Origin of the sequence: Streptomyces swartbergensis (genome assembly GCF_002148965.1) — a bacterium.
Lineage (GTDB): Bacteria > Actinomycetota > Actinomycetes > Streptomycetales > Streptomycetaceae > Streptomyces > Streptomyces swartbergensis.
Window position 1 is genome coordinate 1 of the sequence record NZ_NGFN01000015.1, and the last position, 54,178, is coordinate 54,178.

48 protein-coding genes and 3 pseudogenes are annotated in these 54,178 nt (G+C 71.4%); 24 read left to right on the plus strand and 27 right to left on the minus strand.

Features of this window, described 5'->3' with window-relative positions:
- The coding region (locus tag CA983_RS04490; RefSeq protein WP_107500198.1) for a protein-tyrosine phosphatase family protein at positions 1 to 330 on the plus strand (330 nt) is incomplete at its 5' end.
- Between the two features lie 67 nt (positions 331 to 397).
- Here CA983_RS04490 and CA983_RS04495 read toward each other — a convergent pair.
- Together CA983_RS04495 and CA983_RS04500 are read right to left on the minus strand one after the other, a co-directional pair.
- Positions 398 to 1,876, minus strand: coding sequence for an alpha/beta hydrolase (locus tag CA983_RS04495; protein WP_086599575.1), 1,479 nt, complete (start codon positions 1,874 to 1,876; stop codon positions 398 to 400).
- A 72-nt stretch (positions 1,877 to 1,948) separates the two neighbouring features.
- Positions 1,949 to 2,416, minus strand: a complete 468-nt coding sequence (locus CA983_RS04500) for a GNAT family N-acetyltransferase (RefSeq protein ID WP_086599576.1) — start codon at positions 2,414 to 2,416, stop codon at positions 1,949 to 1,951.
- A gap of 251 nt (positions 2,417 to 2,667) precedes the next feature.
- On the opposite strand from CA983_RS04500, the gene CA983_RS47600 reads away from it, so the two are divergent.
- Genes CA983_RS47600 through CA983_RS04520 form a run of 4 tightly spaced genes read left to right on the plus strand, consistent with a single transcriptional unit; the run spans position 2,668 to position 4,724 of the window.
- Positions 2,668 to 2,874 (plus strand): hypothetical protein, encoded by a 207-nt coding sequence (locus tag CA983_RS47600; RefSeq protein ID WP_086599577.1) that lies wholly within the window; start codon positions 2,668 to 2,670, stop codon positions 2,872 to 2,874.
- Positions 2,871 to 3,086: a hypothetical protein gene (locus tag CA983_RS04510; RefSeq protein WP_086599578.1), complete on the plus strand. Its 216-nt coding sequence runs from the start codon at positions 2,871 to 2,873 to the stop codon at positions 3,084 to 3,086. The genes CA983_RS47600 and CA983_RS04510 overlap by 4 nt, the downstream gene beginning before the upstream one ends.
- 26 nt (positions 3,087 to 3,112) lie before the next feature.
- Positions 3,113 to 3,859, plus strand: coding sequence for a DNA repair protein RecO (gene recO, locus CA983_RS04515; RefSeq protein ID WP_086599579.1), 747 nt, complete (start codon positions 3,113 to 3,115; stop codon positions 3,857 to 3,859).
- Positions 3,860 to 3,893: 34 nt separating this feature from the next.
- The gene (locus CA983_RS04520) at positions 3,894 to 4,724 is read left to right on the plus strand and encodes an isoprenyl transferase (protein ID WP_086599580.1); all 831 of its coding nucleotides are present in this window, start codon (positions 3,894 to 3,896) and stop codon (positions 4,722 to 4,724) included.
- Positions 4,725 to 4,832: 108 nt separating this feature from the next.
- On the opposite strand, the gene CA983_RS04525 is transcribed toward CA983_RS04520, so the two are convergent.
- From CA983_RS04525 to CA983_RS04540, 4 genes are read right to left on the minus strand one after another with little or no spacing between them, the layout of a single operon-like run.
- A complete protein-coding gene (locus tag CA983_RS04525) occupies positions 4,833 to 5,252 on the minus strand; it encodes a Fur family transcriptional regulator (protein WP_086599581.1) in 420 nt (139 codons plus the stop codon).
- A 58-nt stretch (positions 5,253 to 5,310) separates the two neighbouring features.
- Positions 5,311 to 6,213, minus strand: a complete 903-nt coding sequence (locus CA983_RS04530; protein ID WP_086599582.1) for a metal ABC transporter permease — start codon at positions 6,211 to 6,213, stop codon at positions 5,311 to 5,313.
- Positions 6,213 to 6,980 carry a metal ABC transporter ATP-binding protein gene (locus CA983_RS04535; protein WP_086599618.1) on the minus strand — a complete coding sequence of 256 codons (768 nt, stop codon included), beginning with the start codon at positions 6,978 to 6,980 and terminating at the stop codon, positions 6,213 to 6,215. Before CA983_RS04535 ends, CA983_RS04530 begins: the two co-directional genes overlap by 1 nt.
- 20 nt (positions 6,981 to 7,000) lie before the next feature.
- Positions 7,001 to 7,993, minus strand: coding sequence for a metal ABC transporter substrate-binding protein (locus tag CA983_RS04540; RefSeq protein WP_086599583.1), 993 nt, complete (start codon positions 7,991 to 7,993; stop codon positions 7,001 to 7,003).
- 185 nt (positions 7,994 to 8,178) lie between these two features.
- Here CA983_RS04540 and CA983_RS04545 point away from each other — a divergent pair, with 185 nt between their 5' ends.
- From CA983_RS04545 to CA983_RS04560, 4 genes are all read left to right on the plus strand, one after another.
- Entirely contained in the window at positions 8,179 to 9,561 is a 1,383-nt protein-coding gene (locus CA983_RS04545) for a glycine--tRNA ligase (protein ID WP_086599584.1), read from the plus strand.
- Between the two features lie 162 nt (positions 9,562 to 9,723).
- Positions 9,724 to 10,728: an aldo/keto reductase gene (locus tag CA983_RS04550; RefSeq protein ID WP_086599585.1), complete on the plus strand. Its 1,005-nt coding sequence runs from the start codon at positions 9,724 to 9,726 to the stop codon at positions 10,726 to 10,728.
- 26 nt (positions 10,729 to 10,754) lie between these two features.
- Positions 10,755 to 11,342: a TetR/AcrR family transcriptional regulator gene (locus CA983_RS04555; protein ID WP_086599586.1), complete on the plus strand. Its 588-nt coding sequence runs from the start codon at positions 10,755 to 10,757 to the stop codon at positions 11,340 to 11,342.
- Positions 11,343 to 11,436: 94 nt separating this feature from the next.
- Positions 11,437 to 12,303, plus strand: coding sequence for a GNAT family N-acetyltransferase (locus CA983_RS04560; RefSeq protein ID WP_086599587.1), 867 nt, complete (start codon positions 11,437 to 11,439; stop codon positions 12,301 to 12,303).
- A gap of 48 nt (positions 12,304 to 12,351) precedes the next feature.
- Here the strand turns inward: CA983_RS04560 and CA983_RS04565 are convergent, their stop codons facing one another.
- Both CA983_RS04565 and CA983_RS04570 read right to left on the minus strand, forming a co-directional pair.
- The gene (locus CA983_RS04565) at positions 12,352 to 12,558 is read right to left on the minus strand and encodes a hypothetical protein (protein ID WP_086599588.1); all 207 of its coding nucleotides are present in this window, start codon (positions 12,556 to 12,558) and stop codon (positions 12,352 to 12,354) included.
- Positions 12,559 to 12,674: 116 nt separating this feature from the next.
- Positions 12,675 to 14,108 (minus strand): MFS transporter, encoded by a 1,434-nt coding sequence (locus CA983_RS04570; protein WP_086599589.1) that lies wholly within the window; start codon positions 14,106 to 14,108, stop codon positions 12,675 to 12,677.
- A gap of 101 nt (positions 14,109 to 14,209) precedes the next feature.
- Here CA983_RS04570 and CA983_RS04575 point away from each other — a divergent pair, with 101 nt between their 5' ends.
- Entirely contained in the window at positions 14,210 to 15,145 is a 936-nt protein-coding gene (locus CA983_RS04575; protein WP_167407329.1) for an MmyB family transcriptional regulator, read from the plus strand.
- A gap of 9 nt (positions 15,146 to 15,154) precedes the next feature.
- Here the strand turns inward: CA983_RS04575 and CA983_RS04580 are convergent, their stop codons facing one another.
- Positions 15,155 to 15,328 carry a hypothetical protein gene (locus tag CA983_RS04580; protein WP_244206639.1) on the minus strand — a complete coding sequence of 58 codons (174 nt, stop codon included), beginning with the start codon at positions 15,326 to 15,328 and terminating at the stop codon, positions 15,155 to 15,157.
- 367 nt (positions 15,329 to 15,695) lie between these two features.
- Between CA983_RS04580 and afsR the strand changes: the two genes are divergently transcribed.
- Positions 15,696 to 18,617 carry an SARP-family global regulator AfsR gene (afsR, locus tag CA983_RS04585; protein WP_425276417.1) on the plus strand — a complete coding sequence of 974 codons (2,922 nt, stop codon included), beginning with the start codon at positions 15,696 to 15,698 and terminating at the stop codon, positions 18,615 to 18,617.
- Here the strand turns inward: afsR and CA983_RS04590 are convergent, their stop codons facing one another.
- Positions 18,618 to 20,063: an MFS transporter gene (locus CA983_RS04590; protein WP_086599620.1), complete on the minus strand. Its 1,446-nt coding sequence runs from the start codon at positions 20,061 to 20,063 to the stop codon at positions 18,618 to 18,620.
- A 78-nt stretch (positions 20,064 to 20,141) separates the two neighbouring features.
- On the opposite strand from CA983_RS04590, the gene dusB reads away from it, so the two are divergent.
- Positions 20,142 to 21,275, plus strand: a complete 1,134-nt coding sequence (dusB, locus tag CA983_RS04595) for a tRNA dihydrouridine synthase DusB (protein ID WP_086599592.1) — start codon at positions 20,142 to 20,144, stop codon at positions 21,273 to 21,275.
- On the opposite strand, the gene CA983_RS04600 is transcribed toward dusB, so the two are convergent.
- From CA983_RS04600 to CA983_RS04610, 3 genes are all read right to left on the minus strand, one after another.
- A complete protein-coding gene (locus tag CA983_RS04600) occupies positions 21,276 to 23,102 on the minus strand; it encodes an alkaline phosphatase family protein (protein WP_425276415.1) in 1,827 nt (608 codons plus the stop codon).
- A gap of 164 nt (positions 23,103 to 23,266) precedes the next feature.
- Positions 23,267 to 25,204 carry an amylo-alpha-1,6-glucosidase gene (locus CA983_RS04605; RefSeq protein WP_086599593.1) on the minus strand — a complete coding sequence of 646 codons (1,938 nt, stop codon included), beginning with the start codon at positions 25,202 to 25,204 and terminating at the stop codon, positions 23,267 to 23,269.
- Positions 25,201 to 26,613, minus strand: a complete 1,413-nt coding sequence (locus CA983_RS04610) for an MGH1-like glycoside hydrolase domain-containing protein (protein ID WP_086599594.1) — start codon at positions 26,611 to 26,613, stop codon at positions 25,201 to 25,203. The genes CA983_RS04605 and CA983_RS04610 overlap by 4 nt, the downstream gene beginning before the upstream one ends.
- 120 nt (positions 26,614 to 26,733) lie before the next feature.
- Between CA983_RS04610 and CA983_RS04615 the strand changes: the two genes are divergently transcribed.
- The 3 genes from CA983_RS04615 (at position 26,734) to CA983_RS04625 (ending at position 32,233) form a co-directional block, all read left to right on the plus strand.
- Positions 26,734 to 27,960 carry an ROK family transcriptional regulator gene (locus tag CA983_RS04615; protein WP_208636883.1) on the plus strand — a complete coding sequence of 409 codons (1,227 nt, stop codon included), beginning with the start codon at positions 26,734 to 26,736 and terminating at the stop codon, positions 27,958 to 27,960.
- A gap of 405 nt (positions 27,961 to 28,365) precedes the next feature.
- On the plus strand, positions 28,366 to 31,113 hold the full coding sequence (gene ppdK, locus CA983_RS04620) for a pyruvate, phosphate dikinase (protein ID WP_425276416.1): 2,748 nt from the start codon (positions 28,366 to 28,368) through the stop codon (positions 31,111 to 31,113).
- 250 nt (positions 31,114 to 31,363) lie between these two features.
- On the plus strand, positions 31,364 to 32,233 hold the full coding sequence (locus CA983_RS04625; protein WP_086599597.1) for an MBL fold metallo-hydrolase: 870 nt from the start codon (positions 31,364 to 31,366) through the stop codon (positions 32,231 to 32,233).
- Between the two features lie 121 nt (positions 32,234 to 32,354).
- On the opposite strand, the gene CA983_RS04630 is transcribed toward CA983_RS04625, so the two are convergent.
- Positions 32,355 to 33,014: a TetR/AcrR family transcriptional regulator gene (locus CA983_RS04630; RefSeq protein WP_086599598.1), complete on the minus strand. Its 660-nt coding sequence runs from the start codon at positions 33,012 to 33,014 to the stop codon at positions 32,355 to 32,357.
- Between the two features lie 171 nt (positions 33,015 to 33,185).
- Between CA983_RS04630 and CA983_RS04635 the strand changes: the two genes are divergently transcribed.
- Positions 33,186 to 34,304 (plus strand): serine hydrolase domain-containing protein, encoded by a 1,119-nt coding sequence (locus CA983_RS04635; protein ID WP_086599599.1) that lies wholly within the window; start codon positions 33,186 to 33,188, stop codon positions 34,302 to 34,304.
- A gap of 340 nt (positions 34,305 to 34,644) precedes the next feature.
- Here the strand turns inward: CA983_RS04635 and CA983_RS04640 are convergent, their stop codons facing one another.
- The 3 genes from CA983_RS04640 to CA983_RS04650 form a co-directional block, all read right to left on the minus strand.
- Entirely contained in the window at positions 34,645 to 35,163 is a 519-nt protein-coding gene (locus CA983_RS04640; protein WP_086599600.1) for an NUDIX hydrolase, read from the minus strand.
- A gap of 92 nt (positions 35,164 to 35,255) precedes the next feature.
- Positions 35,256 to 35,765, minus strand: a complete 510-nt coding sequence (locus tag CA983_RS04645) for an excalibur calcium-binding domain-containing protein (protein WP_086599601.1) — start codon at positions 35,763 to 35,765, stop codon at positions 35,256 to 35,258.
- 109 nt (positions 35,766 to 35,874) lie between these two features.
- Positions 35,875 to 37,032, minus strand: coding sequence for an alkaline phosphatase PhoX (locus tag CA983_RS04650; RefSeq protein WP_086599602.1), 1,158 nt, complete (start codon positions 37,030 to 37,032; stop codon positions 35,875 to 35,877).
- A 324-nt stretch (positions 37,033 to 37,356) separates the two neighbouring features.
- On the opposite strand from CA983_RS04650, the pseudogene CA983_RS04655 reads away from it, so the two are divergent.
- The 4 genes and pseudogenes from CA983_RS04655 (at position 37,357) to CA983_RS04665 (ending at position 40,407) form a co-directional block, all read left to right on the plus strand.
- A pseudogene (locus CA983_RS04655) lies at positions 37,357 to 38,986 on the plus strand (nuclease/transposase family protein).
- A 5-nt stretch (positions 38,987 to 38,991) separates the two neighbouring features.
- Positions 38,992 to 39,078 (plus strand): annotated as a pseudogene (locus CA983_RS47605) (carbonic anhydrase); the annotation flags it as partial.
- Positions 39,073 to 39,381: pseudogene (locus CA983_RS04660) on the plus strand (SulP family inorganic anion transporter); the annotation flags it as partial. The pseudogenes CA983_RS47605 and CA983_RS04660, both read left to right, overlap by 6 nt.
- Positions 39,382 to 39,480: 99 nt before the next feature.
- On the plus strand, positions 39,481 to 40,407 hold the full coding sequence (locus tag CA983_RS04665; RefSeq protein WP_086599603.1) for an oxidoreductase: 927 nt from the start codon (positions 39,481 to 39,483) through the stop codon (positions 40,405 to 40,407).
- Between the two features lie 3 nt (positions 40,408 to 40,410).
- Here the strand turns inward: CA983_RS04665 and CA983_RS04670 are convergent, their stop codons facing one another.
- The 4 genes from CA983_RS04670 to CA983_RS04690 form a co-directional block, all read right to left on the minus strand.
- Positions 40,411 to 41,349, minus strand: a complete 939-nt coding sequence (locus CA983_RS04670; protein WP_086599604.1) for an SMP-30/gluconolactonase/LRE family protein — start codon at positions 41,347 to 41,349, stop codon at positions 40,411 to 40,413.
- A gap of 126 nt (positions 41,350 to 41,475) precedes the next feature.
- Positions 41,476 to 42,321, minus strand: a complete 846-nt coding sequence (locus CA983_RS04675) for a maleylpyruvate isomerase family mycothiol-dependent enzyme (RefSeq protein WP_086599605.1) — start codon at positions 42,319 to 42,321, stop codon at positions 41,476 to 41,478.
- 170 nt (positions 42,322 to 42,491) lie between these two features.
- Complete coding sequence (locus tag CA983_RS04685) at positions 42,492 to 42,935, minus strand: GNAT family N-acetyltransferase (protein ID WP_086599606.1); 444 nt, start codon at positions 42,933 to 42,935, stop codon at positions 42,492 to 42,494.
- On the minus strand, positions 42,913 to 44,112 hold the full coding sequence (locus CA983_RS04690) for a helix-turn-helix domain-containing protein (protein ID WP_244206643.1): 1,200 nt from the start codon (positions 44,110 to 44,112) through the stop codon (positions 42,913 to 42,915). Before CA983_RS04690 ends, CA983_RS04685 begins: the two co-directional genes overlap by 23 nt.
- Before the next feature lie 308 nt (positions 44,113 to 44,420).
- Between CA983_RS04690 and CA983_RS45735 the strand changes: the two genes are divergently transcribed.
- Positions 44,421 to 44,609, plus strand: coding sequence for a hypothetical protein (locus CA983_RS45735; RefSeq protein ID WP_143645446.1), 189 nt, complete (start codon positions 44,421 to 44,423; stop codon positions 44,607 to 44,609).
- Positions 44,606 to 45,091 (plus strand): DUF6415 family natural product biosynthesis protein, encoded by a 486-nt coding sequence (locus CA983_RS04700; protein WP_086599608.1) that lies wholly within the window; start codon positions 44,606 to 44,608, stop codon positions 45,089 to 45,091. Before CA983_RS45735 ends, CA983_RS04700 begins: the two co-directional genes overlap by 4 nt.
- A 398-nt stretch (positions 45,092 to 45,489) precedes the next feature.
- Here CA983_RS04700 and CA983_RS04705 read toward each other — a convergent pair whose 3' ends face one another.
- The 4 genes from CA983_RS04705 to CA983_RS04720 form a co-directional block, all read right to left on the minus strand.
- The gene (locus CA983_RS04705) at positions 45,490 to 46,623 is read right to left on the minus strand and encodes a UDP-N-acetylglucosamine--N-acetylmuramyl-(pentapeptide) pyrophosphoryl-undecaprenol N-acetylglucosamine transferase (protein WP_208636884.1); all 1,134 of its coding nucleotides are present in this window, start codon (positions 46,621 to 46,623) and stop codon (positions 45,490 to 45,492) included.
- Positions 46,624 to 46,964: 341 nt separating this feature from the next.
- On the minus strand, positions 46,965 to 47,315 hold the full coding sequence (gene nirD, locus CA983_RS04710) for a nitrite reductase small subunit NirD (protein WP_086599610.1): 351 nt from the start codon (positions 47,313 to 47,315) through the stop codon (positions 46,965 to 46,967).
- Positions 47,312 to 49,909 carry a nitrite reductase large subunit NirB gene (nirB, locus tag CA983_RS04715; RefSeq protein WP_208636885.1) on the minus strand — a complete coding sequence of 866 codons (2,598 nt, stop codon included), beginning with the start codon at positions 49,907 to 49,909 and terminating at the stop codon, positions 47,312 to 47,314. Before nirB ends, nirD begins: the two co-directional genes overlap by 4 nt.
- The gene (locus CA983_RS04720; RefSeq protein WP_086599612.1) at positions 49,909 to 51,126 is read right to left on the minus strand and encodes an NAD(P)/FAD-dependent oxidoreductase; all 1,218 of its coding nucleotides are present in this window, start codon (positions 51,124 to 51,126) and stop codon (positions 49,909 to 49,911) included. The genes nirB and CA983_RS04720 overlap by 1 nt, the downstream gene beginning before the upstream one ends.
- 204 nt (positions 51,127 to 51,330) lie before the next feature.
- Between CA983_RS04720 and CA983_RS04725 the strand changes: the two genes are divergently transcribed.
- Complete coding sequence (locus CA983_RS04725) at positions 51,331 to 52,113, plus strand: sulfite exporter TauE/SafE family protein (RefSeq protein ID WP_086599613.1); 783 nt, start codon at positions 51,331 to 51,333, stop codon at positions 52,111 to 52,113.
- Between the two features lie 10 nt (positions 52,114 to 52,123).
- Here CA983_RS04725 and CA983_RS04730 read toward each other — a convergent pair whose 3' ends face one another.
- Complete coding sequence (locus CA983_RS04730) at positions 52,124 to 53,026, minus strand: NAD(P)-dependent oxidoreductase (RefSeq protein ID WP_086599614.1); 903 nt, start codon at positions 53,024 to 53,026, stop codon at positions 52,124 to 52,126.
- A 104-nt stretch (positions 53,027 to 53,130) separates the two neighbouring features.
- Between CA983_RS04730 and CA983_RS04735 the strand changes: the two genes are divergently transcribed.
- Positions 53,131 to 53,523, plus strand: coding sequence for a winged helix-turn-helix transcriptional regulator (locus CA983_RS04735; protein ID WP_086599615.1), 393 nt, complete (start codon positions 53,131 to 53,133; stop codon positions 53,521 to 53,523).
- On the opposite strand, the gene CA983_RS04740 is transcribed toward CA983_RS04735, so the two are convergent.
- On the minus strand, positions 53,461 to 54,165 hold the full coding sequence (locus CA983_RS04740) for a class F sortase (protein WP_086599616.1): 705 nt from the start codon (positions 54,163 to 54,165) through the stop codon (positions 53,461 to 53,463). The two genes, CA983_RS04735 and CA983_RS04740, sit on opposite strands and share 63 nt — an antisense overlap.
- Positions 54,166 to 54,178 lie beyond the last annotated feature (13 nt).

Genomic DNA, 54,178 nt, shown 5'->3' on the forward strand with positions numbered 1-54,178 from the left:
CCCTCCTACGGCCTCTACCTGCTCGGCAAGCAGCCTCCCGAGGTCCCCTGGGAGTCCGGCTGGCTGCGCTGGCCCGACTTCCGCCTCCCGTCGGACCGGGCGGCCGCCCGCGTGGTGCTGGCCGACGCGTGGCAACGGGCCGCCGGGGAGCGCGTGGAGATCGCCTGCGGCGGCGGCCGGGGGCGCACGGGGACGGCCCTGGCCTGCCTGGCGGTGCTGGACGGGGTGCCGGGGGACGAGGCGGTGGCCTATGTGCGTCGGCACTACGACCGGCATGCGGTGGAAACGCCCTGGCAGCGGCGGTACGTACGCCGGTTCGGTGAGGGATGAGCCTCTCATTCGCGGTGGTCCGCCGATGCGGGGCGGCGGGCCACCGGTCCGGTCGACCGAAGTGACGTCAGTCGCAGTAGAGGTCGGACCCGGGCCGTTTCCCGGTGGCCAGGAAGCGGGAGACGGTCCGGTCGCCGCAGGCGTTGCCGTTGGCGAGGTAGGCGTTGTGGCCGGTGGAGTTCACGGTGACCATGACGGCACGATCCCCGAGGGCGCGGCGCAGCTCGCGGGCCCCGGCGAGCGGCGTGGCGACGTCCCGCTCGTTCTGTACCAGCAAGATGTTGGACGGCCCGCGGTCGGTGATCCGTACCGCCGGCTCCTTCGGCGCGAACGGCCAGGCGGCACACAGCATCGCGCCGCGCGGCATGCCCGCCGTCAGCGGGAACTTCGCCCGGCTCTCGTCGACTCCCTTTTGGTAGTGGGCGGCGGACCTGGGCCAGGCGACGTCGTTGCAGAGGGTGCCGGCGCCGACCGCGAGGGCGTTCCGCATCAGCGACTCGGGCGGCATCTGCGGCGCGGGCGGCACGGTGCCCTCGCGGGCGGCCAGGATCGTCTTCGCCAGCGTCGGGTAGTCGTCGGGGTCGTACAGGTTCGTCAGCATGGTCTGGCGCAGGGCGTTGCCGTTCAGCTCCGCCGGGTTGGCGCCGGGCCGGGGGAGGGGCTCGCGGTCGAGCCGCTCGGCGAGGCGCAGGAAGAGGGGCCGCACATCGGCGGCCCTGCGAGCCACCCGGTACGGATTCCCGGGCTCGGAGGCCCACTTGGCGAACTCCGGGAAGTTGTCCTCCACGCCGGTCTCGAACGCGGCGAGCCAGCCGCGTCCCACCCGGGTCGGGTCGGGGTTGTCGTTGCTGTCCAGCACGATGCGGTCGGTGCGGTGCGGGAACAGCCGGCTGTGGACGGCCGCTACGTAGGTGCCGTACGAGACGCCCCAGGCGGACACCTTGGTCTCGCCGAGGGCGGCCCGGACGCGGTCGAGGTCGCGGGCCTCGTTGGCGGTGCTGATGTGCCGCAGCAGCTCGCCGCCGTTACGGGCGCAGGCCTCCGACATACGCCGAGCCGCGGCCATGGATTCGGTGACGGAGCCGTCCGGGCTGGGCCAGGGCAGCCCCGCGAGGGCGAGGTCCTTGCTGTCGAGACCGCAGTCCACGGCGCTGGACGGCGCCATCCCGCGCGGCGCGAACCCGATCAGGTCATAGGCGTCCCGTACCTGCTGCGGCAGCTTCTGCCCCCTGCCGGAGGGCTTTTGGAGACTGCTTCCACCGGGCCCGCCGGGGATGAGTAACAGTGCGCCCCGACGCGCGGAGGGTTTCTCACTGGGGATTCTGGAGACGGCGATCTGGATCTTCCGCCCGTCCGGGTCGGAGTAGTCCATGGGCACGTCGACGGTGGCGCACTGCTGGCGGGGATCGAGGCCGGTGCCCTCGCACGTGGTCCATTCGAGGGCCTCGGCACCGGCGGCGGAGGCGGTCATCGGAACGGCGAGCCCGAGCAGGACGGCGGTGGCCGCGACCAGTGAGGCGTTGCGCTTGATCGGCTTCTGCGTCATGGGACGAGCCTGGCGCCTCGCCGCCCCGCTTCACATCCGGGCAACTGCCGGATTCTTCAGGGGGTTTACCCCCTAGGGGATCACTGGACGAGCAGCGTTCGGGAGTCTCAGCATGAAGATGTCGACCGGGTCCTGGGATTCGACCGTGAAGCCGTGGCGTTCGTACAGGCGGCGGGCCGGGCTGCCCTGGAGGACGTTCAGGCGGACGAGTGCGTTGTCGGCGTCGGTCCGGGTCAGCAGGGTGTGGAGGACGGCCGCTCCGAGACCTCGGCCCTGGACGGCCGGGGCGAGGTAGAAGTGCTCCAGCCAGTGGCCGTTCTCGTCGGTCCCGGACGGGCGCAGGGCGACGCTGCCCGCGAAGGTGCCGTCGGCCTCGATGACCGAGGTGTGCCGGGGCGAGAAGGCGTCTCGTAGCCGCTGCCTGACCCGGTGTTCGTCGAAGCGGCCCAGCCGTTCCAGGTCCGGGCGCATCACCACCGCCCGCAGTTCCACGATCGGTTCGAGGTCTTCCGGCTCGGCGGGACGGATGGCCCAAGTCATGGGGACCGGCGGTATCCCGTCCGCCCTCGTACGCGTATCCACGGCCGGATTATGTCAGCGGCCGCATATCGGCGATCGGCTTCCTGCCCACCGCTCGGAAAATACCCCCACCGCCTGCAGAGAACCATTGGCCATTGCCGAACCCCTTTGTGCTGCGCCGCAGTTGTAGGGCACAGACCCCTCCCGAGTGTAGGCGCGGAGCGTCACCGCAGGGATGCGAAGAGTGAAACTCCGAAAGGAAGGGGAGCACGGTGGAGGCACGACACTCGGCGCTCTGCGTCGAAGAAGCGGAGGATGCGGTGAAAGAATTGCGGACAGAACTCGCCAAGGCCGGAATTACCCTGCCGTCACTGGGGCTGGACCCGGTAAGTCTTGCGCGGGAAGCACCCTGTCCGCTCGTGGAATCGGGCCGGTGTTCCGTGGAGACCGCCCGGCGGCTCGCGGCGGTGCTGCGATGAAGCCCCCGGTCGGCGCGTACGTCGTGGACACCCGTAGCGGCCGCATCGGCATCGTCATGGGGCATGAGGGGCCCTATGTGCAGCTGAGGCCGTACGGGGGCGGCAAGGAGTGGGACGCCGACCCCGGTGCCGTCCGCCACGCCACCCCGGCCGAGCGGCTGCGCGCGGCGACGGCGTACGCCAACGCCCGCAGCAGGGGTGAGGTCCCTTGACGCGATGACCCTGCGAGAATGACGCCATGAGTCTGTTCCGCGACGACGGCATCGTGCTGCGCACCCAGAAGCTGGGTGAGGCGGACCGGATCATCACGCTGCTCACCCGCGGTCACGGACGCGTACGGGCGGTGGCCAGGGGCGTGCGCCGGACGAAGTCGAAGTTCGGTGCGCGCCTCGAACCCTTCTCCCACGTCGACGTGCAGTTCTTCGCCAAGGGGAGCGAGCTGGTCGGGCGCGGGCTGCCGTTGTGCACGCAGAGTGAGACCATCGCCCCGTACGGGGGCGGGATCGTCACCGACTACGCGCGGTACACCGCGGGGACCGCGATGCTCGAGACCGCCGAGCGGTTCACCGACCACGAGGGGGAGCCGGCCGTGCAGCAGTACCTGCTGCTCGTCGGCGCGCTGCGGACCCTCGCCCGCGGGGAGCACGCGCCGCATCTCGTACTGGACGCGTTCCTGCTGCGGTCCCTCGCCGTCAACGGGTACGCCCCGAGCTTCACCGACTGCGCGAAGTGCGGTATGCCCGGCCCCAACCGGTTCTTCTCGGTCGCGTCGGGCGGTTCCGTCTGCGGGGACTGCCGGGTGCCCGGCAGCGTCGTACCCTCGCCCCAGGCCCTGGAGCTCCTCGGCGCGCTGCTTACGGGAGACTGGGAGACCGCGGACGCCTGCGAGGCGCGGTACGTCCGGGAGGGCAGCGGGCTGGTGTCCGCGTATCTGCACTGGCACATGGAGCGCGGGCTGCGCTCCCTGCGCTACGTCGAGAAGTAAGCAAGACAAGCAAGCACGAGGAGACGAGAAACACATGGCCGTACGCGGGATCCTGGGGCGGCAGCGCCGGGAGTACAGGACGCCGGAGCCCCACCCGTCCGGCGCACGGCCGCCGAAGCTCGGAGAGCTCGTACCGCAGCATGTGGCGATCGTCATGGACGGCAACGGGCGCTGGGCGAAGGAGCGGGGCCTGCCGCGCACCGAGGGGCACAAGGTCGGCGCCGAGCGAGTGCTCGACGTGCTCCAGGGCGCCATCGAGATGGGCGTGGGCGCCATCTCCCTGTACGCCTTCTCCACCGAGAACTGGAAGCGGTCGCCGGACGAGGTGCGCTTCCTGATGAACTTCAACCGGGACTTCATCCGCAAGAGCCGGGACCAGCTCGACGAGCTGGGTGTGCGGGTGCGCTGGGTGGGACGGATGCCCAAGCTGTGGCGGTCCGTGGCCAAGGAGCTCCAGATCGCCCAGGAGCAGACCAAGGGCAACGACCGGCTCACGCTGTACTTCTGCATGAACTACGGGGGACGCGCCGAGATCGCCGACGCGGCGCAGGCGCTGGCGGCCGATGTGAAGGCCGGCAAGCTCGACCCGTCGAAGGTCAACGAGAAGACCTTCGCGAAGTACATGTACTACCCGGACATGCCCGACGTGGACCTGTTCCTGCGTCCGAGCGGCGAGCAGCGCACCTCCAACTACCTGATCTGGCAGAGCGCGTACGCCGAGATGGTCTTCCAGGACGTGCTGTGGCCGGACTTCGACCGCCGCGACCTGTGGCGGGCGTGCCTGGAGTTCGCCTCGCGGGACCGGCGGTTCGGCGGGGCCATCCCGAACGAGGAGCTGCTGGCCATGGAGGGCAAGCAGCAGTAGGTCTCACCGGCGGTCGCGCGGTTCCCTCAGGGGCGCGGGGAACTGCGCGACCGGCCACCTGGCACCCGCACCCGATGACCGGGTCTCACCCCCACGGCGAACAACGGCTCAGCCGCCGGAGGCCTTCGCGCAGTCCGCGCACGTGCCGAAGATCTCCACCGTGTGGGCCACGTTCACGAAGCCGTGCTCGGCGGCGATGGCCTCCGCCCACGTCTCCACGGCCGGGCCCTCCACCTCGACGGCCTTGCCGCAACCGCGGCACACCAGGTGGTGGTGATGGTCGTCGGTGGAGCAGCGGCGGTAGACGGACTCGCCGTCGGCGGTGCGCAGGACGTCGACCTCACCGGCGTCGGCGAGGGACTGCAGGGTGCGGTAGACCGTGGTGAGCCCGACCGAGTCGCCCTTGTGCTTGAGCATGTCGTGCAGTTCCTGCGCGCTGCGGAACTCGTCGACCTCATCCAGGGCCGCCGCCACAGCGGCTCGCTGCTTCGTGGCGCGGCCCTTCACGGACGGTCCAGCGGTCGTCACCGTTGCCTCCTCACGTCTGCCTTGCCCGGGCCATTGTGCCAGCCCGGGGTGGGGGCGGTCAGACGCCGACTTCGTCGGTTGTCTTCCGGGTGCCCGGAATCGCGCACTCGGCAGGGTCGTGGGCGGCGTCCGCGGCGGCCTGGGCGCGGGCGCGGCGGCGGGCCAGCGGAGTCGCGAGCGCCGTCAGCACGACGAAGGCGCCGATGGTCAGCAGCACGATCGTCGCGCCGGGCGGGACGTCCTGGTAGTACGACGTGACGGTGCCGCCGATCGTCACGCTCACACCGATGGCGACGGCGATCACGAAGGTCGCGGCGAAGCTGCGGCCGATCTGCTGGGCGGCCGCGACGGGCACCACCATCAGCGCGCTGACCAGGAGCAGGCCGACCACGCGCATCGCCACCGTGACCGTGACGGCCGCGGTGATCGCCGTCAGCAGGTTCAGGGCGCGCACCGGCAGGCCCGTCACCCGCGCGAACTCCTCGTCCTGGCTGACCGCGAACAGCTGCCGGCGCAGGCCGAGGGTGACCAGGACGACGAAGGCGGCCAGAACGCAGATCGCCGTGACGTCCGACTCGGACACCGTCGACAGGGAGCCGAAGAGGTACGACGTCAGGTTGGCGTTGGAGCCCGTCGGCGCGAGGTTGATGAACATCACACCGCCGGCCATGCCGCCGTAGAACAGCATCGCGAGGGCGATGTCGCCGCGGGTCCTGCCGTACCAGCGGATCAGCTCCATGAGGACCGCGCCGATGACCGAGACGAGGGTCGCCATCCACACCGGGGACCAGGTCAGCAGGAAGCCGAGGCCGACGCCGGTCATCGCCACGTGGCCGATGCCGTCGCCCATCAGGGCCTGGCGGCGCTGGACCAGGTAGATGCCCACCGCGGGGGCCGTGATGCCGACCAGGACGGCGGCGAGCAGTGCCCGCTGCATGAAGGCGTAGTCGAGGATCTCCATCAGCTCAGCAGTCCCGTGCGGATCGGTTCGTGGCCCGCGGGTGCGTGCGGGTGTACGTGGTCGTGGCCGGGCAGGGCGTGCTGCCCGACCGCCTTGGGGGGCGGGCCGTCGTGCACGACGCAGCCGTCGCGCAGGACGACCGCCCGGTCGATGAGGGGCTCCAGGGGGCCCAGTTCGTGCAGCACGAGCAGCACGGTCGTGCCCTGGGAGACCTGCTCGCGCAGCGTGTGCGCGAGGACCTCCTGGCTGGCCAGGTCGACGCCGGCCATCGGCTCGTCCATGATCAGCAGCTCGGGCGCGGAGGCGAGCGCGCGGGCGATCAGGACACGCTGGTGCTGGCCGCCCGAGAGGGCGTCGACCGAGTCCTTGGCCCGGTCCGCCATGCCGACGAGCTCCAGGGCCGCGCGCACGGCCGCGTGGTCCGCCTTGCGCAGCACGCCGAAGCGGGCCCGGGACAGGCGGCCCGAGGAGACCACCTCGGTCACCGTGGCGGGCACGCCGCCGGCGGCCGTGGTGCGCTGCGGGACATAGCCCACGCGGTGCCAGTCGCGGAACCGCCTGCGGGCCGTGCCGAACAGCTCGATCTCGCCGGCGGCGGTCTGCACCTGGCCGATGATGCTGCGCACGGCCGTGGACTTGCCGGAGCCGTTCGCGCCGAGCAGCGCGACGACCTCACCGTGGCGCACGGTGAGGTCGATGCCGCGCAGGACGGGGCGCGAGCCCAGGTCCGCGCGGACGCCGCGCAGGGATACGACGGGCTCGGTCATGCCGTCCTCCGATGGGTCGATCACTTGGCTCCCAGGGCCGTCCGCAGGGCCTTGAGGTTGGCTTCCATGACCTGGAAGTAGTCGTCGCCGCGGGACTTGTCGGTGATGCCCTCGAGCGGGTCGAGGACGTCCGTCTTGAGCTTCGCGTCCTTGGCGAGGGTCTTGGCGGTCTTGTCGGAGACCAGTGTCTCGTAGAAGACGGTGGTGACGCCGTCGGCCTTGGCCTCCTGCTGGAGCTCCCTGACCCGGGCGGCGCTGGGCTCGCTCTCGGGGTCGAGGCCGGAGATGGCCTCCTGGGTGAGGCCGTAGCGCTCGGCGAGGTAGCCGAAGGCGGCGTGGTTGGTGAAGAAGACCTTGGTCTTGGTGTCCTTCAGGCCGTTCTCGAACTCGCCGTTGAGGTCGTTCAGCTTCTTGACCAGGGCCGCGGTGTTCTTCTTGTAGTCGGCGGCGTGGTCCGGGTCGGCCTTCTCGAAGGCCTTGCCCACGCCCTCGGCGACCTCGGCGTACTTCACCGGGTCCAGCCAGATGTGCGGGTCGCGGGCGTGCTCCTCCTCCTCGGCGTGACCCTTCTCCTCGGCGTGGCCCTCCTCCGCGGCGTGCCCCTCCTCGCCCTCGTGGTCGTGCTCGGTGTTGCCGTGGTCCTCGAGGGTGGTGAGGCCGGCCGCGTCGATCTTCGTCTTGATGCCGGTCTGCGAGACCGCCTCGTCGACGGCGGGCTGGAGGCCCTTGAGGTAGAGCGCCGCGTCGGCCTCTTCGAGCTGCGCCCGCTGCTTGGTGCTGATCTCCAGGTCGTGCGGCTCCTGGCCGGGCTCGGTCAGACTGGTGACGTTCGCGTGGTCGCCGCCGATCTGCTCGGCGAGGAAGGCCATCGGGTAGAACGACGCGACGACGTCGAACTTGTCCGTGTTGCCCGTCGCCGCGCTGTCGCTGGAGCAGGCGGAGAGAGCACCGAGGCCGAGAGCGGTGGCCGCGGTGACCGCGGTGGCGGATATGAGGCGTCGTCGTACGTTCATGACACTCATTTTCAACAAATATGGAAACCGTTGTCAACAAACCGGCCGAGCAGGTTCCGGGAGGAGGGGCCTGGCGGTCGCGGACGGGGGAGCGATTTGATTGAGGGGGCGCCCCCGCCGGTAACCTGAAGCATTCGCTGGAAGCAACTCGCTTCGTCGCCCGTCGTCGTAATGAAGAGAGCACCGTGGCCGCCGACAAGATCGACACCATCGTCAGCCTGAGCAAGCGCCGTGGCTTCGTATTCCCCTGTAGTGAGATCTACGGCGGCCAGCGCGCCGCTTGGGACTACGGCCCCCTGGGTGTCGAGCTCAAGGAGAACCTCAAGCGCCAGTGGTGGCGCTACATGGTGACGTCGCGCGAGGACGTCGTCGGTATCGACTCGTCCGTGATCCTGGCCCCCGAGGTCTGGGTCGCCTCCGGCCACGTCGCCACCTTCACGGACCCGCTGACCGAGTGCACCTCCTGCCACAAGCGGTTCCGCGCGGACCACCTGGAGGAGGCCTACGAGGCCAAGCACAACCGCCTGCCGGAGAACGGCCTGGCCGACGTCAACTGCCCCAACTGCGGCAACAAGGGCCAGTTCACCGAGCCCAAGCAGTTCTCGGGCCTGCTGTCCACCCACCTCGGCCCGACCCAGGACTCCGGCTCCGTCGCCTACCTGCGGCCCGAGACCGCCCAGGGCATCTTCACCAACTTCTCCCAGGTGCAGACCACCTCGCGCCGCAAGCCGCCGTTCGGCATCGCCCAGATGGGCAAGTCCTTCCGCAACGAGATCACGCCCGGCAACTTCATCTTCCGCACCCGCGAGTTCGAGCAGATGGAGATGGAGTTCTTCGTCAAGCCGGGCGAGGACGAGAAGTGGCAGGAGTACTGGATGGAGCAGCGCTGGAACTGGTACACCGGTCTCGGCCTGCGCGAAGAGAACATGCGGTGGTACGAGCACCCGAAGGAGAAGCTCTCCCACTACTCCAAGCGCACCGCCGACATCGAGTACCGCTTCCAGTTCGGCGGCAGTGAGTGGGGCGAGCTCGAAGGCGTCGCCAACCGCACCGACTACGACCTCGGCGCCCACTCCAAGGCCTCCGGCCAGGACCTCAGCTACTTCGACCAGGAGGCCGGCGAGCGCTGGACCCCGTACGTCATCGAGCCCGCGGCCGGTGTCGGCCGCGCGATGCTGGCGTTCCTCCTGGACGCCTACATCGAGGACGAGGCGCCCAACGCCAAGGGCAAGATGGAGAAGCGCACGGTGCTGCGCCTCGACCCGCGCCTGTCCCCGGTGAAGGTCGCGGTGCTGCCGCTGTCCCGGAACCCGGAGCTGTCCCCGAAGGCAAAGGGCCTCGCCCAGGCGCTGCGCCAGCACTGGAACATCGAGTTCGACGACGCCGGCGCCATCGGCCGCCGCTACCGCCGCCAGGACGAGATCGGCACGCCGTTCTGCGTGACCGTCGACTTCGACACCCTGGAGGACAACGCGGTCACCGTCCGCGAGCGCGACTCGATGAAGCAGGAGCGCGTCTCCCTCGACCAGATCGAGGGCTACCTGGCCGCCCGCCTGATCGGCTGCTGATCCCGTCTCGCGCACACACCGTGCCGGGTTCCTCCGCGGAGGGGCCCGGCACCGCCGCGTTTCAGGGGTCCAGGTCCGTGCTGTGCACGGCCGCCGGAACGGCTGACAAGTATCGAATGACAGATATTGAAATCTGTCAGCTGTCATGGCAGGGTGGGGGACATGACGATGCGAACCCGAACCCTCGGAACCACCGGCCCCCAGGTCTCCGCCCTCGGCCTCGGCTGCATGGGCATGTCCGCGCTGTACGGCGAGGCGGACCGGGCCGAGTCCATCGCGACCCTCCACGCGGCGCTCGAAGCGGGCGTCACCCTGCTCGACACCGGCGACTTCTACGGCATGGGTCACAACGAGATGCTGATCGGCGAGGCCCTGCGCGCGGCTCCCGCCGCCCGGCGCGAACAGGCCGTGGTCAGCGTCAAGTTCGGCGCGCTGCGCGGCCCGGACGGCAGCTGGCTGGGCTACGACGGCCGGCCCGCCGCCGTGCAGAACTTCGCCGCGTACTCCCTCCAGCGGCTCGGCGTCGACCACATCGACGTCTACCGCATCGCCCGCCTCGACCCCGAGGTGCCGATCGAGGAGACGGTCGGCGCGATCGCGGACCTGGTCGAGAAGGGATACGTGCGGCACATCGGCCTCAGCGAGGTCGGCGCCGAAACCATCCGCCGGGCCGCCGCCACGGCACCCATCTCGGACCTGCAGATCGAGTACTCCCTCATCTCGCGCGGCATCGAGGAGGAAATCCTCCCCACCACGCGCGAGCTGGGTATCGGCATCACGGCGTACGGCGTGCTCTCCCGGGGCCTGATCTCGGGCCACTTCACCGCCGACCGGAAGCTCGGCGCCGGCGACTTCCGGGCGATGTCGCCGCGCTTCCAGGGCGACAACCTCCGGCACAACCTGAACCTCGTCGAGGCGCTGCGGAAGATCGCCGGGCAGAAGGGCGTCAGCGTCGCGCAGATCGCCATCGCCTGGGTGCTCAGCCGCGGTGAGGACATCGTGCCGCTGGTCGGCGCCCGCCGCCGCGACCGGCTCACGGAGGCGCTGGGCGCGCTGGACGTGACGCTGGACCCGGCCGACCTGGCCGCGATCGAGGAGGCCGTACCGCCCGGTGCCGCCGCCGGCGACCGCTACCCGGCGGCCCAGATGGCGCACCTCGAGACCTGAAGCGGGCTCCAGGTACGGTCAGGGGCATGGGACCGACCAGCGAGATCCTGACCGCCGAGCGCATCCTCGAGGCGACCGAGGAGGTGCTGCGCCGCCACGGCCCGGCCAAGGCCACCGTGGTGGACGTGGCCCGGGCGCTCGGCGTCAGCCACGGCAGCGTCTACCGTCACTTCCGCACCAAGGCGGCGCTGCGCGAGGCGGTCACCAAGCGCTGGCTGGACCGCACGTCCGGGGAGCTGTCGGGCATCGCCGCGGGGAACGGCGACCCGGAGACCCGGCTGCGGGACTGGCTCGCCGCGCTGTTCGCCGCGAAGCGCCGCAAGGCGGGCGGGGATCCGGAGCTCTTCGCCACGTACACGGTCCTCACGGACGAGAACGGCGCGGCGGTCGGTGAGCACATCGCCGACCTGACGTCCCAGTTGACCCGCATCATCCAGGCCGGCGTCGAGACCGGCGACTTCGCCGCCGCCGATCCGCGGGCCACGGCCCGCGCGGTCTTCCAGGCGACGGGCCGCTTCCACGACCCGTGTTACGCCCGGGAGTGGGAAGAGCCGGGGGCCGAGGCCGACTTCACGGCGGTGGTCGACCTGCTGGTGCGGGGGCTGCGGCCCTAGGTGGATCACTTTTCCTACCGGGTGCGCCTCGGCCGGGAGGGGCGCAGGATGGGAAGTGAGGCGTGGGTCGCCACGCGGGGGCGCTGAGAAAGGGATGGCGATCGTGGATCTCATACTGCGCCCGGGCACCGCGGACGATGCCGCGGAGTGCGGAAGGATCTGCTACGAGGCCTTCGCCGGGATCGCCGAGGAGCACGCGTTCCCACCCGACTTCCCGAGCCCCGACGTGGGTGTCGCGGTGATCGAGGGAGCCCTGACGCACCCGGGGTTCTACGCTGTCGTCGCCGAGCTCGACGGGCGGATCGTGGGCAGCAACTTCCTCGACGAACGCTCGGCCGTCGTCGGGGTCGGGCCCATCACCGTCGACCCCACCGTGCAGAACGCGGGCGTGGGCCGCCGCCTGATGCGGGACGTGATGGAGCGGGCCGACGAGCGCGGGGCGCCGGGCATCCGGCTGCTGCAGAGCGGCTACCACAACAGGTCGTTCTCGCTGTACGTGAGCCTGGGCTTCGTCCACCGGGCCACAGTGGCCTGTGTGCAGGGCCCGCCGATCGGGCGTGCGATGCCCGGTTACACGGTGCGGGAGGCCACGGACGCCGACCTCGGCGCCTGCAACGAGGTGTGCCGGCAGGTCCACGGCGTCGACCGTGGCGGCGAGGTCGCCGACGCGCTCAAACAGGGCACCGCCCGGGTCGTCGAGCGCGCGGGCCGCGTCACCGGGTACGCCACCGACCTGGCCTTCTTCGCGCACGCCGTGGGCGAGACCACCCCGGACCTCCAGGCCCTGATCGCGGCGGCCCCGCACTTCGGCGGCCCGGGCATCCTCGTACCGGCCGACGACAGCGTGCTGCTCAGGTGGTGCCTGTCCAACGGCCTCAAGGTCGTGCAGCTGATGAGCCTGATGACCATCGGCCTGTACAACCGGCCCGACGGGGCGTACCTGCCCTCGATCCTCTACTAGGGCCCGTCCGGTACGGGGACCCGTCCGGTACCGGGCCCGTCCGGTCGTTCACGCCGCCGTCGGGTCCACCGTCGCCTGATGGGCCTCCGCCAGGTGTTCCTCGGCCTTCAGCCAGGGCAGGAACTGGGCGCCTCTGCGCCAGCCGCAGGTGTCGCATCTGATCGTGCGCTGCACGCCCGTCCGCTCCACCCGCACCACGTGCTCCCGGCCGTGCTGGTCCCAGCGGCTGACCTTGCTGGTGTCGCTCTGCGCCATGACGCCTCCCGCGTCCAGGAATCCGGCGGATCCGGTCTGCTCGCAGCAAGGAGTGTGCAGCAAGACCAACATCAACAGGGCTTCCCCGGATGCGGGTTATCAGGCCATGAGGGACCTCAAGCGACCGCACGCGGCAGCCGGAGACTCAGCAGGCCGGTCAGCGCCACACCGGCGAGCTGCACCAGAAGCGTCGTGACCAGGGCGTTCCGCATGCCCATCCCCGGGACCAGGGAAAGGAACAGCGTGCCCAGGGTCGCCACACCGAGTGCCAGCGCCGACTGCTGAGTGGTGATCATCACGCCGCTGCCGACGCCGGCGCGGACGGGCGGCACCTCGGAGAGGATGACCCGGTAGACGACGGGGAGTTGCAGCGCCTGGCCCGCGCCGGCGACCGCGGCCCCCGGGAGCAGTTCGACGAAGCCGAGGTGCGGCCAGAAGTGCCAGGCTGCCAGTGCCATCAGAGCCAGACCCAGGCCCTGGAGCACGGCACCCGCCGTCACCACCCGTGTGCCGTACCGGGCGACCAGCCGAGGGCCCAGCAGCGAGAAGACGAAGAACACCACCGCCAAGGGCGCGAGCGCCAGCCCCGCGGCGACCGGTCCGAGCCCGGCGCCCTGCTGCAACGCCACGGCGATCACGAACATGAAGCCGCTGAAACCGATGGAGAAGGGCAGCACCAGCAGCAGTCCGCGCCGCAGGGAGGTCAGGGCGAACAGGCTCGGCGGGACCAGGGGCGTGCGGCCCGCGCGGTCGGCCCGCCGCTCCACCACGTAGAAGGCCGCCGCCACGAACGGGCACGCCACCAGCGACAGCCATGTCCACAGCGGCCAGCCCGCCGCCCGGCCCTCCGTGAGCGGGACGAGCAGCGTGAGGAGCGCGACCGCCAGGAGGACCGTGCCCGGGACGTCGACCGGCTCCGGGCGCGCGGAGCGGGTCTCGGGGACCGCGCGGGCGGCCAGGAACAGTCCCGCGAGGACGACCGGCACGTTGACGAGGAACACCGAGCGCCAGCCGGTCCCCGCGATGTCGGCGGCCACCAGGACCCCGCCGAGGATCTGCCCGGCGACCATCGCCAGCCCGGCGGTCGCGCCGTAGAACCCCATCGCCTTCGCCCTGCGGGGGCCGGTTGTGGTGGCCTGTATGGTGGCCAGCACCTGCGGCAGCATCGCGGCGGCCGACGCGCCCTGCGCGACCCGGGCCGCGACCAGCGACCAGGCGCCGGGCGCCAGTCCGCACGCCAGTGAGGTCAGCCCGAAGGCCGCCATTCCGATGAGGAACAGTCGCCGCCGGCCGAACAGGTCACCGAGCCGCCCCCCGAGGACCAGCAGGACGGCGTACGACACTCCGTACCCGGCGACGACGAGTTCGAGGACCGACTCGCTCGCGGCGAGGTCGGCGCCGATGGTGGGCAGGGCGACGTTCACGATGAAGAAGTCGATGAGCGGGAGTGCCGCGGCCAGCAGCACGGTGAACAGTCCGAGCCCGCCGAGCACGGGAGCCGGGGTGGCGGGGGAGTTGACGGGACGTGAGGTGAGGGAATCCGTGGTCACGGCATCAGCCTGCGGCGACGCCCAGGCTGGTACCAGAGTGTTCTTATCCTGGTAGTAGCACCACCTGGAAACAGGGTCCGGGCGGCGGCAGGCTGAAGGGCATGGCGACCATGGCGCAGGAGACAGCGGCACGCCCGCCCGAGGTGCCCCGCGACGCGGACGTCCGGCGGCACGAGCTGGCGGCGTTCCTGCGCAGCCGCCGCGAGCGGATCACCCCCGAGCAGGTCGGCCTGCCCCGGGGCCGCCGGCGTCGTACACCGGGTCTGCGCCGCGAGGAGGTGGCCCAGCTCTCCGCCGTGGGCGTCACCTGGTACACGTGGTTGGAGCAGGCCCGGGCCATTCAGGTCTCGGTCCAGGTCCTCGACGCGCTGGCCCGCGCGCTGCTGCTGGACCCCAGCGAGCGCGCCCACCTCTTCCGGCTGGCCGGGGCCGCCGACCCGACGCCGGCGACCGCGTGCCCGTCGGTCACGCCGGCGATGCGGGCGGTGCTGGAGCAAGTCGAGCCGTTCCCGGCGTGCCTCCAGAACAGCCGGTACGACATCCTCGCCTACAACCGCACCTACGGGTTGCTGCTGTGCGACCTGGACGCGGTGCCGTCCGAGGACCGCAACTGCATGGTCCTGTCCTACACGCACGCCGAGTGGCAGTCGTCGATCGTGCACTTGGAGGAGACGCAGCGTCTGATGGCCGCGCGCTTCCGGGCCGCGATGGCCGGCCATCTCGCCGAGCCCGCCTGGAAGATGCTCCTGAAGCGACTGCGCGCGGAGTCCCCCGCCTTCCGCACGGCCTGGGACCGGCACGAGGTCGTCGCCCACCGCACCAAACGCAAGGAGTTCCTCAACCGCCACGTCGGCCGTATCACCGTCGACCACACGGACCTGTGGCTGACGCCGGGGACGGGCCCGCGGATCGTCACGTACGTCCCCGCGGACCAGGAGTCGCGGGAGCGGCTGGAGAGGCTGCACGCGATCGCGTCGGAGCGCCCGACGGGCCGTTCGCCGGGGCAAGGGCACTTGCCCCGGCCGGGGCTCGGATGACGCGCGTTGTCACGCCACGACGTTGGCGACGACGTAGTACAGCGCGTACAGGACCGCGGGCAGAGTTCCCATGAGGCCCGCGATGGATGCGATCACCACGGGGAGCCGCTGGGTTGCCCGCAGCGCCTTGGCGAGGTAGCCGACCAGTACGAAGTAGGCAAGAGTGACAACCACTCCCGCCATAAGCCACATGGACGGATCGCTTGCTTGCATGACGGCATTCTTCTCCCTTGCGACAGTGCCCAGTCCGGATACGCGGCACGTGCGGCAAGGGGAACCGATATGGACCCTTGGCATGGGGGCCGAACCACTCGCAGCACCGTGGCGTGTGGCATGACGGTAGCTCAAGGGAGCCTGAATGGGCCAGAGTTGGCAGAAGACGCAGACGAGCAGGGGCCCCCGGGATGCCAGTCCCGGAGATCCCCGGCTCAAGTCAGGCCCGGACTGGGCAAGTCACGGAGCGCTGCTCGGCTGAGCATCCCAGGCAGGAATAAACGATCGATATACGGGCGCTAAACGTGCTGGTAGCCTGCTTCTCAGGGAGGCGATGATGGACGGGGTGTGGCGCGACAGCGACAACCCTGGTGGTGATCTGCGCTTTTCCGTGCTCGGTTCCGTTCGAGTCTGGCGGGGCGACCAGCCGCTGTCCACCGGCTCTCCCCAGCAGCGAGCTCTGCTCGCGGCCCTGTTGCTCCGTGCGGGCCGCACGGCGACCGCCGGGGAGCTCATCGACGCCCTGTGGGGTGAGGAACCTCCGTCGCAGGCGCTCGCGGCGGTACGGACGTACGCCTCCCGACTGCGGAAGGGACTGGGCGCCGGGGTCCTGGTGTCCGAGTCGGGCGGTTACGCGATTCGGGGGCTGCTCGAGGGCGCTCTGGACCTGACGACGGCGCAGAATCTGGCGCTGGATGCCGAGACCGCGAGGAACGCCGGAGACCTGAGCCGTGCGCGGAGCTTGCTGGACCAGGCCCTGAACCTGTGGGACGGGGAGTCGTTGGCCGGTGTCCCGGGCCCCTATGCGGAGGACCAGCGGGTTCGCCTGGAGGAGTGGCGCCTCCAACTCCAGGAGTCGCGCCTGGACATGGCGCTGGTGCAGGGAAACCATGCTGAGGCCGTCTCCGAGCTGACAGCCCTGACGGCGGCGCACCCCTTGCGGGAGCGTTTGCGTGAGCTGCTGATGCTTGCGCTGTACCGGAGCGGCCGTCAGGCGGAAGCGCTGGCGGTGTACGCCGACACGCGTCGCCTGCTGGCCGACGAACTGGGCGTGGACCCGCGCCCGGGGCTGAGGGAACTTCAACAACGGATCCTTCAGGCCGACCCGGCCCTGTCGGAATCGACGCCGCGGGCCACCGAGCCTGCGGCGGTACCGGTGCGCCCAGCACAACTCCCCATGCCGGTGTACGACTTCACGGGCCGTGCCGGGTTCGTGGCGGAGCTGAGCGAGATCCTGGCGTCGGCGGAGGGCCGCGTGGTGGCGGTGGCGGGCATCGGGGGCGTCGGCAAGACGGCGTTGGCGGTGCGAGTGGCACACCAGGCGCGGGCGGCCTTCCCGGACGGACAGTTGTACGTCGATCTGCGGGGCGCCGGTCCGCGGGGGGTGGAGCCGGAGTCGGTACTGGGCTTCTTGCTGCGGGCCCTGGGCACGCCCGATTCGGCGATCCCGGACTCGCTGGAGGAACGGGCTGCCCTGTACCGCTCGGTGCTGGACGGGCGGCGAGTGCTGGTGCTGCTGGACAACGCTCGGGATGCGGCCCAGGTGAGACCGTTGCTGCCCGGGACGGAGGGATGCGCGGCGTTGGTCACGTCGCGAGTGCGCATGGTGGATCTGGCCGGCTGCCACCTGGTCGACCTCGACGTGATGACCTCGGAAGAGGCGTTGCAACTGTTCACGAAGATCGTGGGCGAGGAACGGGTGGAGTCCGAGCGGGATGCGGCCCTGGAGGTCCTCGCGGCGTGCGGCTTCCTCCCGCTGGCCATCCGGGTCGCAGCCGCGCGGTTGGCGGCCCGCCGCACGTGGACGGTCTCTGTCCTGGCGACGAAGCTGGCGGACGAACACCGACGGCTGGACGAGCTCCAGGCCGGCGACCTGACGGTGAAGGCGGCCTTTGAGCTGGTCTACGGCCAGCTCGAGCCGGCGCAGGCGCGTGCGTTCCGCCTGCTGAGTTTGGCGGATGGCCCGGACATCTCCCTGGCGGCGGCAGCATCGGTGCTGGAACTGGGGACGGCGGAGACCGAAGACCTGCTGGAGTCCCTGGTGGACACCTCACTGCTGGAGTCGGCGGCACCGGAGCGCTACCGCTACCACGACCTCGTCCGCCTCTACGCGCGTGGGTGCGCTGAACGCGACGAGCAGCCGCCGAACGAGCGGGACGCGGCGATGTCGCGGTTGCTGGACTTCTACCTCGCTACGGCGGTGGGGGCTTATGCGATCGAGCGGCCGGGAGATCGACTGGTGGACCATCTCGAGGGCACGGAATACCCGGGCATGGTGTTTCCGGATCGTGGTTCCGCACGAGACTGGCTCTTCACCGAGGCGGCCTGTCTGCTGTCCCTCGTCCAGCAAGCATCTGCGATTGGGCGACTGCGCAAGGGGGCCGATCTGCTGCTGGTCCTTCAGGATCTCGCCGAGTCCGGGAGCGCCTTCGTGCACTACCAGTCGGCCGCTGCGGACCTGCGCGACCTGGCAGTGGCCGTGGGCGACCGGCACGCCGAGGTGCGGACGCGGGTGGTTCTCGCACACGTGCACTTTCTGGCCGGGCGCTTCGCGGAAGCGGATGCGGAGGCGCGTAAGGCCGGGACGCTCTGCGAAGCCGTCAACGACCCCTGGTCGACCGGTCGCGTACTCGACACCAGGGCGGTCATCGCTCTCCACAACGGTCACCACGCGGATGGCGAAACCCACCTCCGCCAGGCCATCGAGAACTTCCGCTCGCACGGGGACGAACCGGCCCTGGCGATGGCGCTGTGCAACCTCTCCCGAATCCACCTGATCACCGGGCGGGAGGAGAGCGCGGTACAACTGGCCAGGCAGGGCGTCGAGATCAGTGATCGCCTCGGCCACACACTCCGGGGCGCCGGCGCCCGCTACGCCCTGGCCCTGGCCCTCACCGCGACCGGGGCGATGAGCGAGGCGATGAACCTGCTCAACGAGGCGCTCGAAGTGTTCCGTGCCAGCCGGCAGCAGCTGCGGGAGGGCATGACGCTCTCCCGGGTCGCGGAAGTCCACTTGGCCATGGGGGACGCCGGAGCGGCGGCCGGTGCGGCGGAGGCCTCACTTGCCGTGCTGGGGAGCATGGGGGGCGAGTGGCGCCGCGCCAACGTGTTGACCGTGCTCGGCCGTGCGCTCGACGCACTCGGTCAGACCGACCGAGCAGCTGCCTGTCTGAGGGACGCCCTGGCTGTGTACGAAGCGCTGGGCTCTCCCGAGGCGGAGGCAGTGCACGGGCTGCTCGGACCGAGTCTCACCGCGTGACTACGCGCCGGCCCCGGTCGGCTGATGCACTGCAGCCGACTCCAGCCGCTCCGCCGTCCGCTCGGCGGTCCCCCGAGCCCAGCGCCCACTGCTCACCGCCCCCAACGCCAGCACCGCGAAACCGCACGCCGCGATGATCCACCAGCCCGGCCGGGCGGCCGACACGAACATGTCGCGGTACGAGGACGCCCCCACGCCCGAGGCGAGCACCGCGCCCACCACGGCCACACCCAGCGTCTGGCCGAGCTGGCGGCTCGTGGAGGCGACCGCTGCCGCCACGCCCGCCTGGGCGCGGGGCATGCCGGAGACCGCCGTGTTGGTGATCGGCGCGTTGACGAAACCGAAGCCGATGCCGAAGAGGACGTACCCGGCGAAGAGGGTGGTGTTCGAGGTCTCGGCCTCGAACGCCGCGAAGAGGACGCCGCTCGCCGTCATCGCGCAGCCCGCGATCAGCAGGGGCAGACGCGGGCCCCGGCTGCCGACCAGGCGGCCGGAGAGCGGGGCGCACAGGAAGGTCGGGGCCGCCATCGGCAGCATCCACAGGCCCGCCTCCAGGGCGGTCAGGCCGCGTACGTTCTGGAGGTACAGCGTGGACAGGAACAGGAAGCCGCCGAGTGCCGCGAACGCGCTGATGGCGATGACCGTGGCCCCGCTGAACGGTGCCGAGCGGAAGAAGCGCAGGTCGATCAGGGGTTCCGCGCGGCGCGGCTCGTACCAGAGCAGGCCGGCGAGCGCGGCCAGGGCGACCACGGCCAGCGGGGCCACCGACGCGAACGGCGTGCTCGGCGCCTCGATGATCGCGTACGTCAGGGAGCCGAACAGGGCGATCACCAGGAGCTGGCCGACCGGGTCGGGGCGGCGGGCCTTGCCGGCGCGGGACTCGGGGACGAAGCGCAGGGTGAGGAGCAGTGCCGCCAGGCCCACCGGCAGGTTGATCCAGAAGATCGAGCGCCAGCCGACCGAATCGACCAGGAGGCCTCCGACCAGCGGGCCGGCGGCCATCGAGATGCCGACGACCGCGCCCCACGCGCCGATCGCCCGGGCCCGTTCGCGCGGGTCGGTGAAGGTGTTGGTGATGATCGACATGGCGACCGGGTTCAGCATCGAGCCGCCCACCGCCTGCACCATCCGGAAGACGACCAGCGCCTCCAGGTTCGGCGCGAGCGAGCACAGCACCGAGCCGAGGGTGAAGACGACCAGCCCCGCCATGAAGACGCGCTTGCGGCCGATCCGGTCGGCGGTGGAGCCCGCGAGCATCAGCAGCGAGGCCAGGACCAGGGTGTAGGCGTCGATCGTCCACTGGAGGCCGGACGTGCTCGCGTGCAGGTCGCGCTGCATGGAGGGGAGGGCCACGTTCAGGACCGTGTTGTCCAGGCTCACGATCAGCAGGCTCATACAGCAGATCGCGAGCACCAGCATGCGGCGGCGGGGGCTGAGCTCGGGCATGGACGTCATCGTACGCCGATTTCGATAGTGTGGCTAACTAACGAATTTTGCCTTTTCATTGCACGGCACAATGGAGGCATGTCCACGCCCCTGCAGATCGGCCCGCACACCGTCCAGCCCCCCGTCGTCCTGGCCCCGATGGCCGGGATCACCAACGCGCCCTTCCGCACGCTGTGCCGGGAGTTCAGTGGTGGCAAGGGCCTGTTCGTGAGCGAGATGATCACCACGCGGGCGCTGGTCGAGCGCAACGAGAAGACGATGCAGCTCATTCACTTCGACGCGAGTGAGCGGCCCCGGTCCATCCAGCTGTACGGCGTGGACCCGGCGACCGTCGGCAAGGCCGTCCGCATGATCGCGGAGGAGGACCTCGCCGACCACATCGACCTCAACTTCGGCTGCCCGGTGCCCAAGGTGACCCGCAAGGGCGGCGGCTCCGCGCTCCCGTACAAGCGGAACCTGCTGCGGGCCATCCTGCGCGAGGCGGTCAGCGGTGCCGGCGACCTGCCCGTGACGATGAAGATGCGCAAGGGCATCGACGACGACCACATCACCTACCTCGACGCCGGCCGCATCGCCGTCGAGGAGGGCGTCACCGCCATCGCCCTGCACGGCCGCACGGCCGCCCAGCACTACGGCGGCACCGCCGACTGGGACGCCATCGCCCGGCTGAAGGAACACGTCCCGGAGATCCCCGTGCTCGGCAACGGCGACATCTGGTCGGCCGAGGACGCCCTGCGGATGGTGCGCGAGACCGGCTGCGACGGGGTGGTGGTCGGGCGCGGATGCCTGGGCCGGCCCTGGCTGTTCTCCGACCTGGTCGCGGCTTTCGAGGGGCGCTCCCAGGACATCGCACGGCCCGCCCTCCGGGAAGTCGCCGACGTCATGGTCCGGCACGCCACGCTGCTCGGCGAGTGGATCGGCGACGAGTCCCGGGGCGTGATCGACTTCCGCAAGCACGTCGCCTGGTACCTGAAGGGCTTCGCGGTCGGCTCCGAGATGCGCAAGCGGCTCGCGATCACCTCGTCGCTCCAGGAGCTGCGCTCGGGCCTGGACGAGCTGGACCTCGACCAGCCCTGGCCCGCCGGCGCCGACGGGCCCCGGGGCCGTACGTCCGGCAACAACCGCGTGGTGCTGCCGGACGGCTGGCTGAAGGACCCGTACGACTGCGCGGGCGTCGGCGAGGAAGCGGAGCTGGACACCTCCGGCGGCTGATCAGCCTCCCGAGGCGTGCGGTGTGGAGCCGTACGCCTTCAGGAAGCGGTCGCGGAACGCGCTCATCTTCCAGACGGGGGCGTCGCGGTCCGGCTTGAGGCCTTCCGTCCAGTTCCAGTCGGCGACCTTGTCGAGGACCTTCGGGTCCTTAGCGACGATCGACACCGGCACGTCCCGGCTCGCGCGGTTGCCGCTGACCCGGGCCATGGGCTGGTGGTCGCCGAGGAAGACCAGGACGGTGTCGTCGGTGCCGTAGCGCTCCAGCCACTGGGTGAGGCTGGTGACCGAGTACTGGATGGACTTGCCGTACTCCTGCCGGGACCTGGTGGTGTCGGTGAGGACGTCCGACGCCTTCTTGCCGGCCTTCTCGATGGCGCCGAAGACCGAGCCGTCGCCGATCTCGTCCCAGCCGACCATCTTCGGGAGGGGCGCCCAGGGCTGGTGGCTTGAGGTCAGGATGACGAACGACATCAGCGGCTTGTCGCGCTTCTTTCCGTGCACCCGGCGCTGGAACGCCTCCAGCGCGTACTGGTCGGGCATCGTCGACCAGCTGAACTTCGGGCCCCGGTAGCCCAGGTCGAAGGCGTCGTAGAGCTTGTCGAGGCCGTACCACTTCTCCTCCGGCCAGCCCTTCTGCACGCCCGGCATCACGCCCACCGTGTCCCACGCGCCGGTCTTCCGGAACGCCTTGGTGAGGGTCAGGTGGTCGCCCGCGGTGACCGTGCGGTAGCGGCGCTGGTTGTCGATCCACAGGCCGGACATGGTCGTGGAGTGGCCGAGCCAGCTGCTGCCGCCGAAGGTCGCCGAGGTCAGCCAGCCGCTGCGGGCGTGGAAGCCGGCCTTCGCCAGGGCCTCGGCGCTCGTGTCGAGGGTCCGGCCGACGCCGGGTGCCATGATCGGGTCCTCGATCGCGCTGCGGCCGTAGCTCTCGATGAACGTGAAGATCACGTCCTTGCCGCGCAGGTCCGGCAGGAGCTGGTCGGGTGGGGTGTTGCCGAAGGTGTCCGCCTTCGCCTCCCACGCGAACGCCGCCTCGTCCCGCAGCGACTGCACGGTCCGCTGCGCGTGCACCCGGAGGGCCCCGGCCCCGCGCTCGGAGGCGATCGGGCCCCCGAAGAGCGTCAGGCCCAGGGCGGCGCAGGTGACCCAGACGGTGCCGGCGAGCAGGGCGCCCTTGGTCGCCCGGGCGCGGTGGCGGGACAGCACGCCGGAGAGCCGGATCGTCGCCGCGACCATGAGGGCCGCCACGAGCAGGACGAGCACGACCGCGCCGACGGCCGCGGCGGTCGCGACGCCGCCGCCCAGAGTGTCCTCGACGTACGCCTGCGCGTCGGGCAGCAGGTCCCAGTCGAGCGCGGCGTTGAAGCCCCGGCCCAGGTACTCGTTGAACCCCATGTCGAGCAGGTTCACCGTGGTCAGCGCGGTGAGCCCGAGCCCGTACAGCACCGCCGCCACCAGCCGGGGCCGGCGCGGCAGCACCAGCATGACGACGGCCCCGATGACCGCCTCCGCCGGGATCCGCGCGAAGCGGTCCGGCTCGACGGCGGGGAGGGTGTTGGGCAGCAGCAGGGCCCCGAGGACCAGGCCGGCGGCGAGGGCGGTGGTGGTCAGACGGAGGGCGCGGGCGGCCCGGGGGTGACGGGTGCGCCAGGCGCGGAGGTGGGCGAGGCGGGATCGGGGGGTGGGCGTCTCCGCCTCCACTGCGACGGCGGCGGGAGTCTCCGCCTCCGCTGCGACGGCCTCTTCCCTCTCGTCACGCTCCGTCCCGGCCCCGCCCCCTGGGATGCCCGGCTGCGGCGACCGGCTGAAGCGTGTGAAGACAGGCACCCGGAGGTCCTTCCCGTGCGGAACGCGGCGAGGTGGCGGACCCGCGTGGGGGTACGGGTCCGCCGCAGTTCCGTACGGGGCGTCCGGCAGGTGTGTTCAGCCCGCCGGGCCAGCGCTCGGCAAACTCCGGGCAAACGCCCGGCCAACCGGCCCGGAGGGGGCCTTCAGGCGCCGCCGACCGCCGTGAGTAGTGCCAACGGGGCCGACGCCGACCGGGATTCGCGCACGCACGCGTGCGGGTACGGCACCGGCTCGGGATGGGTGTCGCGGCCGTAGCCCGCGAGGACCTCCGGCAGCCGGTGGCCGGTCGCGCTCGCCGCGTCGACGAGGCCGCGGGCGATCGCACGGGCCTCGTCGTGCAGCCCGTAGCGGGCCAGGCCGAGCGCGATCAGCGCGTTGTCGTGCGGCCAGACCGAGCCGCGGTGGTAGGAGAGCGGGTGGTAGGCGGGCTGGCCGGCGGCCAGGGTGCGCACGCCCCAGCCGGAGAAGAAGTCCGGCTCCAGCAGGCGCCGGCCGACCTGCTCGCCGTACTCCTTGTCCAGCAGGCCCGACCACAACAGATGCCCGGCGTCGGAGGCGAGCGCGTCGACCTGCCGGCCCCCGCCGTCGAGCGCGAGTGCCGGGAAGGAGTGCTCCGGCATCCAGAAGTCCCGCTGGAAACGGTCGCGCAGATCACCGGCCGCCTGTTCCAGCAGGTCCGCGTACGTCACGTCCTGCCACACCGTGCGCGCCAGCCACGCCGTGCGGCGCAGCGCGTCGTACGCGTAGCCCTGGGCGCCCGCGGCCGTCACCGGGCCGCCCGGGCGGGTGCCCTCGGCGGAGCAGATGGCGCCGGGGGAGTCCTTCCAGTTCTGGTTGGCGAGGCCGCCCTGGTCGGCGCGGTAGACGAGGTAGCCGCGCGAGGTCAGGCCGCCGTGGTCGAGCATCCAGCCGACCGCCGCGCGGGCGTGCCGCTCCAGACGGCGGGCCAGGCCGGTGTCACCGGTCTGCTCGGTGTACGCGCCGAGCAGGACGAGGAACAGGGGCGTGGCGTCGACCGAGCCGTAGTAGCGGGCGTAGGGGACCTGGCCGAAGTGCGCCAGTTCGCCGTGCCGCACCTCGTGCACGATCTTGCCGGGCTGGGCGACCTCGCTGACACCGGTGTCCGTGGCCTGGGTCGCGGCGAGCGCGGGCAGTGTGGCGGCGGCCAGCCGGGGCCGGTAGGGCAGTGTGAACAGCGAGGTCAGCAGGGCGTCCCGGCCCAGCAGGGTCAGGAACCAGGGGGCGCCGGCGGCCGGGACGCGCAGTTCCTCGCCGTCCGGGCCCGTCGCCGGGACCTGGAGCGCGGCCAGGTCGGCGAGGCCCCGGGCGCAGGCCGCGGACAGCTCCGGCCAGCCGGCCGGGAAGGCGACGCCCTCCATGAACCGGCCCTCACGGGCGAGGAGCCGCTCCTGGAGGGCGGCGGGGGAGCGGGGCACGCGCAGGGCGCGCTTGTCGCCGTGCGGGCGGGCCATGACGCGCAGGACCAGCTCGGCCGTGCCGTGCGGTTCGAGGTCCAGGGTCCACACCAGGCGGCGGGCGCCGGTGCCGGTCTCCTCCACGGCGTCCGGCTGGGGGTCGGCCGTCACGGTCGTGACGGACCGCCACTCGCCGCGCCGGTAGGTGAACTCCACGCCGTGCCCGAGGACCTTCCGGGAGCGGACGGCGCCGGCCTTCGTGTAGGTGCGGTGGTCGGAGCGCAGTTCGAACTGGTCGGTGAAGTCGGCGTCGGCGGTGACCGCGAGGCGGACCGTCGTCGGCACCGGGCGGTTGCTGGTGACCCGCAGGGACTCGACGAACGCGGCGTCCCCGACGGCCTGTTCGCGGAAGAGCGTGTACGCGGGCGGCTCGTTGCGGCCGCCGCGGGGCACGAGGACGCAGCGCGCGGTGTCCCCGTCGGCCACCGGCGTCAGCGTGTCGGGCACGGCCCCGTCGACGGTGAGCTGCCACCGGCTCAGGTGCCTCGCGTCCTGTACGAACATTCCGTCCGGGGCGCTGCCGCCCCGGTAGCCGCTGATGTCGCCGCGGTCGCCGACGGCGGCGAACGTCCCGCCGTGCACGAGCAGATGATGCCGGTCCGTCATCCCCGGTCCTCTCCCTTGATCGCCGTGACGCCGTTCCTGTCCCATGCGGGCCGGTCGTGCAGCAGGTCGAGCGTGAGGGCGGCGGTCCAGCCGAAGCCGGTGGCGCCGCAGGCCTGTCCGGTGTACGGGTCCACGTACTCCGCGAAGTCGGAGGCGCCCGCGGTGTGCAGGATCCCCTTGCGCAGGGCGTCGGCCCGGCCGCGCTCGCCGTGCAGCCGCAGCCCGCGCTCCAGCAGCCAGTTGGTGTTGAACCAGGCCGGGCCGCGCCAGTAGCGGTGCGGGTCGAAGGCGTCGCCGAGCAGGTCGTAGCTGGGCACCAGCCGGGTCGTGCCGCCGAGGCCGAAGTGCGGGCCGCAGACGGTGCGCACCAACATGGCCGCGAGGTCGCGGGGCAGGGTCGGCAGCAGCAGGGGGACGAGCCCGGAGACACCGCGCTCGGGGATCAGCTCCCCGGCGCGCACGTCCCGGCACAGGAACATCCCCGCCGACGGCTCCCAGAGCCGCTCCACCAGGGCGGCGGTGAGCCGCTCGGCACGGTCCTGCCGGGCCGATCCCGCCGCGCCCAGCTCGCCGGCGATCCGGGCCAGGGCGTGCTCGGAGGCGATGAGCAGGGCGTTGAACGCCGGGTCCTCCACCGAGAAGTCGCCCGGTCCGTCCGCGTATCCACGATCCCGGTAATCGGCGGCCAGCCGCACATAGCGCCCGTAGTCCAGATCGGTCGGCCGGTCCTCGGGGGATCCGTGGTCGAGGTCGGCGCGGCGGAAGGAGCGGGCCGGGGCCGGAGTGACCCGGGAGAGCGGACGGTCCCAGCAGGGGCTGTTGTCCATACCCTGTTCCCAGGGGTGCACGACGGACACCAGTCCGCCTCCGCCCAGGTCGCGCCGGTGCAGCAGATACCGGTGCCAGGCCGCGAGCCGGGGATACGCCCGGGCGAGGAAGCCGCGCGCCCGGGACAGACCGGGGTCGGCGAGGTGCACCAGCCACGCGGCCAGCGCGTGGACCGGTGGCTGCACGATCCCGGAGGTCTGTACGGTGCGCGGGGCGCCCGCGGCGTGCCCCGCGGTCGAGGAACGCCAGAAGTCGGGGCTCGGGAAGTACGCGTCGAGCGGGACGGAGGGGTTGAAGACGATGTGCGGGATCCGCCCGTCCGCCCACTGTGCCGCCAGCAGCGTCTCCAGCTCCGTCTGTGCCCGTAACGGCGACACGTGCCGCAGGCCGATCGCGATGAACGCCGAGTCCCAGGACCACTGGTGCGGATACAGACCACGCGAGGGCACGGTGGACGTGCCGGTCCAGCCGGCCTCCAGCACGGCGGCGGCCCTGACGTGCAGGGGCGACGCGGCACTGGACGGATCGTATGCAATGGTTCGTCCCGTGGGACGAGGGGCGCGTTGGGCGGTGCTGTCCACTCGGGGCTCTCCGAAAGACGTCCGGCCGATCGGTTCGGCTGCGGCTACCGTGGGGTTACGTCTATTTAACACGCAAAACCCACTATGTAAGGCAAGGTTGAGAAACACAAGGGGGTGTGCATGACCGGACGGCCCGGGAGGACGGGGCGAGGTGCCGGCCAGGCGAGCGCCGGCGAACTGCTCGAACTGGTGCGCAGTCGCCGCGCCGTGACCCGGGGTGCGCTCCAGCAGGCGACCGGACTGTCCCGGGCCACCGTCGGGCAGCGGCTCGACCGGCTCTTCCGCGCGGGCTGGCTGCGCGAGGGCGCCGGGGGGCCGGTGGACTCCCCGCTGGGCGGGCGCCCCTCCATCACCCTGGAGTTCGACGACGAGCACGCGGTGGTCCTGGCCGCCGACCTCGACACCCGGCACGCGCGGGCGGCGGTGCTGTCGCTGAGCGGAGAGATCCTCGCCGAGCACTCCGGCACCCTCGTCGTCGACGACGGGCCGGACCTCCTGCTGGGCGAACTCGGCCGCTGGTTCGGCGAGCTGCTGGAGAAGACCGGACGCGGGGCCGAGTCGGTGTGCGGCGTGGGGCTCGCCGTGCCCGGCCCGGTGGACACCGAGACCGGCCGCGTCGTCCAGCCGCCGATCATGCCCGGCTGGGACGGCTACGACATAAGGAGCCGGCTGTCCCGGGCGCTCGCCGAGCACACGGGCGCCGCCGAGGTGCCGGTGCTGGTGGACAACGACGCCAACCTCATGGCCTACGGCGAACAGCGCACCGGCTATCCCGACTGCTCCGCCTTCGTGCTGGTCAAGGTCTCCACCGGCATCGGCGCCGGGGTCGTGGTGGACGGCGCGGTGTTCCGGGGCATCGACGGGGGCGCCGGGGACATCGGGCACATCCGGGTGCCGGAGGGCGCCCAGACGCTGTGCCGGTGCGGTTCCTACGGCTGTCTGGCCGCCGTCGCGAGCGGTGGCGCGGTGGCGCGGCGGCTGGCGGAGGCCGGGGTGCCGGCGGCCTCCGGCTCGGACGTACGGGACCTGCTGGCGTCCGGGCATCCCGAGGCGGTCGGCCTGGCCCGGGAGGCCGGGCGCCGGGTCGGGGACGTGCTGGCGACCGTGGTGACGCTGCTCAACCCAGGGGTGCTGATGATCGCCGGGGATCTGGCCGGAACCCCGTTCCTCACGGGCGTGCGCGAACTGCTCTACCAGCGGGCGCTGCCCCGCTCCACCGCCCACCTGGACATCGTGACGTCACGGCTCGGCGAGCGGTCCGGGCTGGTCGGGGCCGGGGCGATGGTCGTGGAGCACCTCTACGCCCCCGAGCGGGTCGAGGAGCGGCTGCGCGCGCTCGGGGTGTGACAGGGACATTTCGGCCCCGAGACGCGTCCGCATGGTGAAATTCCGTCGGCTGTGGCAGCGTGATTCTCGCCACCCCTGATAAGGGTTGCGCTCAGATGAGCGGATCTTGAGCGACTGCACTTCTCCAAAGGGTGGCACTGAGTGCCACCCTTTGATCGTTCATCGAGCGAAATCAATCGTGCCGAACACTGCTCATATGAGCGCTCAATGGAGTTCGCGAAGGTCCGTGCGTTCAAGAAGTGAAAACATACACCTGTGATTGCTTGCCCAGCCTTGACTTTCGATCCCCTGGCGGACGAGTGGTTACAGGCGTATGACGCGCGAGTGGACGTACCCAGAAGCCTTTGATCTGGGTATGTTCCTCGCCGTCAGGGCAGCCACCGCGTCCTCGAGGAGTCGAGACCCGTGTCGGAAAACAAAGATCCCCACGTAGCTGAGCACGGTAAGAGTGTTGAGGGCGTGAAGTTCGTTTACGACTTCACCGAGGGCAACAAGGACCTCAAGGACCTCCTCGGTGGCAAGGGCGCGAACCTCGCCGAGATGACGAACCTGGGCCTTCCCGTCCCGCCCGGCTTCACCATCACCACCGAGGCGTGCAAGGTCTACCTGGACAGCGGCGAGGAGCCGGCGGCACTGCGTGACGAGGTGAGTGCGCACCTCGACGCGCTGGAGCAGCGCATGGGCAAGAAGCTCGGCCAGGCCGACGACCCGCTGCTGGTGTCGGTGCGCTCGGGCGCCAAGTTCTCCATGCCCGGCATGATGGACACCGTCCTCAACATCGGCCTCTCCGACAAGTCGGTGCAGGGCCTGGCCAAGCAGGCCGGCGACGAGCGCTTCGCCTGGGACTCCTACCGCCGCCTCATCCAGATGTTCGGCAAGACCGTGCTGGGCGTGGACGGCGAGCTCTTCGAGGACGCGCTGGAGGCGGCCAAGGCGGCCAAGAAGGTCACGGTCGACACGGAACTGGAGGCGGCCGACCTCAAGAAGCTCGTCACCAAGTTCAAGAAGATCGTCAAGACCGAGGCCGGCCGGGACTTCCCGCAGGACCCGCGCGAGCAGATGGACCTCGCCATCCACGCGGTCTTCGACTCCTGGAACACCGACCGGGCCAAGCTCTACCGCCGCCAGGAGCGCATCCCGCACGACCTGGGCACCGCCGTCAACGTCTGCTCGATGGTCTTCGGCAACCTCGGCCCCGACTCCGGCACCGGCGTCGCCTTCACCCGTGACCCCGCCTCCGGCCACCAGGGCGTCTACGGCGACTACCTCCAGAACGCGCAGGGCGAGGACGTGGTCGCGGGCATCCGCAACACCGTGCCGCTCGCCGAGCTGGAGCGGATCGACAAGAAGTCGTACGACCAGCTCATGCAGATCATGGAGACGCTGGAGAACCACTACAAGGACCTCTGCGACATCGAGTTCACCATCGAGCGCGGTGTGCTGTGGATGCTCCAGACCCGGGTCGGCAAGCGCACCGCGGGCGCGGCCTTCCGGATCGCGACCCAGCTGGTGGACCAGGGCCTGATCGACGAGGCCGAGGCGCTCACCCGCGTCAACGGCGCCCAGCTCGCCCAGCTGATGTTCCCCCGCTTCGACGAGAGCGCGAAGGTCGCGACGGTCGGCCGGGGCATCGCGGCCTCCCCGGGCGCGGCGGTCGGCAAGGCGGTGTTCGACTCCTACACCGCCGTCAAGTGGTCCCGCTCCGGCGAGAAGGTCATCCTGATCCGCCGCGAGACCAACCCCGACGACCTCGACGGCATGATCGCAGCCGAGGGCATCCTGACCTCGCGCGGCGGCAAGACCTCCCACGCGGCCGTCGTCGCCCGCGGCATGGGCAAGACCTGTGTCTGCGGCGCCGAGGAGCTGGAGGTCGACACCAAGCGCCGCCGGATGACCGTGCCGGGCGGGCACGTCGTCGAGGAGGGCGACGTCGTCTCCATCGACGGCTCGACGGGCAAGGTGTACCTCGGTGAGGTGCCGGTCGTGCCGTCCCCGGTCGTGGAGTACTTCGAGGGCCGGATGCACGCCGGTGCCGAGGACGCCGACGAGCTGGTCGAGGCGGTCCACCGCATCATGGCGTTCGCCGACCGCAAGCGCCGCCTGCGCGTGCGGGCCAACGCCGACAACGCCGAGGACGCGCTGCGGGCCCGCCGCTTCGGCGCCCAGGGCATCGGCCTGTGCCGCACCGAGCACATGTTCCTCGGCGACCGGCGCGAGCTGGTGGAGCGGCTGATCCTGGCCGACACCCAGGCCGAGCGCGAGGAGTCCCTCAAGGAACTGCTGCCGCTGCAGAAGCAGGACTTCGTCCAGCTCTTCGAGTCGATGGACGGCCTCCCGGTCACCGTCCGCCTCCTGGACCCGCCGCTGCACGAGTTCCTGCCCGACATCACCGAACTGTCGGTGCGCGTCGCCCTCGCGGAGTCCCGCCAGGAGCCGCACGAGAACGAGCTCCGCCTCCTCCAGGCGGTCCACCGCCTGCACGAGCAGAACCCGATGCTGGGCCTGCGCGGGGTGCGCCTCGGCCTGGTCATCCCCGGCCTGTTCACCATGCAGGTCCGGGCGATCGCCGAGGCCGCCGCCGAGCGCAAGGCCGCCAAGGGCGACCCGCGCGCCGAGATCATGATCCCGCTCGTCGGCACGGTGCAGGAGCTGGAGATCGTGCGCGAGGAGGCCGACCAGGTCATCGCCGAGGTCGAAGCGGCCTCGGGCACGCAGCTCAAGCTGTCCATCGGCACGATGATCGAGCTGCCGCGCGCCGCCCTGACCGCCGGCCAGATCGCCGAGGCCGCCGAGTTCTTCTCCTTCGGCACGAACGACCTCACCCAGACGGTCTGGGGCTTCAGCCGGGACGACGTGGAGGCCTCGTTCTTCACGGCGTACCTGGAGAAGGGCATCTTCGGCGTCTCCCCGTTCGAGACGATCGACAAGGACGGCGTCGGCTCCCTGGTGAAGCTCGCCGCCAAGGCCGGCCGCGAGACCCGTCCCGACCTCAAGCTCGGCGTCTGCGGCGAGCACGGCGGTGACCCGGAGTCGGTCCACTTCTTCCACGAGGTGGGACTCGACTACGTCTCCTGCTCCCCGTTCCGCATCCCGGTGGCCCGGCTGGAGGCGGGCCGGGCGGCGGTGCAGTCGCAGGGCAGCGACCACCGGTAGGCCGCGGCCCGGGCGGGCCACCGGGATGCGTGGCCCGTGCGGGCCCCGCACGGCGTGGCCCGTGCGGGGCCAACGCACCGCGTGGCCTGGCCCGTGCAGGGCCGCTCAGGACCCGGAGCCGTCGTGGTCCCCGACCACCCTCACCGATCGCGGCGGCTCCGGTGCACGGAGGAGAGCGGGGGCGCACCTTGTGCGGAGGTGCGCCCCCGCTCTCTGCGGCAACTACCCCAGGCATGGCAGGATCGCGGCCATGGCCCTCAGCGATCCCCGCCTCTGGATCGGCTCGACCGAGATCATCGCCCTCGCAGACGGCGAGGGCCCGTTCTTCTCCCCGCGCGCCGAGGCCTTCCCCGAGGCCACGGCCGCACAGTGGGCCGAGGCCGACCGCTACGACCCGGGCGCGGTCGACGCCGAGGGCCGCTGGCGGCTCCAGTTCCGCGCCTACGCGATCCGCGGCGACAAGGGCCTCACCGTCGTGGACGCCGGGATCGGTCCGGCGGACAGCCCGGCCGGCTCGTGGGCGCCCGTGCCCGGTGCGCTCCCCGAGTCGCTCGCCGCCGCGGGCATCGACCCGGCCGAAGTCGACACCGTGGTGCTCACACATCTGCACACCGACCACGTCGGGTGGGCGGTCGTGACCGAGGCGGCCGTCCCGTCAGCGGGCGGCGCGGTGGACGGCAACGCTTCGGCCGACGGCGCGACCAGCGGCCGCCGCCCCTATTTCCCGAACGCCGAATACCTGCTCCAGCGGGCCGAGTTCGACGCCCTCGACGGGCTCAACCCGCAGCTTCGCGAGACCCTCACCGACCCGCTCGCGGCGGCCGGCCGGCTCCGGCTCCTCGACGGGGACACGCCGCTGCGCGCCGGGCGCGCGGTCGCCACGCCCGGTCACACGCCCGGCCACCAGAGCGTGCTGGTCGCCGACGGGCGCGAGCACGCGCTCGTCACCGGCGACCTCCTGGTGCACGCGCTCCAACTGCTCCATCCCGAGCTCGCCTACGCGCACGAGGCCGACCCTGTGGCGGCCAGGCACTCGAGGGAGCGCATGCTCGGCCGCGAACCCGCCATCACGCTGCACCTGGCGACGCCGCATTTGACGGAGCCGTTCCTCTCGGCTTGATCCGGGCGGTTCGGTGCCGGTCAGGCCGCGAGGGCATGCAGACGCTCCGATTTCCGTGAGGCGGCGGCCGCCTCCCGACCTCGAGCCTGCCCTGGTTTGCCGGCACTCCCGATCCGGTCGGCTAGCTCGGGCAGGCTGCGGCCTCGATGTGGGCCAGGTGGGCGGCGAGGATCTCCTCGAACGAAGCGCGGCGATCCACCCCGAGGGGACGGACGTCGCGGGCGAAGTGGGCCAGGGCCGGGAAGCGTTCGGGGTCGGCGCCCAGGACCGCCACGCGGAACAGCTCCATGCCCTGTTCGTACTCGCCGGGGGTGACGGTGCTGACCCCGGCCTCGGAGGCGATCAACGCGGCGATGAGGACCGCGATCCGGTGGTAGCGCGCCGGGATCGCCTCGTCGGGCAGTCCAGACAGGCGCAGAGCCTGCAGCACCTCTTCCATGACCATCCGGGAACCGGTGCCGGACGAGGCGTAGCGTCCCCAGACCGCGGCGAGCTGGGGCTGCCGGCCGAAGGCCTCTCTCAGGCGCAGAGCCAGGGTCGTGATGCGCTGCTTCCAGTCACCCTCGGGGCGGTAGCCATCCATCGCGGCCAGGAGGATCCGGTCGGCGACCGCGCGCAGCAGTTCCGTCTTGCTGCGGAAGTGCCGGTAGAGGCTGGAGGAATCTGTCCCGAGGGCCGCGGCGAGCTTGCGCACGCTGAACGAATCCGCGTCGCTCGTGCGCAGCAGGTCCGCCGCCGCATCCAGGATCTCCTCGGTCGACCAACGCCTTCGGCCTGCCATCTCTGCTCCCCTCGCCGGCTCCCAGACTATCGGTGCACTTGGCGTTGCACGCACCGCGTGCATAATGGGGGCATGCGTATGCCGGGCGGGCCGGCATGCCACTCGTGCCCTGTTGTCCGGAGCGGCGACCGATGCGGAGCTCACCCCGGGGAACACGAAAGGACGCATGACGTGAAGAGCCCACTGGACTGCGCGGCACTGAACGCCGCCATGGAAAACGTCCACCGCGCCGGGATGCCGGGCCTGTTCGCCGAGGTGCGAGACGGCGACCAGGTCTGGCGCGGCGCCGCCGGGGTCGCCGACGTTGTCACCGGCCGTCCCGCCACCGCCGACATGCGGCACCGCGTCGGCAGCATCACCAAGACCTTCACCGCCGCCGCGGTCTTACAACAGGTCGAGAGCGGTCAGATCGGTCTCGACACACCGATCGGCCAGTACCTTCCCAAGCTGGTTCCCGGAGAACGCGGTGACGCGATCACGGTCCGGATGCTGATCAACCACACCAGCGGCCTCGCCGAGTATCTCCCGTACGCCTACCCCTCCCTCAAGGCGTTTCCCGCCCTCGCGGGCACCGGACCCCAGAGCCTGGACGACCACCGGTTCACGCGGTTCGACCCCGCCGAACTGATCGAGATGGGGGTCACCGCGCCTGCCGTCGGCGCCCCGGGCGGTGTTCCGGGGGTGTACTCCAACACCAACTACCTGCTCCTCTGCGAACTCCTGGAACAGGTGACCGGCACTACGGCCGAGCGGTACATCACCCGGAACGTCATCGAGCGCGCCGGGCTCCGGGACACCGAGCTCCCGGCCGGACCGTACGTCAACGGGCCGCACTCGCAGCTCTACGAGGCGTGGTTCGGCATGATCGACCCGCCGCGCGACTACAGCGTCTACGACATGTCATGGGTGGGGCCGTCGGCCTCGCTGATATCGACCGTCACGGACCTCAACCGCTTCTTCGGCATGTTGCTGGCCGGAGAGATCGTCAGTCCGTCGTCGCTGGCGCAGATGCAACGTACCGTCCCGGTCATCTCCCAAGAGGGGAAGACCATCGACTACGGCCTCGGCCTGCACCCGATGGAGGGTCCGGGGCAGGGCACCTTCTGGGGCCATGGCGGCACGGTCTGGGGTGGTGGAGCGCTGGCCATGATCCGTGCCGACGGCAAGCGGCAGATGTCCGTCGCGGTGAACCTGCAGAGGTGGAACAAGCTCGACTCCTCCGGCAAGCCACAGCCTCACCCCATCGACGACGCGCTTGCGACTCTTTACCGCGTGGCGATGTACGGCTGACTGGGCCGCCTGCGGAGCCGTCGACCGGGGTGGAGGCGCGGGTGACGTCCTCGTCCAGGGCGACGTGCTCGCGCTCATAGGCCGCCCGCAGCTCCTCGACGGCGGCGTCCAGACAGCGGGTCGTCCACAGCACGCCGGCAATCAGCACCGGACCGAGAGCGCCGAGCTGGTCTTCCTGGCTCGCCGAGGCCCGGCCCACGCGCAGTGTCGGCACCGGCTGTCCGGGAGACCGGAACTGGTTCGACGTCGCGCTGGGCCGCTGCTTCGACCTGCTGATCCCTCAGGACCGAGTGCGGGAGGCGGACCTGCTGTCCATGTCGTGACGGGCCTGAGGGGGCTGTCAGTGGGGCAGACCATCCCGCAGGCAGACGACGGTTCCCGTCAGGGCGGCCGTGTGCAGCGCGGTGAGGGCCGGCAGTGGGACCGACAGCGACGTGGATTCCAGGTCGGAGAGGGCGAACAGGCCGTCCTGGTCGTGTTCGCTGCTGCACCTCACGGTCTGCCCGGGGGCGAGACGGCCGCCGTGGAAGTAGAAGTCGAGCACCGGGCCCGTGCCCTTCACATCGGCCCGGTGGTCGTAGCCGAGGAACCGGGGCGCCCGGTCAAGCACGATGCCGGTCTCCTCGTGCAGCTCACGGCACGCGGCGCCCACGGGGTCCTCTCCGTGGTCGAGCATGCCGCCCGGCAGCCCCCAGAGCCCGGCACCGGGCTGGCCCTCGGCGTAGCGCAGCAGCAGGATCCGGTCCTCGGCGTCGAGGAGCAGTACGCACGACGCGACGATGGTCTGCGGCAGCGTCTTGACCCACTCGTCACGCGGCAGCACGCGCTGTACGTCGGTGGCGGGCACGGTCGTGTCCACGGTGGTGTTCCTTCCGTCGTCCGGGCAGCCCGGGACGAGCTGCCCAAACGGTGGAACGGCCGGACGCGCCGATGGTCACCGGCGGGCCCGGGTCAGGTGTCGCAGGCCACGCCGTCGTTGTCACGGTCCAGGTGGGAGGCGTAGCCGGGTTCACCGCGGTGGATCGGGGCGGCACCGGCGGCACGGACGGCGGAGCAGTTGGCGTAGTAGACGTTCTCGGAGCCGCCCGAACCACCCGAGCTGCCCGAGCCGTTGTCGTCGGAGCCGGCGCCCGCGGCCGGTCGCGCCGTGACCGTGGTGGTGGCTCTGACGGTCTTGGTGGCGGTGACCGTGGGAGCGGGTTCCGGCTCCTTCGCGAGCGGGGTCGCGGTGGCGGTGGTCGTCGCGGTGACCGTGACGGTCGGCTGCGGCTTGGCGGCCGCGGGTTTCGCGTCGGTCGTCGTGTCGCCGCCCGCGCCGATGCCGGCCCCGATGAACAGGGCCAGGCCGAGGGCGGGCAGCAGGTAACGCTTCCGGGCCCAGCGGGGCGCCGGGCGTGCGGGCTGCGGCGCGGGCGGCCCGGGATACGGGTTGTTGTGCGGGCCGGTGTACGGATTGGTCATGGTCATCCCCCCAGTGGTGACACGTGAGGGGATGACCGTAGGTCCGGGAGGCCCCAGATGAGGGAGAGGTGACCATTCTGTGATGGTCACGTGAAGGTGGGTGGTGCGGCTACGCGCGGAACGGGCCCTTCACCTCGTAGGTGATGCCGCCCGAGGAGCTGCCGCTGGTGCCGCGCTGGCTGGAGAAGTACAGGCGGGTGCCGTCCGGGGAGAAGGCCGGGCCCGTGATCTCCGAGCCGGACTGGCCGTCGACGCGGAGGAACGGGGCGACCACGTCGGCGGGGGTGATGACACAGATCTCCATGGTGCCGCCGTCCTCGGCGACGAAGAGGTCGCCGGAGGCGGAGCCGGTGACGTTGTCGACGCCGGTGAGGGGGGCCGTGCCGCCGGTGACCAGGGAGTCGTCGTAGGCGAGTTCGATGGTCTGGGCGGCGGCGTTGTACTGCCAGACGCGGTTGTCGCCCTTCGTGGTGAACCAGCAGGTGTCGTTCGCGTAGTAGCAGCCCTCGCCGCCGTTGAAGCGCTTGGCGCCGGAGACCTGGCCGCGGGTGGCGGTCGCGCCGGAGGGGTCGGGGACCCGGGCCCAGGTGACCGGGCCGCTGGTGCCGCTGCCGGCCACCAGGACCTCCAGCGTGCCGGAGGACAGGTCGCCCCAGGTCGTCGGGCGGAAGCGGTAGAAGCAGCCGTCGGTGACGTCCTCCGTCAGGTAGATGACCTGGCGGACCGGGTCGGCCGCAGCGGCCTCGTGCTTGAAGCGGCCCATGGCGTCGCGGCGCACCGCCGCCTTCGTGCCCCAGGGGTCGGTCTCGTAGACGTAGCCCCGGTCCACCTCCTCGCAGGACAGCCAGGTGTTCCACGGCGTCTTGCCGCCGGCGCAGTTCTGGCGGGTGCTGGACAGGATGCGGTACGCGCCGGTGATCGCGCCGGTCGAGGAGAACCTCACCGCGCTCGCGCCGCCCGACGGGTTGATCTCGGAGTTGGAGACATAGATCCAGCCCGTACCGTCGGCGTAACAGGCGCCGCCGTCCGGGGCGTTGTGCCAGGTGTACGACGTGGTCCCGACCCGCTGGCCCGACCTGGCGATCACCCTGCTGGTGAATCCGCTGGGGAGTCTGATGCCGTTGGCGTCCGGGGAGCCCAGCGGCCCGTAGGGGCCGGTGCCGGGCTGGGCCGGCGCCGCGTACGCGGCGCCGAGCCACAGGGTTCCGCCCAGGGCGGCCGAGGTGCCGCCGAGGACGGCCGCACGCAGGAGGCTACGACGTTCCACTCTCACTCCAAGAGGTGCCGTACCGCCCTGCCGCCGGTCGACGGCAGGGTTGTGCGTGGGGGGAGGCGGGAGGGACGCTAAGCGGGCAGGGTTGACGGGGCATGGACAACTCGTGGCCGTGGGACGGCGTGCTGTGTGCCGCCTGTGGGGCCTTTCAGGCGCCCGAGGGCCTCGCTTTGCCGTTCGCGGGCTCACGTGAGTGAGCGTCTCTGCCGCGACGGGAGCCTTGGGGGAACGGGAGTTCTTACTTCGAATGCGTGACCTTTGTGTGGGCCGGGTCGTTGGGCGTGGTGATGGCATCTTCGAGACCGGCGGGGGTGGGGAATGAGCGGGCTGCGTGAAGTGGCCGCGCCGTTCGTGGTGTCCGGTCCGTCCGGGGTGGCGGTCCGCGGCGGCCTCAAGGGGCTGACCGTGCAGGACAAGGAGGTCCTGCGCCTGGTCGGAGACCTGCTCGGCTCCCTGGCCTCCCGTGACCTGAGGGCCCGCTGTGCGGCCGGACTCAATCATGACAGCGACCAGTGGGCACAGCGCAAGCGTGCCTTGACCGGGCAGTGCTCCTCCCGCTGGGGCGGCAGCATCACGAAAGCCACGCATGACCAATGGGCGCTGGCCCGGCGCGCACAGCTCGCCCACATCCACACCCTCCAAGCGGGCGTCACCACCATCGCGCACCGGCTCTCGCTGCCCATCGGGGCGAAAGGCTCCAAAGGCCAACCGGGCGGCTACCGCTCGAAACAGGAGTGGTTTGCCAAGTCCCGGCGCCTGCACGTGCTGGAAGACCGGCTGGAGTGTGAGCGGGCGGACTTCGACGCCGGACGCGTGCGTGTGGCGCGTGGCGGCAAGAAGCTGCTGCGTACGCGGCACCACCTGGAAGCCGCCCAGGTGACCGAGGCGCAGTGGCGACGCCAGTGGGAGGCCGAACGCTGGTTCATCCAAGCCGACGGCGAGTCCGGGAAGCGGTATGGCAACGAGACGATCCGCGTTACCCCGGACGGCGAGGTGAGCATCAAACTTCCGGCGCCGCTCGCCCGCCTGGCGAACGCCCCCCACGGCCGGTACGTATTGGCCTGCCGGACCGGCTTCCGGCACCGGGGCGAACAGTGGGCCGACCGCATCACCGCAAACCGTGCCGTGGCCTACCGCATCGACTACGACGCACGCCGTGACCGCTGGTACCTGACCGCCTCCTGGCAGATCCCGCCCGTGCGGACCGTGCCTCTGGAAGCAGCCAGGGGCCGCGGGCTGATCGGCGTGGACATGAACGCCGACCACCTGGCCGCCTGGCGCCTCGACGAGCACGGCAACCCGGTCGGCCAGCCGCGCAGGTTCGACGACGACCTGACCGGTCCCGCCCACCATCGGGATGCGCAGGTTCGGCATGCCCTGACCCGCCTGTTGCACTGGGCCACGCGCCACAACCTGGCCCTCGCGATCGAGGACCTGGACTTCGCCGCGGACAAGACCCGGGAGAAGCACGGGCGGCGCAAGCGGTTCCGCAAACTCATCTCCGGCATGCCCACTGCCAGACTGCGCGGCAGGCTTGTGTCCATGGCTACAGAGCTCGGCATCACCATCGTCGCTGTAGATCCCGCCTATACCTCCCGCTGGGGTGCCCAGCACTGGCAGCGGCCCCTGGCCACTCCCACCCGCAAGACCACCCGCCACGACGCGGCCGCCGTGGCGATCGGACGACGCGCCCTGGGATACCCGATCCGGCGACGGACGGCACCGCCCCCACAGCACCGGAGCGATGCGGTGGGGCATCGGACCGTCCAGGCTCGACCGGGCATTCCAGGGCGTGAGGAAACCCGCCCCCGCATTCCCGGACCAACGGACACGATCCGTCGGCGCCGGATGTGGAGCGAAAGCGGGAGACCAGCGTGCCCACAACCGTTCGGGGCACGCGGCTGAGCACGAGTCCTGGCACCAGGACTCACTCCCGCTCAGTCTCTAGGAACGGTTCAGGACATCGTGGTGTGCGGCACACACTGCGGCTGGATGGGCGCGCTGAAGTCCGGCGACGACCTGTCCGCCCCGCCCGGCGTGACCCACCTGGACCACGCCTGCCGCAACCAGGTCGAGGAGTTCACCGCTCAGCAGCGGGGACTGGGGCTGCGGGTGGAGCTGCTGATGCCAGGGGAGGCGAAGCCGGCCGGTGACCGGGCCGCGGCGCCCGCGGGAGGAGAAGCCCAGGCACCGCTGCCCAAACGGCCTGTCACGGCCACGGCCGAGGAACCGTGGGACGAACCGGTGCGGGAACCCTCCCCTTGGCCCACCGCCGACGCCGAGTGGTTCTACCTCGACACCCGGCCCCTCCCGGACGACCGGCGGTCGAGCCCGGTGGGCTGACAGTGGCCATGGGAGGGCCGGGTTGCCCGGGCCCTCCTCGCCGCAGGCGGCGCGGCCCCTCGTAGGCTGGATCGCGGCCACCGACGGAGGGAGCCTGCCATGCCAGGCTGGAACACACAGGACATCCCGGACCAGAGCGGCCGCGTCGCCGTCGTCACCGGCGCCAACAGCGGGATCGGGTTCGTCACGGCACGGGAACTGGCCCGCAAGGGCGCGCGGGTGGTGCTCGCGTGCCGCAGCGAGGCCCGGGGCAAGGCGGCCGTGGACCGGCTCCGTGCGGAACTGCCGCAGGCCCGGGTCGAGCTGGGCCGGCTCGACCTCGGGGACCTCGCCTCCATACGCGAGTTCGCGACCGGTTTCCCGTACGAGCGGCTGGACGTGCTCGTCGACAACGCCGGGGTGATGGCGCTGCCGTACGCGACGACGGCGGATGGTTTCGAGACGCAGTTCGGGGTCAACCACCTGGGGCACTTCGCGCTCACCGGCCTGCTGTTGCCCGCGCTGCTGGCGGCGCCGGGGGCCCGGGTCGTGGTCGTCTCCAGCGGGATGCACGCCCTCGCCAACATCGACATCAACGACCTCAACAGCGAGCGGCGCTACCGGCGCTGGATCGCCTACGCCCGTTCCAAGACGGCCAACCTGCTGTTCACGCACGAGCTGGCACGCCGGGCGGCGGCGCACGGCACGGACCTGGTGGCGGCCGCCGCCCACCCCGGGTACGCGGCCACCAACCTCCAGAGCACCGGGCCGCTCGCCGAGGGGCGCCCGGCCGCCGAGCGGCTCGTGCGGATCGCGAACCGGGTCATCGCGCAGCCGGCCGAGGCGGGCGCGCTGCCGATCCTGTACGCCGCGACAGAACCCGGCGTACGGCCCGACTCCTTCACCGGCCCGCACATCGCCATGTGGCGCGGGGCGCCCGCACCGTCCTGGCGGGCGCCCTGGACCCTCAACGACGCGGCGGGGCAGCGGCTGTGGGCCGCGTCCGAGGAGCTCGCCGGGGTGACGTACGGCGCCCTTAAGGTATGACGCTCACAGGGAGACGGCCACCGCGTTGAACGTCGTCTCCGGCGTCTGAGGGCTGGTGAAGCGCGCGTTGACCAGGTAGAGGCGGTCGCCGTAGCGGGCGGCGGTGGTGGGGACGTCGAAGCGGGGGTCGGTGATCGTCCTGGTCAGTGTGGCGGTGGTGGCCTTCCGGTCGAGGTCCCAGACGGTGATCTTGTTGAGGCGGTTCTGGACGACGTACAGGGTGCGGCCGAGACGGACCAGGCCGTCGCCGCCCGCCACGTCCGTCGCGCCGTTCAGCGTCACCTTGGTGGCGTGGCCGGACCTGAGGTCCACGGTGTAGAGCTGACCCGCGTTGACGACGATCAGGCCGCGGCCGTCGGGGGAGGCGACCAGGCCGTTGGCGCTGTTGGTCCCGGCGGGCGCCTGCACCCACTCCCCGGTCAGCGGCAGGGCGCGGACCTCGCCCCGCCGGCCGCGCGGGACGCCGTGGAGGACCGCGGCACGGGAGTCGGTGAACCAGGCGCGGTCCTCGTGCAGGACGACGTCGTTGATGAACGGGGCGGCGTCCCGGGTGAGTTGGTAGGTGGTGAGCAGCTCACCGGTGCGCGCGTCGACGATCCTCGCGGTGCCTCCGGCGCCGCCGGCCACGTACAGCAGGCCGTCCCGGTCCAGCTTCAGGCCGATGGACGCGAGACCGGCGGCGCCCTCGTGCAGGACCCCGCCCTTGCCGGTGCGCAGGTCGGTGCGGTAGATCCCGCCGTCGGCGCGCGAGCCCATGTACGCGTACGGCCTGCTGCCTATGGTGATCCCCTCGGGGAGCCAGCCGTCGGGCAGCGGGAACTCGGTCGGCCAGCCGCTCCCGGGAGCGGCCTGCGCCGTGCCGGTGCCGGCGGCCACCGCGAGCGCCGCGACCGCCCCGCCGAGCACGGTCCGCCGGGACGGCTGGGGGTGGTTCCGAGTCATGGTGGGGCCTCCGTGGAAGGAAGGTGGGGGTGTGACTCGATGAAACGCGAAGTACCCCCGGCACGGCAGGCGAGTCGGTGAAGTCGACAGCAACTCGACAGCCCGGAACGGCCGTTGATCAGTCGCTCAGTAGACGATCGACACGATCCGGCACGCCGCCTCGGCGATCCGCCGGTCCCCCTCGGCCCGCGCCCGGGCGAGAGCGTCGGCCGGCTGGACACCCCGCGTGCACAGCCGCCAGGCGGTCTCCGTGTCCAGCTCCACGGTGGCTGCCGCCGGCCGACCGTCGGGATCCTGCGCCAGGGACCAGCCCTCCGGCCCGGCGGTCACGGTCCAGGTGCCCCCTCCCGGGCCGGTGACCGTCAGCGCCACCCGCGTGCCGGCCGGCGCGGCGGTGTCCCGCAGCGTGTGGGGCAGGGCCCGCATGAAGGTGTCCAGGACCATGGACAGGGCCCTCGGCTCGGGGTCGGTGCCCAGCCCGGCCGCGTGCCGGATCTGCTGGCGGTGCGCCCAGTACTCGGTGAACTCCCGGGCGCAGTCCAGCCACATCGGCGCCGGGTCCACCCCGGCCCAGGACACGCCCAGGGACGGCGCGTCCAGGTCGGCGTGCGCGAAGCGGTGGGCCAGTTCGCCGACGGCCTCTCCCAGGGCGTCGACGAGCGAGGCCGGGTCCATGTCCCGGTGGAGGTCGACCCATTCCTGGTTGGCGCGGTGGATGAACGCCTCCAGGGTCTCTCCCGGCGCGAAGGCGCCGAACTCCCGGCGGCCGAGGCGGGCGCGGTAGTCCCCGAGGACGTGTACGGCGACGTCGTGCACGGTCCAGCCCGGCACGGCCGTCTCGCTCCACTGACCGGGCCGCAGACCCCGCAACAGCCCCAGCAGCGCTTCGAGTTCCGGCCCGAACAGCGGGCGGGCGTCGATCGGGGGGCCGAGCCAGGAGAGGCCGGGCCTGTCGTTCGGCTGCGCAACCATGGCCTCAGCCCTTGCCGCTCGGGTGCTCGCCGTTCCAGACCACAACGAGACCTTCGGCGCGCTCCAGGAGGGTGCGGTTGGCGTCTTCGTACGCTGAGCGGTTGGCCGAGAAGGGCGCTATCGTCCGCGAGCCCGGCCGCGCGCGCGGCATCCGGCTGACTCGATGATTGTCACAGCGTCGAGCGGTAGAAGACCTTGCCTTCATGAGGCTGGACCCCCAGCGCCTTGTAGAAGTCGAGCGCCAGCGGATTGTCGACGTCCGCTGTCCACTCCAGACGCGAGCAGCCCGCAGCCCGGCCAGCTTCCCGTACGGCTTCCATGAGCTGCCCCGCGACACCGCCGCGCCGATACGGCTCCCGGACGAACAGCTCCTTCAAGTAGATGGAGGTGTCGGCGCCGGCCGCAGGCCACAGGAAGCTGTACGAGGCGAAGCCCAGCACATCGTCGTCGGCGCGGGCAATGAGAACGGTCGCGACTGGCTGGGAGCCGAAGAGGGCTGCGCGGATCTGTTCCGGATCGGCTTGAGTATCCGGTCCGCCGTAGTGGGCCTCGACTTCGCCGAGCATCTGAGACAGAACGTCGACGTCCGCCTCAGTTGCCTTCTCGATCTTCACTCCTGCCCCTCTCACCGGCGGGCAGTGCCAACACCTCATGCAGAACCCGCACTTCTGATACCGCTCGTGCCTCGGGAACATTAGCTGCAACGTCCCGGGCCCGGTAGATGATCAGCGAAGAGCGGTGCTGTTCCGGAAGGTCGAGGATGGCCTGCGTTGCCCGGACCGCTGCCCCGGCCAGATCGCCGTCCAGTGCGAGGCACATGGCCTGATCCAAGCTGACGAGCGCGCGGTCTGTACGGTCTGACGCCGGGTACAGCTCCAGGGCACGGTCATGCTCCGCAGCAGCGAGGCGCGTCTCGCCCAGGTGGGTCCACGCGTTCCCGGAGTGGAAACGCAGTTGGCTCTCGCTGTAGCCGAACGCCGATCCGATCTGTTCTTCCTCGGGGAGGCGGCGAAGGGCGGCTTCAGCGGCATCGAGTGCTTCGACGCTCTGCTCACGGGCTCCCAGCTGTGCGTGAGCGCGTGCTTCCAGGGGAGCGGCCAGGGCGGGTCCGACGCAGGGCAGGCCTCCGGCGAGATGCTGGGCCCGCGAGGCGAGTTCGACGGCACCGAAGAGATCCCCACTGTAGTAGCGCTGGTAGGCCTCTTGCGCGTAGATCCACGAGAGGGTGGCCCTGTCCTCGGCGGCGGCTGCCGCTGCGCGCCCAGTGCGCCACCACAACTGGGACCGGTCATCGCCCAGCTTGAGGAGTGTGAGAGCCATCAGCCCAGCCAGCCGGGCGGCCGTGGTGGTGAGCTTCTTGTGTACGGCTGGCTGGTGGCGGTGCATGAGGAGTAGGCGTAAGTCCTGGAAATCAGCGACGAGTTCGCCCAGCAGCTCCCCCTCGGGCCGATAGCGAGTGGCCCGGCCGTGGCGCGCGACCGTGTACTCCCACTCGTCGAGGCTCGCATCGGTCACAGGTCCGGCGGCGAGGGACTCGGTGAGGCCGCGCTGGAGCGCGTCGGCTTGTTCCATGACGCTGGCGCCCGGTCGGCGCTCAGCGAGAGCGATCAGTTCCCCGTCGGCTCCGAGTGCGCGGTCCAGGGCGACGGCGATGTCCTCCGTGGGCTGACGCTTGCCGTTTTCGAGGTCCGAGACATAGCTCTTCCCGCAGCTGGCCAGTTGGGCAACGTCGCGTACCGATCGGTTGCCACGGAGGCGCCGTAGGGCTTGGCCGAAGGTCTCGTTCTGCATCAGGTCCCCTTGTCCGCGCTGTCCGCGGCGTCCGCAGCCGTGCGGACTGGAGCGGACACGAAACTGCTGCGCCGTACGGTCCGCACAGGAAACGCTACTCACAAGCGCTGGCGTCGTCAGCGAAATGGACATGGCCCGAAGTCGAACCCGGCGACCGCGCGAACGGCCCCGGGAGTGGCCAACGCTGTAAAGGAGCGTCGACAGTGGTCTTCCTATCACAGGCATTCGAATGGGTGAGAGCGGTGCTGTTCGGGCCCCGCACCCCCGGCCGGCACCGCCGCACCTCTACGCCGCGCGCGGTGCTCCCCATGCCCTCTCACCAGCCGTCGCCTGAGGTCTGGGGCGCGCGGCTCATGGCCGCCCGCAGTCACCACCGGGAACGGCAGGTGCCGCCACTGTGGGAGGACACGGGCGTCCTGGTCCGGCCCTACGTGGCGCGCCTGGGTGAGGGCGTATACGCGGGCGCCCAGGCAGGCTCCTGGGGGGACGCGCGATGAACGCCACCCACTCCGAGACCGAAGTGCCTGTTCCGAGCATCACCGCGATGCGTGCTCAGGCCGGCTGGTTCCTGGACCAGCGCACGCTGCCGCGTCACCAGACGACAAAACTCATGGGCCAGGACTGCCACGGCTTCCTGGAGCACCTGATCGCGCAGGTTGAGCGACTCGCCTCCGAGCGTCCCAAGGACGACGTGCCGGCGAATGTGGCGCTCGCCGCGGTCAACGAGGCTCAGATCCGCATGAACGAACCAGAAGCCGCAGGCCTGCAAGGCGAAGTTGAGCGCGTGCAACGGCTGGCCCGATCGGTCCTGTCCCTGGCCGACCACCACGACCACCTCACCGGCATCACCATGTGCGTGGTCTGCGACCGGGTGATCGAGGCCGGTGAGGAGTCCGTGCGGCACGACGACGCCAGTCCTTCCTGCGGGGCCGCCCGGTCGGGGCGGATCCACCCCGAGTGCGCATCGCGCCGCCGCTGACGAGCGGCTGCCCTGCCCCGGCATGAACGTCGCCCACGGCGACCGCAGGTCAGGGTCGCACCACAGCGCCCGTCCCGTCGGAGGACCGCAAGCCTCCGGTGGGACGGGTCCCAGACTCCCGCCCCTTCTCCCAGAAACCCTGGAGGGGGCGATCGGACGGGGCGGGGCGCCCAGTCCTCGACAGGCGCACCACCGAACAAGCCCGTCGAGGCGTCCACCCAACGCTAATCGGAGGCCACATGCAGGCAGGGACGTTACGAGCCGAGGCGGCAGCACGCTCTCTCGTCGACGACGAGGAGTTCAGCCACGTCGTCGCCACTGTGCTCGGCGACAACGAGGGCATGGAGCAGAGCGCCGCTGAACGGATCGTCGAGGAGGCGCTGAAGTACCTCGGCTGGTCAGCCGGACACTGCGGACAGGAGCACGTCGACGAGCCTGTCGGCAGCGTCCGGCTTTCCGTATGCGCGGGCCCGCTGCGCGATCCCCGCCCGGCTGGCGGGCTCCATGAGCAGCGGGCCCACAGCATTCCGCAGCGTCGTCCCGGTGACCTCTCCCAACAGCGCCACCGCGGCGCCCGCGTCGTGCAGATGACGCGCGTTGTGGGCCTGCTCGTTGCCCGCCGATGACGCGAGCGGGATGAACACCGCGGCCTTGCCCAGCGCCGTCAGCTCGGCGAGCGTGCCCGCCCCGCTACGGGAGATCACCACGTCCGCCAGCGCGAGTACGTCTGGCAGCTCCGGCCCAACGAAGCCCGTCAGGTAGTAGCGGGCCGCCAGGTCCGCAGGGAGTGCTGCGGCGTGCTGACGCAGGGCATCGACATTGGTGGGGCCGCACTGATGGATGACGTTCGCGTGGCCCAGCAGCCACGGCAGGACCTCCCCGGCGACCTCGTTGATCTGCTGCGAGCCCTGGGCGCCGCCGGTGATGTACACGGTGGGCAGTTGGCGGTCGAAACCCCACAGACCCAGCGCCTCAACAGCCTTGTCCGCGTGCCCGGACAGCACCTCCGGCCGCACCGGGTTGCCGGTGACCACAGCGATACGCCGTGCCTCTTCGGGCAGCAGCGGGATTGTGGACTCGGAAGAGACGGCGATCCGGGTGGCCGATCCCGCGAGCTTCCGGTTCGCGAGCCCCAGCCGGACCGTCTGCTCGTGCAGCACCAGAGGCCGACGGCACAGGCGGGCCGCCAGCCCGGCCGGCACCGCCACGTAGCCACCGGTGGCGAGCACGACGTCCGGAACGAAACCGGCGATCGCCTTACGGGCCTGAGCTACCCCGAGCGGAACCCGAGCCATGTCCCTGACGTTCGCCGGCGAGGCCATCTTCAGCGGATTGCCGGAGCGGCGAATCTTGCCGGTGGCGACCGCTGTGAACGGGATGCCTTCGGCTGGTGCGACGCGCGCTTCGAGGCCCTCCTCCGTGCCGATCCACAGCACCTCCAACGTCCGCCCGGACGCGGTCAGCCGGGTCTGGAGGGCGCGGATCGCGGTCAGGGCCGGGTACGTGTGGCCACCTGTCCCACCACCCGTCACCGCCAGGCGGAAGCAGCGAGGCGATCCAGCGTCAGGGGCATAGGGCTGCGCACTGTTCACAAGAGGTTCCCGTCAGGGCTGAGTTGGGCTCCCTCGTACGGTAGCGGACGCCACAGGTGCGGGGCGTCGACGCGGTGCCGCCTCGGGGCCTGCAGACAGGGTCAGTCCAGGAGGACGGAGACGCGGGTGTCGAGGGCGGCGGCGTCGATCGGGGGGCCGAGCCAGGAGAGGCCGGGCCTGTCGTTCGGCTGCGCAACCATGGTCCCAGCCTGCCAGGCGGCAACGGAAACAACGGAAGCACCCCTCCGGGGAGGGGTGCTTCGAGCCGGGCGTTCGCGTTCCTACGCGGTGCGCACCTTGTACGTCGCCACCTGTACCTCCTCGTCGTCCAGGCACTGCCCGGACGCCAGGTCGAAGCGCTGCTTCAGCAGGGGCGAGGCGACGAACGGGCGACCCTGGTGGGTGCCGGTCAGGCCGCGGGAGAGGACCGCCGCGCCGGTGAACGGGTCGCGGTTGTCGATGGCGAACAGCTCACCGGAGCGGTCGCGGAAGATCGCCGCCTGGCGGCCGTCCGGCAGCAGTGCCGCAACCCCGCGGCCCGGGAGCAGCGTGCTCAGGTCGCAGACCGTGAACCAGTCGCCGTCCAGGGCGAGCTGGACCTTCAGGTCGGTGGTCTCAGGTGCCAGGGTCATCGCTGGGCGCTTCCTTCCAGTACGTCTTCGGCGGGTCGCATACCGATGGACAGCAGCGGCAGGTCGGGCTTCATCTGGTCGCGCTCGGGCACGAAGGCGACGACCGGGTCCGGGGTGTCCGGCGCGTTCACGAAGGACACGAACCGGGCCAGCTTCTCGGGGTCGTTGATGGTCTCGGCCCATTCGTCGCGGTAGTGCGCGACGTGCGCCTGCATCAGCTTCTCCAGCTCGTCGCAGATGCCGAGCGAGTCGTGGACGACGACGTCCCGTACGTGGTCCAGGCCGCCGGGGATCCGCTCCAGCCAGGTCGAGGTGCGCTCCAGGCGGTCGGCCGTACGGATGTAGAACATCAGGAACCGGTCGATCAGGCGGACCAGTTCGGCGTCCGACAGGTCCTGCGCGAGCAGGTCCGCGTGGCGCGGCGTGGCGCCGCCGTTGCCGCCGACGTAGAGGTTCCAGCCGTTGGCGGTGGCGATCACGCCGAAGTCCTTCGACTGGGCCTCGGCGCACTCGCGCTGGCAGCCGGAGACCGCCGACTTCAGCTTGTGCGGGGAGCGCAGGCCCCGGTAGCGCAGCTCCAGGTCGATCGCCATCTTCACCGAATCCTGGACGCCGTAGCGGCACCAGGTCTGGCCGACACAGGACTTCACCGTGCGCAGCGACTTGCCGTAGGCGTGGCCGGACTCGAAGCCGGCGTCGACCAGACGGGCCCAGATCAGGGGCAGTTGCTCGACGCGGGCGCCGAACATGTCGATCCGCTGGCCGCCGGTGATCTTCGTGTAGAGGCCGAAGTCGCGGGCGATCTCGCCGATCACGATCAGCTTCTCCGGGGCGATCTCACCACCGGGGATGCGCGGGACGACCGAGTACGAGCCGTTCTTCTGCAGGTTGGCCAGGAAGTGGTCGTTGGTGTCCTGCAGCGCGGCCTGCTCGCCGTCCAGGACGTAGCCGCTCGCGCCGATCGCCGGGGCCAGGGAGGCGATGATCGAGCCGACGGTCGGCTTGCAGATCTCGCAGCCGTCTCCGCCCCGGGCCTCCTCGCGGCCGTAGCGGTCCAGCAGGTCCTGGTAGCTGTTGATGCGCAGGGCGAGGACGATCTCGTACAGCTCCTCGCGGGTCTGCCCGAAGCAGCCGCACAGGCCCTTGTCGACCTCGATGCCGCCGGCCTCCAGCTCGGCGTTGACGAGCTGGCCGAGGACCTTCACGCAGGAGCCGCAGCCCGTGCCGGCCTTGGTGCACTTCTTCACCTCGGGCACGGTCGTGCACTGGTGGTCGGTGACCGCGCCGCGGATCGTGCCCTTGGAGACGTTGTGGCAGGAGCAGATGATCGCGTCGTCCGGCAGCGCGGACGGGCCGAGCTGGACGGACTCACCGGCACCGGCCGGCAGGACGAGCGACTCGGGCGCGACCGGCGGGACGGAGCCGGTGAACGCCTTCAGCGTGCCGTACGCCTCCGCGTCGCCGACCAGGATGCCGCCGAGCAGCGTGCCGTCGCGGCCGATGACGAGTTTCTTGTACAGGCCGGCGCGGGAGTCGGAGTAGACGACGTCGAGGCAGTCCTCGGCGGTGCCGTGCGCGTCACCGAAGGACGCCACGTCCACGCCGAGCAGCTTCAGCTTGGTGGACAGGTCGGCGCCGGTGAAGGCGGCCTCGTCCGCGGCGATCGTCGCGGCGGCGGTCTCGGCCTGCTCGTAACCGGGCGCGACCAGGCCGTACACCCGGCCGTCGGCGGCCAGCGCGCACTCGCCGATCGCGAACACGTGCGGGTCGTTCACCGTGCGGCACTGCTCGTCGACCGCGATGCCGCCGCGCTCGCCGACCGTCAGGCCGCAGTCGCGGGCGAGCTGGTCGCGGGGGCGGACACCGGCGGAGAACACCACCAGGTCGGTGGCCAGTTCGGAGCCGTCGGACAGCTTCATGCCGGTCACGGCGCCGTCCTCGCCGACCACGATCTCCTGCGTGCCGACGCCCGTGTGGACGCTCAGGCCCATCTCCTCGATGGTGCGCAGCAGGGCGGCGCCGCCGCCCTCGTCGACCTGGACGGGCATCAGGCGGGGCGCGAACTCCACGATGTGGGAGGTGAGTCCGAGACCCTTCAGCGCGCCCGCGGCCTCCAGGCCGAGCAGACCGCCGCCGACCACGGCACCCGTCGTCGCGTTCTTGGCGTACTCCTCGATCGCGAGGAGGTCCTCGATCGTGCGGTAGACGAAGCAGCCCTCGGCGTCCTTGTTCGGCACCGGCGGTACGAACGGGTACGAGCCGGTGGCCAGGACGAGCACGTCGTAGTCGACGACGAGACCGGAGCGGGCGGTCACCCTGCGCGCCTCGCGGTCGATCGTCTCCGCCGGGTCACCGACGCGCAGCTCGATGCCGTGGTCCTCGATGAACCGCATGTCCGTCATGGACAGGTCCTCGGGCGTCCTGCCCGAGAAGTACGAGGTGAGCTGGACGCGGTCGTAGGCCGGGCGCGGCTCCTCGCAGAGCACGACCACGCGGTGCGTGGCGGTCAGGCCGCGCTCGGCGAGCGCTTCGAGGAAGCGCTGGCCGACCATGCCGTGGCCGACGAGCACGATCGTGGGGGTGGCCGTGGACATCAGGAGCCTCCATCATTGGTGAGCAGGTGGAGCAGCGGGCCGCCGTCAGTCGGGAGCGGCTCTGCTCCCTCCCAGGCGCGGGCGAGCGCGCCGACGGTGCCGAGTTCGCCGACGAGGACCCCGCCGACCAGGCGGTCGTCGCGGACGACGACCTTGCGGTAGGTGCCGCGGGTGGCGTCGGCGAGCTGGACGACGTCGTCGCCCGGGAGCGCCTCCGTCTCGCCGAACGCGGCGAGGTCGAAGGGGCTGTCGTGCCCGTTCAGGGTGAGTCGCGTCAGGGAGCGGGTGCCGGTGTAGCGGGCGTCCGCGTTGCCGGCGAGCAGCTCCGCGAGCGCGTCGGCCTGTTCGAGTGCGGGAGCGGCGAGGCCGTAGAGGACGCCGTCGTGCTGGGCGCAGTCCCCGATGGCGTGGATGTGGGGGTCGGAGGTGCGCAGCTCGTCGTCGACGACGACGCCCTTGGCGACGTCGAGGCCGGCGGCCTGCGCGAGACCCACCCGGGGGCGGACGCCGCAGGCCACGACGACGAGGTCGGCGTCGAGTGCGAACCCGTCGGCCAGCTCCACGGAGCGGACGGCGCCGCCGACGCAGCGCACGTCCCGGACCCGGCACTCGGTGTGCACCTCGACGCCCAGGTCGGTCAGGTGCCGCTTGACGAGCTTGGAGGCGGCCGGGTCGAGCTGGCGCTCCATCAGCCGCTCGGACTGCTGGGCGAGGACGACCTGGGCGCCGCGCAGGGCGAGCGCGCGGGCCGCGGAGACTCCGAGGAGCCCGCCGCCGATGACGACCGTCCGAGCCCCCGGCCGGACCGCCTTGGACAGGCCCAGGCAGTCGTCCATGGTCCGGAAGGCGTGGACGCCCTCCGGCAGCACGTGGTCGGGGGTGAACAGGCCGCGCAGGGGCGGCAGGACGGGGTTGGATCCGGTGGCGAGGACGAGCCGGTCGTATGCGATCACCGTGCCGTCGGCGCACTCGACGGTCCGCCCGTCGCGGTCGATGCCGACGACCCGGCCGCGCGTGGCCTGCGCGGGCGCGGGCAGGGCGATCACCTCGGGGCTGTAACGTCCGGCCAGCACCTCGGCGAGCAGCACCCGGTTGTAGGGGCGGTGCTCCTCCTCGCCGATCAGCAACGCGGGCGTGCCGAGCTCACCGAGCCGCCGGGCGAGCCGTACGCCCGCGAGGCCGGTGCCGATCACCACCACACGCTCATTCGAGGTCATGTACTCGAGCGTGCGGTGCCGGTGTTACCCGGCAGCATCACGACTGTTTCCCACGGGGAACGCTGCCCTCAGCGGGGGCCGGGGGCGGATGTGAGGGTTCCTGGGGTGCGGTGACGGCGGGCTGTGAGGAGCCTCGCACAGGCGTCGCACGGCCATCCACGGCCATCGCACGGCCATCCACGGCCGTCGCATAGGCTCCCGATCATGYCCGACATATCGCTGACCATGATCGCCGTGCTCTGCCTCGCGGCTCTCGCCGCCGGGTGGATCGACGCCGTGGTCGGTGGCGGCGGGCTCCTGCTGCTGCCGGTGCTGCTGCTCGGCCTGCCGGCGAACACGCCCGCCGCGCACGCCCTGGGCACCAACAAGGCGGTCGCCATCGTGGGTACGACGGGCGCGGCGGTCACGTACGCCCGCAAGGCCCCGGTGGATGTCCGTACGGCGGTGCGCATCGGGCTGGCCGCGCTCGCCGGATCGTCCGCCGGGGCCTTCTTCGCGGCCGGGATGAGCACCGACGTCCTCAAGCCGGTGATCATGGTGGTGCTGCTCGGGGTCGCCGCGTTCGTGATCCTGCGGCCCGCCTTCGGCACGGCCCCCGCGACCGGCCCGGCCACCCGACGGCAGATCCTCGCGGCGATCGGCCTCGCGGGCCTCGGCATCGGTTTCTACGACGGTCTCATCGGCCCCGGGACCGGCACCTTCCTGGTCCTCGCCCTGACCGCCGTGCTCCACCTCGACCTCGTCACGGCCTCCGCCACCGCCAAGATCGTCAACTGCTGCACCAACGCGGGCGCCCTCGCGACCTTCGCCTGGCAGGGCGCGGTCCTGTGGCAACTGGCCGCCCTGATGGCCGTGTTCAACCTGGCGGGCGGCACCCTCGGCGCCCACACCGCCCTGAAGCAGGGCAGCGGCTTCGTACGGATCGTGCTGCTGACGGTGGTGTTCGCGCTGGTGGGGAACATGGCGTACGAGCAGTGGGTGGCCTAGCGCCGCGGTACTAGGAGGACGCCCCCGTCCGCAGATCCAGCAGCTCGATCATCCCCGTCCCGTCCTCGTCCCCGTGCCCCTGTGCCACCCGCTTCTCCATCAGCTCCAGGTACGGCGACAGCAGCTCGGGGCTGACGCGCTGTTCCTCGGCCGTGCGCAGGAACGTGGGGATGCCCGCCGCCTGCATCGCGAGGTTGGAGACGACGCCCTTGGTGTAGTCGCCGCTCTCCAACTGGTCGGCGGTCTGGTGCGCGGCCGGGGCCATCGCGGTCAGCCAGTCCACGAGCAGCGGCGCGAAGTCCTTCGGGGCGATGTCCTCCGCGCGGATCAGCGCGAAGGCGTGCGTGATACCCGCGAACATGCCGTTCATCGCGCTGAGCAGGGCCACGTCGTGCAGCGCGGCGAAGCCCGGGTCGGCCCCGACGTACCGGGTGCCGGCCGGGACGGCGAGGGTGTCCCGGTGCTCGGCGAACAGCTCGGGGGAGCCGCTGTAGAACACGTACCCGCCGGACTCCGGGGCTCCGATCATCGGCGGGACGGCCATGATCCCGCCGTCCAGGAAGCGGGCGCCGCGCGCTTCGGCCCAGGCGGCGCGGCTGCGGCCCTCGCCTGGGGTGCCGGTGGTCAGGTTCACCAGGTCCCGCCCCGCGAGATCGGCTTCGCGGAGGGCTTCGCCCACGGAGGCGTCGTCGAGCAGGCAGGCGACCACGAGCCGGTTCGCGGCCACCGCCTCGGCGGCGGTCCGGGCGACGGTGGCGCCCTCGGCGGCGAGGGGTTCGGCGCGGGAGGCGGTGCGGTTCCAGACGGTCACCGGGTGTCCGGCGGCGAGCCAGGCGCGGGCCAGGGCCGTGCCCATGTCGCCGGTGCCGAGGAGAGTGAGAGGTGTGTGGGGCTCAACTGCGTTGTCGGTCATGGCGTTTAGGCTCGTCTCAGGGGAGCGCCCGCTCAAGTACGTACTTCGAAGTGGGTGGTTACCCCGGGGGAAGAGTCCAGGCGGGAGAAGGGGAGGGCTCGGGCATGGGGACGACGGGACGGCGGCCGGGGGCGTACGTGTGCGGGATCGACGCGGCGATGGACGTGATCGGCGGCAAGTGGAAGGTGCTGATCCTCTGGGCGCTGCACGAGCGGCCGTGCCGCTTCGGCGAGCTGCGCCGCGAGCTGCCCGGGATCACCGAGAAGGTGCTCGCCTCGCACCTGCGGGAGATGGAGGCCGACGGACTGGTGCACCGCGAGGCGTACGACGAGGTGCCGCCCCGTGTGGAGTACTCGCTGACACCCCGGGGCGTCTCCCTCAACGAGGCACTGGAACCGCTGGGGGCCTGGGGGAGGGCCAACGTCCTGGGAGGGTCACCGGCTGCCGGTCAGGTGCGCGAAGACCACGACGTTCCCCTGGTAACCGGTGCCGCGTGAGTACCCGCCGCCGCAGGTGATGACGCGCAGCTCGGGGCGGCGGGCGGCGCCGTAGACCTTGTCGTCGGGGAAGTCCTTCGCCGCGTACACCTCGACGGCGTCCACGGTGAACACCGCGACGCTGCCGTCCCACCGGTCCACCTCGATCGTGCGGCCCTTGGTCAGAGAGCCGAGGCGGTAGAAGACGGCCGGGCCGTCGGCGTTGTCGACGTGGCCGGCGACGATCGCGGTGCCCCGCTCACCGGGGATGGTGCCGGCCTGGTACCAGCCGGCGAGGTTCTTCCGCTCGGCGGGCGGTACGTCGAGACGGCCGGTCCTCGTCAGGCCGAGCCCGGTCAGCGGCGCGTTCACCCGGATCGCCGGGATGCGGATGCGGTCGGGCGGCGAGGGCGGCAACGCGGGCACGTCGGGCCGCTCACCGGCGCGGCCGTCCTGTCCCGCCCGGCCGTCGTGTCCCGCCCGGCCGTCCTGCCCGTCCTGCCCGGCGCGGGCCTGCGCGGCGGAGGGCTGCGGCGGGGTGTGCGTCTCGGTGCCGTTGCGCAGCAGCCAGGCCCCGGAGCACAGGGCGAACACCGTGACGGCCGCCATGGCGGCGTTGGCCGGGTTGCCGAACCTGCTGCCGTACCTGGGGAACCTGCGCATGCCGACCCTTCCC

What these genes read in the sequence shown, in the direction of transcription:
- CA983_RS04495 (WP_086599575.1), bottom strand. Translation starts at nt 1,876, where the DNA reads ATGACGCAGAAGCCGATCAAGCGCAACGCCTCACTGGTCGCGGCCACC.
- CA983_RS04500 (WP_086599576.1), bottom strand. Translation starts at nt 2,416, where the DNA reads ATGACTTGGGCCATCCGTCCCGCCGAGCCGGAAGACCTCGAACCGATC.
- CA983_RS04510 (WP_086599578.1), top strand. Translation starts at nt 2,871, where the DNA reads ATGAAGCCCCCGGTCGGCGCGTACGTCGTGGACACCCGTAGCGGCCGC.
- recO (WP_086599579.1), top strand. Translation starts at nt 3,113, where the DNA reads ATGAGTCTGTTCCGCGACGACGGCATCGTGCTGCGCACCCAGAAGCTG.
- CA983_RS04520 (WP_086599580.1), top strand. Translation starts at nt 3,894, where the DNA reads ATGGCCGTACGCGGGATCCTGGGGCGGCAGCGCCGGGAGTACAGGACG.
- CA983_RS04530 (WP_086599582.1), bottom strand. Translation starts at nt 6,213, where the DNA reads ATGGAGATCCTCGACTACGCCTTCATGCAGCGGGCACTGCTCGCCGCC.
- CA983_RS04535 (WP_086599618.1), bottom strand. Translation starts at nt 6,980, where the DNA reads ATGACCGAGCCCGTCGTATCCCTGCGCGGCGTCCGCGCGGACCTGGGC.
- CA983_RS04540 (WP_086599583.1), bottom strand. Translation starts at nt 7,993, where the DNA reads ATGAACGTACGACGACGCCTCATATCCGCCACCGCGGTCACCGCGGCC.
- CA983_RS04550 (WP_086599585.1), top strand. Translation starts at nt 9,724, where the DNA reads ATGACGATGCGAACCCGAACCCTCGGAACCACCGGCCCCCAGGTCTCC.
- CA983_RS04555 (WP_086599586.1), top strand. Translation starts at nt 10,755, where the DNA reads ATGGGACCGACCAGCGAGATCCTGACCGCCGAGCGCATCCTCGAGGCG.
- CA983_RS04560 (WP_086599587.1), top strand. Translation starts at nt 11,437, where the DNA reads ATGGCGATCGTGGATCTCATACTGCGCCCGGGCACCGCGGACGATGCC.
- CA983_RS04565 (WP_086599588.1), bottom strand. Translation starts at nt 12,558, where the DNA reads ATGGCGCAGAGCGACACCAGCAAGGTCAGCCGCTGGGACCAGCACGGC.
- CA983_RS04575 (WP_167407329.1), top strand. Translation starts at nt 14,210, where the DNA reads ATGGCGACCATGGCGCAGGAGACAGCGGCACGCCCGCCCGAGGTGCCC.
- CA983_RS04580 (WP_244206639.1), bottom strand. Translation starts at nt 15,328, where the DNA reads ATGGCGGGAGTGGTTGTCACTCTTGCCTACTTCGTACTGGTCGGCTAC.
- afsR (WP_425276417.1), top strand. Translation starts at nt 15,696, where the DNA reads ATGGACGGGGTGTGGCGCGACAGCGACAACCCTGGTGGTGATCTGCGC.
- CA983_RS04590 (WP_086599620.1), bottom strand. Translation starts at nt 20,063, where the DNA reads ATGCCCGAGCTCAGCCCCCGCCGCCGCATGCTGGTGCTCGCGATCTGC.
- dusB (WP_086599592.1), top strand. Translation starts at nt 20,142, where the DNA reads ATGTCCACGCCCCTGCAGATCGGCCCGCACACCGTCCAGCCCCCCGTC.
- CA983_RS04605 (WP_086599593.1), bottom strand. Translation starts at nt 25,204, where the DNA reads ATGACGGACCGGCATCATCTGCTCGTGCACGGCGGGACGTTCGCCGCC.
- CA983_RS04615 (WP_208636883.1), top strand. Translation starts at nt 26,734, where the DNA reads ATGACCGGACGGCCCGGGAGGACGGGGCGAGGTGCCGGCCAGGCGAGC.
- CA983_RS04625 (WP_086599597.1), top strand. Translation starts at nt 31,364, where the DNA reads ATGGCCCTCAGCGATCCCCGCCTCTGGATCGGCTCGACCGAGATCATC.
- CA983_RS04630 (WP_086599598.1), bottom strand. Translation starts at nt 33,014, where the DNA reads ATGGCAGGCCGAAGGCGTTGGTCGACCGAGGAGATCCTGGATGCGGCG.
- CA983_RS04645 (WP_086599601.1), bottom strand. Translation starts at nt 35,765, where the DNA reads ATGACCAATCCGTACACCGGCCCGCACAACAACCCGTATCCCGGGCCG.
- CA983_RS04665 (WP_086599603.1), top strand. Translation starts at nt 39,481, where the DNA reads ATGCCAGGCTGGAACACACAGGACATCCCGGACCAGAGCGGCCGCGTC.
- CA983_RS04670 (WP_086599604.1), bottom strand. Translation starts at nt 41,349, where the DNA reads ATGACTCGGAACCACCCCCAGCCGTCCCGGCGGACCGTGCTCGGCGGG.
- CA983_RS04675 (WP_086599605.1), bottom strand. Translation starts at nt 42,321, where the DNA reads ATGGTTGCGCAGCCGAACGACAGGCCCGGCCTCTCCTGGCTCGGCCCC.
- CA983_RS04690 (WP_244206643.1), bottom strand. Translation starts at nt 44,112, where the DNA reads ATGCAGAACGAGACCTTCGGCCAAGCCCTACGGCGCCTCCGTGGCAAC.
- CA983_RS45735 (WP_143645446.1), top strand. Translation starts at nt 44,421, where the DNA reads ATGCCCTCTCACCAGCCGTCGCCTGAGGTCTGGGGCGCGCGGCTCATG.
- CA983_RS04700 (WP_086599608.1), top strand. Translation starts at nt 44,606, where the DNA reads ATGAACGCCACCCACTCCGAGACCGAAGTGCCTGTTCCGAGCATCACC.
- nirD (WP_086599610.1), bottom strand. Translation starts at nt 47,315, where the DNA reads ATGACCCTGGCACCTGAGACCACCGACCTGAAGGTCCAGCTCGCCCTG.
- nirB (WP_208636885.1), bottom strand. Translation starts at nt 49,909, where the DNA reads ATGTCCACGGCCACCCCCACGATCGTGCTCGTCGGCCACGGCATGGTC.
- CA983_RS04720 (WP_086599612.1), bottom strand. Translation starts at nt 51,126, where the DNA reads ATGACCTCGAATGAGCGTGTGGTGGTGATCGGCACCGGCCTCGCGGGC.
- CA983_RS04730 (WP_086599614.1), bottom strand. Translation starts at nt 53,026, where the DNA reads ATGACCGACAACGCAGTTGAGCCCCACACACCTCTCACTCTCCTCGGC.
- CA983_RS04735 (WP_086599615.1), top strand. Translation starts at nt 53,131, where the DNA reads ATGGGGACGACGGGACGGCGGCCGGGGGCGTACGTGTGCGGGATCGAC.
- CA983_RS04740 (WP_086599616.1), bottom strand. Translation starts at nt 54,165, where the DNA reads ATGCGCAGGTTCCCCAGGTACGGCAGCAGGTTCGGCAACCCGGCCAAC.